The 56773-nt window shown below is 65.9% G+C and carries 52 protein-coding genes (2 of these 52 only partly in view); 33 read left to right on the plus strand and 19 right to left on the minus strand.

Annotated features, from left to right (window positions below; translation table 11 throughout):
• The 3 genes from IM816_RS02245 to IM816_RS02255 all read right to left on the minus strand — a co-directional run.
• On the minus strand, window positions 1-1423 hold the 5' portion of the coding sequence (locus IM816_RS02245; RefSeq protein ID WP_250339620.1) for a M20/M25/M40 family metallo-hydrolase. Its footprint begins 20 nt before the window's first position; 1423 of the gene's 1443 nt are visible here — the first part of the coding sequence; the start codon lies at window positions 1421-1423; its stop codon lies off the left edge, out of view.
• A gap of 233 nt (window positions 1424-1656) precedes the next feature.
• The gene (gene mscL / locus IM816_RS02250; protein ID WP_072322503.1) at window positions 1657-2067 is read right to left on the minus strand and encodes a large-conductance mechanosensitive channel protein MscL; all 411 of its coding nucleotides are present in this window, start codon (window positions 2065-2067) and stop codon (window positions 1657-1659) included.
• Window positions 2068-2139: 72 nt separating this feature from the next.
• The gene (locus tag IM816_RS02255; protein ID WP_250339621.1) at window positions 2140-2826 is read right to left on the minus strand and encodes a fumarylacetoacetate hydrolase family protein; all 687 of its coding nucleotides are present in this window, start codon (window positions 2824-2826) and stop codon (window positions 2140-2142) included.
• Between the two features lie 116 nt (window positions 2827-2942).
• Between IM816_RS02255 and IM816_RS02260 the strand changes: the two genes are divergently transcribed.
• From IM816_RS02260 to IM816_RS02275, 4 genes are read left to right on the plus strand one after another with little or no spacing between them, the layout of a single operon-like run.
• On the plus strand, window positions 2943-4199 hold the full coding sequence (locus IM816_RS02260) for an efflux RND transporter periplasmic adaptor subunit (RefSeq protein WP_250339622.1): 1257 nt from the start codon (window positions 2943-2945) through the stop codon (window positions 4197-4199).
• Between the two features lie 19 nt (window positions 4200-4218).
• Window positions 4219-4905, plus strand: coding sequence for an ABC transporter ATP-binding protein (locus IM816_RS02265; RefSeq protein WP_072322506.1), 687 nt, complete (start codon window positions 4219-4221; stop codon window positions 4903-4905).
• A 16-nt stretch (window positions 4906-4921) separates the two neighbouring features.
• Window positions 4922-6088 (plus strand): ABC transporter permease, encoded by a 1167-nt coding sequence (locus IM816_RS02270; protein ID WP_250339623.1) that lies wholly within the window; start codon window positions 4922-4924, stop codon window positions 6086-6088.
• Between the two features lie 13 nt (window positions 6089-6101).
• The gene (locus IM816_RS02275; RefSeq protein WP_250339624.1) at window positions 6102-7424 is read left to right on the plus strand and encodes an ABC transporter permease; all 1323 of its coding nucleotides are present in this window, start codon (window positions 6102-6104) and stop codon (window positions 7422-7424) included.
• A gap of 26 nt (window positions 7425-7450) precedes the next feature.
• Here IM816_RS02275 and IM816_RS02280 read toward each other — a convergent pair whose 3' ends face one another.
• Window positions 7451-8347, minus strand: a complete 897-nt coding sequence (locus IM816_RS02280) for an AraC family transcriptional regulator (protein WP_250339625.1) — start codon at window positions 8345-8347, stop codon at window positions 7451-7453.
• A 159-nt stretch (window positions 8348-8506) separates the two neighbouring features.
• Between IM816_RS02280 and IM816_RS02285 the strand changes: the two genes are divergently transcribed.
• A complete protein-coding gene (locus IM816_RS02285; protein ID WP_250339626.1) occupies window positions 8507-9277 on the plus strand; it encodes an SDR family NAD(P)-dependent oxidoreductase in 771 nt (256 codons plus the stop codon).
• 20 nt (window positions 9278-9297) lie between these two features.
• On the opposite strand, the gene IM816_RS02290 is transcribed toward IM816_RS02285, so the two are convergent.
• From IM816_RS02290 to IM816_RS02305, 4 genes are all read right to left on the minus strand, one after another.
• A complete protein-coding gene (locus IM816_RS02290; RefSeq protein ID WP_250339627.1) occupies window positions 9298-9567 on the minus strand; it encodes a hypothetical protein in 270 nt (89 codons plus the stop codon).
• Between the two features lie 136 nt (window positions 9568-9703).
• On the minus strand, window positions 9704-10615 hold the full coding sequence (gene yedA / locus IM816_RS02295) for a drug/metabolite exporter YedA (protein WP_250339628.1): 912 nt from the start codon (window positions 10613-10615) through the stop codon (window positions 9704-9706).
• Window positions 10616-10708: 93 nt separating this feature from the next.
• On the minus strand, window positions 10709-11587 hold the full coding sequence (locus IM816_RS02300) for a methylated-DNA--[protein]-cysteine S-methyltransferase (protein WP_250339629.1): 879 nt from the start codon (window positions 11585-11587) through the stop codon (window positions 10709-10711).
• 71 nt (window positions 11588-11658) lie between these two features.
• Window positions 11659-11937: a hypothetical protein gene (locus IM816_RS02305; protein ID WP_250339630.1), complete on the minus strand. Its 279-nt coding sequence runs from the start codon at window positions 11935-11937 to the stop codon at window positions 11659-11661.
• Between the two features lie 80 nt (window positions 11938-12017).
• On the opposite strand from IM816_RS02305, the gene IM816_RS02310 reads away from it, so the two are divergent.
• Window positions 12018-12368: a Rieske (2Fe-2S) protein gene (locus IM816_RS02310; RefSeq protein ID WP_250339631.1), complete on the plus strand. Its 351-nt coding sequence runs from the start codon at window positions 12018-12020 to the stop codon at window positions 12366-12368.
• Here IM816_RS02310 and IM816_RS02315 read toward each other — a convergent pair.
• On the minus strand, window positions 12365-14182 hold the full coding sequence (locus IM816_RS02315) for an SLC13 family permease (RefSeq protein ID WP_250340680.1): 1818 nt from the start codon (window positions 14180-14182) through the stop codon (window positions 12365-12367). The genes IM816_RS02310 and IM816_RS02315 overlap by 4 nt on opposite strands.
• A 263-nt stretch (window positions 14183-14445) precedes the next feature.
• Here IM816_RS02315 and mltB point away from each other — a divergent pair, with 263 nt between their 5' ends.
• The 13 genes from mltB (at window position 14446) to IM816_RS02380 (ending at window position 32325) form a co-directional block, all read left to right on the plus strand.
• On the plus strand, window positions 14446-15474 hold the full coding sequence (gene mltB / locus IM816_RS02320) for a lytic murein transglycosylase B (RefSeq protein ID WP_425602604.1): 1029 nt from the start codon (window positions 14446-14448) through the stop codon (window positions 15472-15474).
• Window positions 15471-16655: a septal ring lytic transglycosylase RlpA family protein gene (locus IM816_RS02325; protein ID WP_305884073.1), complete on the plus strand. Its 1185-nt coding sequence runs from the start codon at window positions 15471-15473 to the stop codon at window positions 16653-16655. The genes mltB and IM816_RS02325 overlap by 4 nt, the downstream gene beginning before the upstream one ends.
• Window positions 16656-16695: 40 nt before the next feature.
• Entirely contained in the window at window positions 16696-17919 is a 1224-nt protein-coding gene (locus IM816_RS02330; protein ID WP_250339632.1) for a D-alanyl-D-alanine carboxypeptidase family protein, read from the plus strand.
• 12 nt (window positions 17920-17931) lie between these two features.
• Window positions 17932-18222, plus strand: coding sequence for a DUF493 family protein (locus IM816_RS02335; protein ID WP_072322517.1), 291 nt, complete (start codon window positions 17932-17934; stop codon window positions 18220-18222).
• A gap of 283 nt (window positions 18223-18505) precedes the next feature.
• On the plus strand, window positions 18506-19174 hold the full coding sequence (gene lipB, locus IM816_RS02340) for a lipoyl(octanoyl) transferase LipB (protein WP_072322518.1): 669 nt from the start codon (window positions 18506-18508) through the stop codon (window positions 19172-19174).
• A gap of 13 nt (window positions 19175-19187) precedes the next feature.
• Window positions 19188-20186, plus strand: a complete 999-nt coding sequence (gene lipA, locus IM816_RS02345) for a lipoyl synthase (protein WP_250339633.1) — start codon at window positions 19188-19190, stop codon at window positions 20184-20186.
• A 29-nt stretch (window positions 20187-20215) separates the two neighbouring features.
• Window positions 20216-22546 carry a carboxy terminal-processing peptidase gene (locus IM816_RS02350; RefSeq protein ID WP_072322520.1) on the plus strand — a complete coding sequence of 777 codons (2331 nt, stop codon included), beginning with the start codon at window positions 20216-20218 and terminating at the stop codon, window positions 22544-22546.
• A 264-nt stretch (window positions 22547-22810) separates the two neighbouring features.
• Window positions 22811-23674, plus strand: a complete 864-nt coding sequence (locus IM816_RS02355; protein WP_250339634.1) for a mechanosensitive ion channel family protein — start codon at window positions 22811-22813, stop codon at window positions 23672-23674.
• Window positions 23675-24151: 477 nt separating this feature from the next.
• Window positions 24152-25870, plus strand: a complete 1719-nt coding sequence (aceF, locus tag IM816_RS02360) for a dihydrolipoyllysine-residue acetyltransferase (RefSeq protein ID WP_250339635.1) — start codon at window positions 24152-24154, stop codon at window positions 25868-25870.
• 16 nt (window positions 25871-25886) lie between these two features.
• The gene (gene lpdA, locus IM816_RS02365; RefSeq protein ID WP_250339636.1) at window positions 25887-27701 is read left to right on the plus strand and encodes a dihydrolipoyl dehydrogenase; all 1815 of its coding nucleotides are present in this window, start codon (window positions 25887-25889) and stop codon (window positions 27699-27701) included.
• Window positions 27702-27767: 66 nt separating this feature from the next.
• Window positions 27768-28226, plus strand: coding sequence for an REP-associated tyrosine transposase (locus tag IM816_RS02370; protein ID WP_250339637.1), 459 nt, complete (start codon window positions 27768-27770; stop codon window positions 28224-28226).
• 632 nt (window positions 28227-28858) lie between these two features.
• Complete coding sequence (locus IM816_RS02375; RefSeq protein WP_250339638.1) at window positions 28859-30184, plus strand: APC family permease; 1326 nt, start codon at window positions 28859-28861, stop codon at window positions 30182-30184.
• 35 nt (window positions 30185-30219) lie between these two features.
• Window positions 30220-32325 carry a beta-agarase gene (locus IM816_RS02380; RefSeq protein ID WP_250339639.1) on the plus strand — a complete coding sequence of 702 codons (2106 nt, stop codon included), beginning with the start codon at window positions 30220-30222 and terminating at the stop codon, window positions 32323-32325.
• A 7-nt stretch (window positions 32326-32332) separates the two neighbouring features.
• Here IM816_RS02380 and IM816_RS02385 read toward each other — a convergent pair whose 3' ends face one another.
• From IM816_RS02385 to IM816_RS02400, 4 genes are all read right to left on the minus strand, one after another.
• Entirely contained in the window at window positions 32333-32515 is a 183-nt protein-coding gene (locus tag IM816_RS02385) for a DUF2061 domain-containing protein (protein WP_250339640.1), read from the minus strand.
• An 89-nt stretch (window positions 32516-32604) separates the two neighbouring features.
• Window positions 32605-33015 carry a hypothetical protein gene (locus tag IM816_RS02390; protein ID WP_250339641.1) on the minus strand — a complete coding sequence of 137 codons (411 nt, stop codon included), beginning with the start codon at window positions 33013-33015 and terminating at the stop codon, window positions 32605-32607.
• Window positions 33016-33025: 10 nt separating this feature from the next.
• A complete protein-coding gene (locus IM816_RS02395) occupies window positions 33026-33493 on the minus strand; it encodes an Mpo1 family 2-hydroxy fatty acid dioxygenase (RefSeq protein WP_072322528.1) in 468 nt (155 codons plus the stop codon).
• 50 nt (window positions 33494-33543) lie between these two features.
• A complete protein-coding gene (locus IM816_RS02400; protein ID WP_250339642.1) occupies window positions 33544-34440 on the minus strand; it encodes a phosphoribosylaminoimidazolesuccinocarboxamide synthase in 897 nt (298 codons plus the stop codon).
• Window positions 34441-34600: 160 nt separating this feature from the next.
• Here IM816_RS02400 and IM816_RS02405 point away from each other — a divergent pair, with 160 nt between their 5' ends.
• From IM816_RS02405 to IM816_RS02430, 6 genes are all read left to right on the plus strand, one after another.
• Window positions 34601-34912, plus strand: coding sequence for a c-type cytochrome (locus tag IM816_RS02405; RefSeq protein ID WP_250339643.1), 312 nt, complete (start codon window positions 34601-34603; stop codon window positions 34910-34912).
• Entirely contained in the window at window positions 34909-35715 is an 807-nt protein-coding gene (djlA, locus tag IM816_RS02410) for a co-chaperone DjlA (protein ID WP_072322531.1), read from the plus strand. The genes IM816_RS02405 and djlA overlap by 4 nt, the downstream gene beginning before the upstream one ends.
• 98 nt (window positions 35716-35813) lie before the next feature.
• Entirely contained in the window at window positions 35814-36485 is a 672-nt protein-coding gene (rpe, locus tag IM816_RS02415) for a ribulose-phosphate 3-epimerase (RefSeq protein ID WP_072322532.1), read from the plus strand.
• Window positions 36486-36574: 89 nt separating this feature from the next.
• Window positions 36575-37312, plus strand: coding sequence for a hypothetical protein (locus IM816_RS02420; protein WP_250339644.1), 738 nt, complete (start codon window positions 36575-36577; stop codon window positions 37310-37312).
• Between the two features lie 95 nt (window positions 37313-37407).
• Window positions 37408-38181 (plus strand): SEL1-like repeat protein, encoded by a 774-nt coding sequence (locus tag IM816_RS02425; protein WP_250339645.1) that lies wholly within the window; start codon window positions 37408-37410, stop codon window positions 38179-38181.
• Window positions 38182-38994: 813 nt separating this feature from the next.
• Entirely contained in the window at window positions 38995-39792 is a 798-nt protein-coding gene (locus IM816_RS02430; protein ID WP_250339646.1) for a hypothetical protein, read from the plus strand.
• 57 nt (window positions 39793-39849) lie between these two features.
• Here IM816_RS02430 and IM816_RS02435 read toward each other — a convergent pair whose 3' ends face one another.
• From IM816_RS02435 to IM816_RS02445, 3 genes are read right to left on the minus strand one after another with little or no spacing between them, the layout of a single operon-like run.
• Window positions 39850-42897: an efflux RND transporter permease subunit gene (locus tag IM816_RS02435; protein ID WP_250339647.1), complete on the minus strand. Its 3048-nt coding sequence runs from the start codon at window positions 42895-42897 to the stop codon at window positions 39850-39852.
• The gene (locus IM816_RS02440) at window positions 42897-43988 is read right to left on the minus strand and encodes an efflux RND transporter periplasmic adaptor subunit (protein WP_250339648.1); all 1092 of its coding nucleotides are present in this window, start codon (window positions 43986-43988) and stop codon (window positions 42897-42899) included. Before IM816_RS02440 ends, IM816_RS02435 begins: the two co-directional genes overlap by 1 nt.
• A gap of 52 nt (window positions 43989-44040) precedes the next feature.
• Window positions 44041-45531 (minus strand): efflux transporter outer membrane subunit, encoded by a 1491-nt coding sequence (locus IM816_RS02445; RefSeq protein ID WP_250339649.1) that lies wholly within the window; start codon window positions 45529-45531, stop codon window positions 44041-44043.
• Between the two features lie 94 nt (window positions 45532-45625).
• Between IM816_RS02445 and IM816_RS02450 the strand changes: the two genes are divergently transcribed.
• Window positions 45626-46318: a response regulator transcription factor gene (locus IM816_RS02450; protein ID WP_250339650.1), complete on the plus strand. Its 693-nt coding sequence runs from the start codon at window positions 45626-45628 to the stop codon at window positions 46316-46318.
• Window positions 46315-47502: a sensor histidine kinase gene (locus tag IM816_RS02455; protein ID WP_250339651.1), complete on the plus strand. Its 1188-nt coding sequence runs from the start codon at window positions 46315-46317 to the stop codon at window positions 47500-47502. Before IM816_RS02450 ends, IM816_RS02455 begins: the two co-directional genes overlap by 4 nt.
• Window positions 47503-47580: 78 nt before the next feature.
• Here IM816_RS02455 and IM816_RS02460 read toward each other — a convergent pair whose 3' ends face one another.
• The gene (locus IM816_RS02460; protein ID WP_250339652.1) at window positions 47581-48393 is read right to left on the minus strand and encodes a MipA/OmpV family protein; all 813 of its coding nucleotides are present in this window, start codon (window positions 48391-48393) and stop codon (window positions 47581-47583) included.
• A 286-nt stretch (window positions 48394-48679) separates the two neighbouring features.
• Between IM816_RS02460 and pdsR the strand changes: the two genes are divergently transcribed.
• From pdsR to IM816_RS02490, 6 genes are all read left to right on the plus strand, one after another.
• A complete protein-coding gene (gene pdsR / locus IM816_RS02465; RefSeq protein WP_072322536.1) occupies window positions 48680-49369 on the plus strand; it encodes a proteobacterial dedicated sortase system response regulator in 690 nt (229 codons plus the stop codon).
• A gap of 64 nt (window positions 49370-49433) precedes the next feature.
• A complete protein-coding gene (locus tag IM816_RS02470) occupies window positions 49434-51431 on the plus strand; it encodes an ATP-binding protein (protein WP_250339653.1) in 1998 nt (665 codons plus the stop codon).
• A 100-nt stretch (window positions 51432-51531) separates the two neighbouring features.
• A complete protein-coding gene (trpE, locus tag IM816_RS02475) occupies window positions 51532-53007 on the plus strand; it encodes an anthranilate synthase component I (protein ID WP_072322538.1) in 1476 nt (491 codons plus the stop codon).
• Window positions 53008-53076: 69 nt separating this feature from the next.
• Window positions 53077-53736 carry a hypothetical protein gene (locus IM816_RS02480; RefSeq protein ID WP_250339654.1) on the plus strand — a complete coding sequence of 220 codons (660 nt, stop codon included), beginning with the start codon at window positions 53077-53079 and terminating at the stop codon, window positions 53734-53736.
• Between the two features lie 93 nt (window positions 53737-53829).
• The gene (locus IM816_RS02485) at window positions 53830-54363 is read left to right on the plus strand and encodes a DUF4019 domain-containing protein (RefSeq protein WP_250339655.1); all 534 of its coding nucleotides are present in this window, start codon (window positions 53830-53832) and stop codon (window positions 54361-54363) included.
• A 78-nt stretch (window positions 54364-54441) separates the two neighbouring features.
• Window positions 54442-54819: a hypothetical protein gene (locus IM816_RS02490; RefSeq protein WP_250339656.1), complete on the plus strand. Its 378-nt coding sequence runs from the start codon at window positions 54442-54444 to the stop codon at window positions 54817-54819.
• Between the two features lie 26 nt (window positions 54820-54845).
• Here the strand turns inward: IM816_RS02490 and IM816_RS02495 are convergent, their stop codons facing one another.
• Window positions 54846-56219: a leucyl aminopeptidase family protein gene (locus IM816_RS02495; protein WP_250339657.1), complete on the minus strand. Its 1374-nt coding sequence runs from the start codon at window positions 56217-56219 to the stop codon at window positions 54846-54848.
• A gap of 68 nt (window positions 56220-56287) precedes the next feature.
• Window positions 56288-56773, minus strand: partial view of an HAD family hydrolase gene (locus IM816_RS02500; protein WP_072322543.1) — the 3' portion only. Its footprint extends 213 nt past the window's final position; only the last 486 of its 699 coding nucleotides appear in the window; its start codon lies beyond the right edge, outside the window — the gene reads right to left on this strand; its stop codon occupies window positions 56288-56290.

Raw genomic sequence — 56773 nt, forward strand, 5'->3', positions numbered from 1 at the left:
TCGCGAAGGCGCCGGGCGCCGAGCCGAAGTCACCCTTGGCCTGTGCCGCCATGTACGCGAAGGCCGCATAGACCGCTACGTTCTGCGCCAAGGCCTTCGGGTCGATCTTGTCGAGCGTGTCGTTCGCGGTGTGGTGGTAGTCGAAGTAGTCGGTGCCATCCTGAGTCAGTGAAAGCGCTGCCATGCCCTTGGCATGCATCTGCGACAGATCGGAGCCACCGCCGCCCGGCTTCGTCGCGTCATAGGTCACACCGATCGGCGCCACGACCTTCGCGATCTGCTCGATGGCGCCGCGCGCTTCCGGCTTGACGCTGGCGGTCATGCGCCAGATGCGACCCGCGCCGAAGTCCGATTCGGTCCCGAGTTGGAACTTCGCGACGTCCTTCGCATGGGCTTCGGCATAAGCGCGGCCGCCCCACAGACCCATTTCCTCGTTGGCGAAGGCGATGACACGAATGGTGCGGTCCGGTCGCTGCGGCATGTCCTTGATGAGCTTGGCCGCGGCGGCGGCAATCGCGACGCCCGCGCCGTCATCGATGGCGCCGGTGCCGAGATCCCACGAATCGAGGTGTCCGCCGATGGCGACGACCTGCTCGGGGTACTTACGGCCGGTGACCTCGGCGATGACGTTGGCGCCTTCGTAGGTGCCGGCAAAACCCACGTCGAGATCGAGCTTCAACGTGACCGGCTTGCCTTCTTTCAGCACGCGCTCCAACTGGTCGGCATCCGGCAGTGACAGCGCGGCGGCCGGGATCGCGTCCTTGGGATCTTCGAAACCCGTGACGCCGGTATGCGGCGTGCGGCTGTGCGCGTCGGTGCCGGCGGAACGCAGCAGGAAGGCGGCGGCGCCCATCTTGGCGGCCAGTACGGGGCCGCGGGTGCGGGTCGCGGAACCCATGCCGTAGTCGTGGCCGTCTTTTTGCGGCTGCATGTGCGTGCTGACGTAGACGATCTTGCCCTTGATGGTCGCGGGATCGGCCTTCTTGAAGGCTTCGAGATCGTCGAAGCCCACCACCTCAGCCGTCAGGCCGCCTTTCGGCGTACCAGCGGAATAACCGAGTGCCGTGAGCGCCAGCGGCTGGGGGAAGGGCGCGACGATTTCAGCGTGCTCGCTGCGACGCTGCCACAACGGATAGCTCACCTTCTCGGTGTAGACCTTGTCGAAGCCCATCGCCTTGAATTTCGCCACGGTCCAGGCCACGCCGCGCGCATCGGCGGCGCTGCCGGCCACGCGCGGGCCGACCTCGGTCGTCAGGCCAGTGACGAACTCGTAACCGGTGTTGTCGTTCATCGCGCGATCGCGCAGCTCGGTGGCTGCGGTGACGGCCTGCGCCGGAATGCTCGTCGCCTTGTCGGCGGCGTGGGCGGAGAAGGCAAGCGCAAGACACGCGGCAAGCGCGTGGAGACGGAACGAATGACGCATGGTGACCCCCGGGGACGGAAAGGTCGATTATTGCGCCGGGGTGACAACGGCAGATAGGCTGGAAGTCATGGTTCACCTGCGGGCTTCGCTCTTGTAGGAGCCGCTACAGCGGCGAGGGAATATGCCTCACCGCTTCATCGCTTCATCGCTTCACCGCCTTACCGCTTCGTAGGCTTCTCGCCGCCATGGCGGCTCCCAAAGTTGCGAATGGCGGCCCTGCTGTGGGTGCCAGCTCAGGGCGTGTGGTTCTGCTGCTTGAGCAGGTCGCGGATTTCGGTGAGGAGCGCTACGTCGGCCGGTGGTGCAGCGGGCGCCGCTTCCTGGCGACGGGTCAGCCGGTTGATCGCCTTGACGACAAGGAAGATCGCGAACGCGATGATGACGAACTGGATCAGCACGTTGATGAAGACGCCGTACTGCACGGCGACTTCTGCCGTCTTGGTGGCTGGATCGCCGGGCTTGAGCACCCACTTCCACTGCGAGAAGTCGATGCCGCCGATCAGCCACCCCAGCGGCGGCATGATGATGTTGTCCACGAGCGAGGTCACGATCTTGCCGAACGCGGCACCGATCACGACACCGACCGCGAGATCGACCACGTTGCCACGCAGCGCGAATTTCTTGAATTCATCGATGAAGCTCATGGGTGCGTCTCTCCTTCTGGCATGGCATCGAATGGTGGAAGCTAGCGTGCCCCTTGTGGGCACTGCGCGAAATCAGACCACGCGGCCTTCGAGCGTGGCGATGCCTTCGAGCGTGGCCCGGAAGCGGTCGCCGCGCGAGAGCGCCGCGACGCCTGCCGGCGTGCCGGTGTAGACGATATCACCCGCCTTGAGTTCGAACAGGCGCGACAGCGCGCTCAGTATCTCCGGCACGTCGAGCACCATATCCGCCAGCGTCGCCTGCTGGCGCAGCTCGCCGTTGATGTCGAGCGCGATGCGGGTAGCTGCGGTGGGCACGGCCTCGCTGGCCGGCACCAAGGCGGAGATTGGGGCGGAGTGGTCGAAGCCCTTCGCGACGTCCCACGGAGCACCCTTGGCCTTGGCCTGCGCCTGCAGATCGCGGCGGGTGAGATCCAGGCCCACGCCGTAACCCCAGACGAGGGCGGCGGCCTGTTCCACGGAGAGATCCGAGCCGCCTGCCCCCAAGGCCACCACCATCTCCACCTCGTGGTGCAGATCGTTGGTGGCGGACGGATAGGGAACGTCGGCGCCGTCGGTGACGATGGCGTCCGCCGGCTTGGTGAAAAACATCGGATTCGCCTTATCCACCGAGGCGCCCATTTCGCGGGCATGGTCGGCGTAATTTCGGCCAATGCAGAAGATGCGGCGGACCGGGAAACGCTCGGTGCGCCCGGTGACGGGTATGCTCGGCTGAGCCGGCGTGGGGATGACGGTTTTCATCGGGCAAGCGTAGCAGGTGACACCTGTCACGGCAGATGACTGATGGGCGGAAGTGGTGCAGGGTCCGCGCCAGTCGCATGATCGGATTGCGATGTCGTCATGGGGAACAAGGAACGATGAATTCGAATGCGGAACTGCTGCGGCAGTTGAAGATCGACAAGTCGCACAAGGAAGGGCAAGACGGGGGAAGGGGTTCAGGCGGTCGCACCGTGCTCGTGGCGGCCGCCGTGGTCGTGGCCGTTGTGCTCGCGGGTGCCGCCGGCTGGTTCTTTCTCACGCATCGCTCGGTGGAAGTGCGCACGGCGACGGCCGTAGCGCCCAGCGCCGGCAGTGAGGCAGGCGCCGTGCTGCAGGCCACCGGGTACGTCACGGCCCGTCGCCAGGCGACCGTCTCGGCACAAATCACCGGCACGCTGGTCGAGGTGCTGATCGAGGAAGGCGACCGGGTGAAGAAGGGCCAAGTGCTCGCCCGCCTGGAAGACAACGCCCTGCGCGCCAGCCTCGATTCGGCGCGCGCCAATGCCGCGGCGGCGCATGCCAGCGTCGCCCAGACGCAGGCGCAGCTCACTCAAGCGCTCCGCGATGCGGACCGCCAGGAAGCCCTGGTCGGTCGTGGCCTCGTCTCGCGCCAACTCGCCGAACAGACCCGCACCCAGGCGACGACCTATCGCGCCCAGCTCAACACGGCGCGCCGCCAGGCCGATGCCGCCGATGCGCAGGTGGGTGTCGGGCAGGTGAACCTCGACTACACCGTGGTGCGCGCACCGTTCGACGGCGTCATCACCGACAAGGCCGCGCAGGTCGGCGAGATCGTGTCGCCGCTCTCTGCCGGCGGCGGTTTCACCCGCACGGGTGTCGGCACCATCGTCGACATGGATTCGCTGGAAATCGACGTGGACGTCAACGAGGCCTATATCGGCCGCGTGCAGCCGGACATGCCGGCCGAGGCCGTGCTGGACGCCTACCCGGACTGGCGCATTCCGGCCCATGTGATCGCCATCGTTCCGGCCGCCGACCGCGGCAAGGCCACGGTGAAGGTTCGCGTCGCACTTGAACAGAAGGACGCACGCATCGTTCCCGACATGGGGGTGCGCGTGTCCTTCCTGGATCGTCGCGCCCCAGTGCAGGCCGATGCGCCCAAGGGCGTGCTCGTGCCTGCGGCAGCGATCGTGCGTCGGCAGGACCGCGATGTCGTCTACCTCGTCGCGGAGGGCAAGGCCGTGCGTCATGACGTACGCGCGGCGCCCACGTCGAGCGGCGACGTGCGTCTGGTGAGCGAAGGCCTCGCGGCCGGCGACACCGTCATCGTCTCGCCACCGGCCGACCTCGCCGATGGCGCGGCCGTTCGTACCGACACCACCACTTCGCCCTGACACGCACGGAGACATAGCGATGGCCACCCTGATCGACATCCAGGATCTTTCCAAGGTCTACGAGCGCGGCCGGCAGAAGGTCGAAGTGCTGCACGGCGTGAACCTCAAGATCGAGGAAGGCGACTTCCTCGCACTCATGGGGCCTTCCGGCTCCGGCAAGACCACGCTGCTGAACCTCATCGGTGGGTTGGACACACCGACCGGTGGCAGCATCACGGTCGCCGGCGATCGCATCGATCGCCTGAGTTCTGGCGCGCTGGCGAAGTGGCGTGCGGCGCACGTCGGCTTCGTGTTCCAGTTCTACAACCTGATGCCGATGCTCAGTGCGCAGCGCAACGTGGAGCTGCCGCTGCTGCTGACCAAACTCTCGGGCGCGCAGCGCCGGAAGAACGCGTCCATTGCGCTGCAACTCGTCGGGTTGGCAGACCGCGCCTCGCATAAGCCGTCCGAACTTTCCGGCGGCCAGCAGCAGCGCGTGGCGATCGCGCGCGCGATCGTGTCCGATCCCACGCTGCTGGTGTGCGACGAACCGACGGGCGACCTCGATCGCCAATCCGCAGAAGACATTCTTGGTCTGCTGCGGGAACTGAATCGAGAGCACGGCAAGACGATCGTCATGGTGACCCACGATCCGAAGGCCGCCGAGTACGCCAACCATACGCTGCACCTCGACAAGGGCACCCTCGTCGATCAAGCCGTGGCCTGACCCGGAGGATGTCGGCATGAAATACCTGCATCTCGTCTGGGCGGCCCTTTTCCGGCGCAAGGCACGCACGTTCTTTACGCTGGTCTCCATCCTCGCCGCGTTTCTTCTGTTCGGCATGCTCGATGCCACACGCGCAGCGTTCTCGTCAGGCGGCAGCGTGATCGGCGTGGATCGGCTCATCACCACGTCGCGTTATTCGATCATCCAGTCGCTGCCGGCAAGCCTTGCCACGCGCATGCAAGCTGTTCCCGGCGTGAAGTCGGTGGGGTACGCCAACTGGTTTGGCGGCATCTACCAAGACCCGAAGAACTTCGTGCTCAGCTTCGCAGTAAGCGACAACTATCTCGACATCTACCACGAGATCGTTCTGCCGCCCGAGCAGCGCAAGGCCTTCGAAGCCACGCGCACGGGTGCGATCGTCGGTGAGGCGCTGGCGAAGCGTTTCGGCTGGAAGGTGGGCGACAAGATCCCGCTGCAGTCGACTATCTTTCCTCAGCGCAATGGCGACAAGACCTGGCCATTCGATCTGGTGGGCATCTACACGCCGGCCAAGGGCGCAGCGAACGGCACCGATCAGCAGTTCTTCTTCCACCACAAGTATTTCGAGGATGCCAACGCCTTCCAGTCGGTCGGCACGACGGTGGGTTGGTATGTCGTGAAGCTGACCTCGCCCGACAAGGCAGACGCCGTGGCGAAGGCTATCGATGCGCTCTCCGCCAACTCGGACCACGAGACGAAGACGCAGACCGAACAGGCGTTCAATGCGTCGTTCGCGAAGCAGCTTGGCGACATCGGGCTCATCGTCTCCGCGATCATGGGTGCCGTGTTCTTCACACTGATCCTGCTGACCGGCAACACCATGGCGCAGGCCGTGCGTGAACGTACCAACGAACTGGCGGTACTGAAGACGATCGGCTTCTCCAGCGGAAGCGTGCTGGGCATGGTGCTCGCCGAGGGAATGCTCCTGTTGCTTCTCGGTGGCGTCATTGGCCTCGCGCTGGCCGGCGTGCTCGTGCCGATCGTCGCCAAGGGCAGCGGCGGCATGCTCAACCTGCCGCCTATCGGTACGCAGACGTGGGTGCTCGGCATCGTGCTGATGCTGGTCATCGGTGCACTCGTCGGCGCGCTGCCCGCCATCCGCGCCATGCGCCTGAATATCGTCGACGCGCTCGCCGGTCGTTGAGAGGAGACAAACCATGCATTTCCTGAAGAGATTCGGCAGCGCCCTCCTCACCTTGCTGGTGCTGGCGGTATTCCTCGCGATCTGGGTCATGCTGCCCTGGCCCGGCGTCGTCGCACTGGCCGTGGCGTTGGTGCTCTGGATGGTGGCGACGCGTCGAGGCCGACAGACCTGGCAGGTGACCCGGGTGGGGCTTTCCACCGTAACGCAACGGCTGGGTTCGTCGTCCGTGGTCGTTGTCGGTATCGCAGGCGTGGTGGGTGTGCTCGTGGCGATGCTCGCCATGAGCGAAGGCTTTGCCGACACCTTGCGCGCCACCGGCAACGATCGCACCGCCATCGTCCTGCGCGGCGGTTCGCAGGCCGAACTCAATTCCATTCTCGATCGCGACAGCGCCAACGTGGTGATGCAGGCGCCGGGCGTGAAGAAGGATGCGCAGGGACGGCCCATCGCATCCGGCGAACTCGTCGTGGTGGCGAACCTGCCGCGCAAAGGCGACCCGCAAAGCGACTCGAACGTGCCGATCCGCGGCGTCAGCGAAGACGTGTGGAAACTGCGCGATCAGGTGAAGATCGTGGAGGGTCGCACGTTCCATCCCGGCTTGCGCGAACTGATCGTCGGCAAGGGCGCGCAGGCGCAGTTCGAGGGTCTGGATGTCGGCAAGAGCATCCGCCTCGCCGGTCAGACCTGGACCGTCGTCGGCATTTTCGAATCGCACGATGCGCTCGAATCGGAATTGTGGGGCGATACGCAGAGCGTCGCCTCGGCTTACCGTCGCGGCAGCAGCGTGCAATCGGTGACCGTGCTGCTCGATTCCCCCACGGCGTTCGACGCCTTCAAGGCGAACCTCGCTGCCGATCCTCGCCTCAAGGTGGACGTAAGCACCACACGCGAGTACTTCGGTAAGCAATCCGAAGGGTTGACCAAGGTCTTGCGTGCGGTCGGCATCACCGTGGGCATCATCATGGCGATCGGCGCCATCTTCGGTGCGCTGAATACGATGTTTGCGGCGATCCAGGCACGTGCTCGCGAGATCGCCACGCTGCGTGCGATCGGCTTCCGCGGCGTGCCGGTCGTGGTGTCGGTGATGCTGGAAACGATGTTGCTGGCGTTGCTCGGTGGAGTGATCGGCGCAGGCATCGTGTGGATCGTCTTCAACGGTTACAGCGCATCGACACTCGGCGCGAATTTCAGCCAGGTGGTGTTCCGCTTCCACGTCAGCGGCGGATTGCTCTGGACCGGTATCAAGTGGGCGCTCGCCATCGGCTTCATCGGCGGATTGTTCCCCGCGTTGCGCGCGGCACGCGTGCCGGTCACCACGGCGTTGCGCGAGTTGTAATCGACGTCGCCCCGGGCGGTGGCGGTCTAGCCGGATGGACCGTCGCCGCTCCGGATCGCCACGGCGTCCTTCCGCGGAGGTGCACCGAACATGCGTGTGTACTCGCGACTGAACTGGGACGGGCTTTCGTAACCCACGCGATAGGCGGCGGTCTCGGCATTGGCTTGTCCGGCTACCAGCAGATGCCGTGCTTCCAGCAAGCGCAGTTGTTTCTGGTACTGCAAGGGCGTCATCGACGTCAGTGCCTTGAAGTGCCGATGAAATGCCGACGGACTGAGCTGGGCCATGCTCGCCAGTTCGTCGATGCGCATCGGTTCCGCGAAGTGGGCACGCAAGGTCTGCACGGCACCGAGCACGCGTCGCGTGCCCGGGTCGCTCAGCGTCACCTTTGCCACGTCGGCGCCGTGCGGCCCCGTCAACAGCCAGTAGGCGATCTCGCGTTTGATCAACGGCGCGACATGAGGAATCGCGTCCGGCGTGTCTAGCAACCGGACCATGCGTAGCACGCAGTCCGAAAGGGGGCCATCGTAGTGCGTGACGAAGACCCCGCGGGCCACGCCCGGCGAGGGGCGGACGGGAGTCGGCAGCGCCTCGACCACCTCGCCCAGCATCTTCGAGTCGAGCCCGATGGCGATCCCCAGGAACGGCTCGTCGGGACTGGCTTGTACAACACGGCTGAAGGCCGGCATCTCGACGCTGACCACCAGCGCCTGCCCCGGACCGTACTCATAGCGGCGCCCACCGAACGTGCTCCACTTGGCGCCCTGCGCCACCACGCACAGCGACGGACGGAACAGTACCTGCGAATGGTGCGGCAGGTCGGCGCGCATGATCACCACGTCGTCGATCGCGGTGAACCACGGCGAGTCGCCACCGCGGCTATCGGTGTAACGCTTGATGGCGTCGAGCAGCGAGCGCGACATGGGCGTGTCCGGAAGATCGGTCGATGGGTTGCATCCTATCCCGGTTGCCGTGCGCTGCCGCGATGCGCGCCAGGATCAGGCAAGAAAGCGCATGGTTCCGGCATTCGCCCTTGTGGCAGCGAAGCCTAATCTCCCGTCATCATCCAACGGGAGTGCGTCATGCAGGGTTCCGAATCGAAAGGCCGCATCGCCGTGGTCACTGGCGGCAGCCGCGGGCTGGGGCGCAATACGGTGCAGCATCTGGCTCGCCGCGGCGTGTCCAGCGTGTTCACCTATCACTCCAACGAGGCCGACGCCAAGGCTGTCGCGGAGATGGTCGCTGCGGAAGGCGCTTCTGCCGTGGCCCTCCAACTCGACACGGGCGATACCGCGGCGTTCCCCGAATTCACGCAGCGCTTGCGGGAAGCCTTGCGGCAACTGGGTGCCGAAGGCTTCGACTACCTCGTACACAACGCAGGCACCTCGCACCACACGCCGATCGAAGACACCACGGAGGCGCAGGTGGATGCGCTGTATCAGGTGCATTTCAAGGGCGTGTTCTTCCTGACTCAGGCGCTACTTCCGCTGCTGCGCGATGGCGGTCGCATCGTGACGGTGTCGAGTGGGCTGACGCGCGTGGCCATGCCGGGCAGCGCCCCCTACGCCGCGATGAAGGGTGCCGTGGAGGTGCTCACGCGTTATCTGGCGAAGGAACTCGGGCCACGGCGCATCACGGCCAACTGCGTCGCGCCGGGCGCGATCGAAACGGATTTCAGTGGCGGCATGGTGCGGGACAATCCCGACGTGAATCGGAGGGTGGCCGAGTTCACCGCGCTCGGTCGCGCCGGTGTGCCGGACGATATCGGCCCCATGATTGCGTCGCTTCTTTCGGACGATAACCGCTGGGTCAATGGTCAGCGCATCGAGGCTTCGGGCGGCATGTTGCTGTAGCAGGGTGGTTCGTTTGCGGGTCACTCGCGCCAGGTGCGAGTCGCGTCGTCCGGAACGTCGACGCGACTCACGCAGCGGTGCATGTCCGCGGACCACGCTCCGCCGCTGTCCAGGCAGGCGTCCACATCGGCCAGTTCCAGCGCGAGACCGCGCGGATCAGGTGCTTTCGGATGGAAGTGCTGGCACGAAGCGAGGGACGCAATGGCGATGCCAAACACCGTGGTCAGGCGTGCAGCCCACCAGTGATGGCGATGCGAAGGGTGGACAGGTGCGGATCGAACTCTTGCCATGCGCCGCTCCGGAAGACGAAGCAGGCCAGCCTAGGTAGTCCGACACGATGCGGACATCGAATAATTCTGAAAAGCGGGCAGGGCATCCCGGCGTGGGACGTGCGTCACAATCGCAGCGGGGCGCGTAGGGCGCCGCTCAGGCCTTGCGCACCCGCATCATCGTGATGATGCCGACGCCCACCAGGATGATCGCCATGCCGGTCAAATCGAAGACGCCGACGTGTTCTCCGGCGAGCGCGACACCGAACAGCACGGCGACGGGCGGATTCACGTAGGCATAGCTGGTGGCGAGCGCCGGTCGCACCGTTTTCAGCACGTAGAGGTAGGCACTGAACGCGATGATCGAGCCGAACACCACCAGATAGGCGAGAGCGGCCGTCGCGCCGACCTGCGGATGCGACGGAAAGCGCTCGCCCGTCAGCAGCGCAATGATCGCGAGCGACACCGAGGCGCAGAGCATTTGCGCAGCGGTGTTCATCGGGCCCTTCGGCATATCCTGGCGCTTCGACCACACCGAGCCGAAGGCCCAGCACATCGCGGCACAGATCAGCGCGATGGCGCCCAGCGGCGAACCGGACAAGCCGGCGCCAAGGTTCAGCACGACCACGCCGACGAAGCCGAGCAGAAGTCCGGCGGTTTCCCCGCGCGTGGGCCATTCCCTGTACATGCCGCCGAACAGCGCGGCGAACAGCGGCATGCTCGCCACGGCGACCGCGGCGATGCCGGAACTGACCGATTGCTCGGCGAAACAGACCAGCCCATTGCCGCCCGCGAGCAGCAGCGTGCCGACGATCGCCGCGTTCTTCCACTGGCGCGCGGTCGGGAGCGCGGCACCGCGCAGGCGCAGCACGGCAAACAGCAGCACCCCGGCGATCGCGAAGCGGATCGCGGCGAGCAGGAAGGGTGGGTAGCTCACCAGCGCATAGCGGATCGCAAGGTACGTGGAACCCCAGATCACGTAGAGCGCAAACAGCGACAACGGCACCATCCAGCGCGGGTCGGCGACCATCGAAGCAGCGGTCGGGCGGGTAACGGTGGCGTCTGACATAAGGATCCGGATGCGTCGGCACCGAGGGGGAATCGGCGCGAAGGCCGCAAGATATCGCTGGCGTGCGCAGGGCGCCAGCGAAACATTCAACGGTCAGGCTTGAGTCGCTTTCATGGCTCGCTCGGTGGCGAGCAACTGCTGCTTGATGTCCACGCCCCAGCGCCAGCCGCCGAGGCTGCCGTCTTCGCGAATGATCCGATGACACGGCACGAGCAGCGCCAGCCGATTGCTGCCGCAGGCGCGGCCGATGGCCCGTGCGGCGCCGGGCACGCCGAGGATGGAGGCCAGTTCGCCGTAGCTCAGGGTTTCGCCGCGTGGGATGCGCGTCAGCGCGTCCCATACGCGCCATTGGAAGGCGGTCGCAGCGACGTCGAGTGGCGGCATGGCCGGTGCCTCGCCGTTGCTCCAGCCCAGGTCGCTTGCCACGCGCGCGATCACCGCGTCGAGCCACTCCTCGCGGCCCGCGTCGACACGCTCGCGTTCGGCGAGCGGGAATTCCGCGGCCAGCCGGGCTTCCAATGCCGCATCGTCTTCGCCGAGCGTGACCGAGCAGATGCCCTTGGCCGTCGTCGCGACCAACAACTGGCCGAGCGGGGTATGCGTGGTGGTGTAGCGGATCGAAGCGCCCGCTCCGCCAGCGCGGTAGCTGGCCGGCGTCATGCCCAGGCGGCGATCGCTTTCCTCGTAAACCCGGCTGCCGGAACCGAAGCCGGCCTCATAGACCGCGTCGGTGACCGCCGCACCGTCGCGCAGCGCTGTGCGCAACTGGCCGAATCGGCGGGCGCGGGCGTATTCCGCCGGGCTGACGCCGTAGCGACGACGAAACGCGCGCTGCAGGTGTGTGGGGCTGAGCCCGGCGATGGCGGCGAGGCTGGCGAGGTCGGTGGCGCCGTCATCGCGCTCCAGCGCGGCGCGGACGCGTTCGAGCGGATCGGTTGTGGCGGGGCGCATGGCAAGAGCCTGGTTGGGCATGGTGGCCTCCTTCGTCAGGAAGCCAGCTTAGGCGGGGCGTCGCCCGGCCTCTATCCGCTTCTTGCGGCGCCTCAGCGGTGGGCCGGCTGCCGCTGATGGATCACCACGAATTCGCCTTCGAGCACGTTCGGATCTTGGGCAGGCGTGGGGCGTGCCGAGCCCTCGACGGGGCCGCGCGTGATCTTCCACTGGCGCACCGCCAGGAAGACCAGGCCGCCAACGAATAGCACACCGAGCACGACCACACCGAACACCAGCAGCATGGCGACCGCAGCAAGACCCAGCACCAACGAGAGGGCGCGGACGAGCGGGTTACGAGAGCGGCGGATGGGCGGGAAGACGAAGCGCATTGGTTAAAAATCCGTATGGCACAATGACATGCGTGCGAGCCTCTTTACCTTGGGGCATCCCATCCTCATAGACAAGTGCCATGACTACTACCGCCGACACCGCTCCCCTCTGCCTGCTGGCGGACATTCCCGACGGCGGCGCCGTCGAAATCCAGACCCTCGTGGACGGGGAAAACGAGTCCTTGCTGGTCTATCGCCACGGCGACGAGGCGCGGGCCTATTACAACGTCTGCCCCCATGCGGGGCGTCGGCTGGACTATGCGCCCGGTAAGTTCCTCGTCCGCAGCGGATCGATCATCTGCGCCGCCCACGGCGCGACCTTCCAGGCGGATTCGGGGCTATGCCTGCAGGGGCCTTGCCGCGGTGAGAGCCTGCGCGCGGTGCCGGTGATCGTCACGGACGGCGCCGTGCGCTTGGGCGCGCGCGCCTAGCGGTACATCAGGTTGATGGTGACCAGCGTCAGCACAAGGATCAACAGCGTCAACGGCAGGCCCACGCGAAGGAAGTCCTTCGTGCGATAACCGCCGGGACCGGCCACCATCATGAGCGCGGGGTGGCCCGAGGGCAGCAGGAACGTGTTGGACGACGAGACCGCCACGATCAACGCGTAGGCGGACGGATTGCCGCCCGTGCTTACGGCGACGCTGATCGCGATCGGCACCATCATCACGGTGGCGCCGACGTTCGACATCACCTGGGAGAACATCAGGGTCAGCACGGCGATCGACAGCTGCAGGGTCCATTGCGGCGCGTGGCCGAGGATCGCCAGGACCTCCTGGGCGATCCACGAGGCGGTGCCGGTGGAGTCCATCGACCAGCCCAGGGGGATCAGGCAGGCGGTGACAAAGATCGTCTTCCAGTTGATCGCCTTGTATGCCTCGTCCATGTTCAGCACGCCGGTGAGCAACATGCCCACCGCGCCCGTCATCATCGCCACCGAGAGATCGAGGTGGGTGAACAGGGCCAGGCACTTCGCCAGTACGAAGAAACCTACCGCCTGCCAGATCTTGCCGGGGCGCTGTTCTTCCTTGGGAATGTCGGTGACCACGACGATGTCGCGGTCTTCCTCGGCCAGCATCAGGTCGCGCCATTTGCTGTGCAGCACGAGGGTGTCGCCTGCGCGCAGGCTGACGGAGCGCACGTCTTCGCGGAACACCTCGTCGCCGCGGTTCACCGCGAGCACGGAAATGCCGAAGCGCTTGCGCAGACGAAGCTCGCCCACGGTCTGCTTGATGAAGCGCGAGCTGGGGGGGATCACCGCCTCGGAAATACCCGCGCGGGTGGTGTTGAACTGCTCGCCGAGCTGGCGCATGCGCATCGACACGCGGCAGAGCTGGTTGTTGGCGAAGGTGTTGATGGCGTCGCGAGGCGCGAGCACGCCCAGGACGGTACCCACCCAGATCATCTGGTCGGACGGCGGAGCGACGCGGCTTTCGTTGCCGTTCTTGATCGCCAGGATCAACGGCGCGCCGTGCAACTGCTCCACCTCGCCGATGCTCATGCCGACCAGGGGGCTCTCGGCCGTGACCGTCAGCTCGGCCGTCTCGCCCGCAATGCCGTAGGTGTCCGCGAAGTAGCTTTCGGTACGGCCGGGGGTGACCTTCAGCCGGTCGTCCTCTCGCTCGGGCAGCAGCTTGCGGGTGAAGAAGTAGAAGAACAGCACGCCTGCCGCGGCGAGCACCAGGCCCACCGGGGTGACGCTGAACAGGCCGAACTTGGGAATCGTGTGCGCGCCGGGCGGCAGGTTGCTGTTCGCGCTGGCGATCAGGTCGTTGAGGACGATCAGCGGCGAATTGGCGATCAGCGTGGTGTTGGTGGCCGTGAGGATGCAGAAGGCCATCGGCAACAGCAGGCGCGACAGCGGCACGCCGGTGCGCGCCGAGAGACGGCTGGTCACGGGGATCATCAGGGCGGCCAGCGCTTGGCTGGGGATGACTGCGCTGAACAGGCTGGTGACACCGTTGACCACCACGCCCAGGCGCGACTCCACGCCTCGGGCCATGCGCATCACGAAGGCGGCAGTGAGGTTGAGCACGCCGGCGCGGTCGAGCCCGGCGCCCATGATCATGATGGCGATGATGGCGATGACGGCATTGCCGGCGAAGCCGTTGAACACCTGGTCGCCGGGGATGAGGCCGGTGAGGCCGATCGTGACCACGACGAGCAGGGCGACCATGTCCGCCCGGATCCACTCCAGAACGAGCATGAGCATGGTGAAGCCCACCAGGCCCAGCACGAGGATCATTTCGGGGGTGAGGGTCAGTGCCACTGGCCGGCAGTCCGGATCCGGTCGGTTGGAGCGTGCGGTGGCATGGTCGTGCCAGGCTGCGGATGTTGCCGCAAGAGTATACGCGTCAAGCGTGGATGCGGGCTGAAATGGCGCGCGTCGTGCGAGCCTCGTTGCGGGCGACGTCCTCGGCCTACGCATCGAACGGATGGCTTCCATGGCCTGAACGTTGGCCGAAGAGGGCCCCAGGTGTGCCGGATGTGCGTGTTACGCTTCGGCGCATGGATGAAGTTCTCGCCGCGCGACGCGCACGACCCGCACGCCTCCTTCCGCGCCTCGCTGGCGCGATGATCGTCTTCCCCCTGCTTTCCGCAACGGCGTTCGCCGAGACCCATCCGGGTCAGGACCAACTGGTGCGCGAGGTGGCGAAGGACACGGGCAAGAGCCGCGCCTCCTTGAATGCGCTGCTGGATGGCGCGAAGAAGCAGCAGGCGATCCTCGACGCGATCAGCCGGCCGGCCGAGGGCAAGCCCTGGCGCGACTACCGTCCGATCTTTCTCACCGAACAGCGGATCGCTGCCGGCGCCGACTTCTATCGCGAACATCGCGCGCTGCTCGACGGCATCGGCAAGCGCTATGGCGTGCCGCCCGAATACATCGTGGCGATCGTGGGCGTGGAAACCTTCTACGGGCGCAATACGGGCAAGTGGAAAGTGCTCGATGCGCTGACCACGCTGGCGTTCTACTACCCGAAACGCGCGCCGTTCTTCCGCGAACAGCTCAAGGTGCTGCTGGAGCTGCCGCCGAATCATCTGGGCGGGTCGCTCGATACGTTGACCGGTTCGTACGCGGGCGCGCAGGGTTGGGGTCAGTTCATGCCCTCGTCGATCCGTGACTGGGGTGTCGACTGCGACCACGATGGCCGCATCGACATGAAGGGCTCGATGGGCGACATCTTCGCCAGCGTGGCCAACTACTTCTCGCAGCATGGCTGGGAGGCCGGTGGCCCGATCGCCATCCGGGCCCAGCCCGACCGTCGTGCCGTGCCGCCCGAGGTGCCGAAGGACTGGCGTCCCGTGGCGCCGATCGAATCCTTCGTCGCCAATGGCTTTGCGCCGTTGCAGCACGTGAACCCGGGGCGCGACGCGCAGCTCGTTCGCCTGGACGGCCCCAACGGCGACGAATACTGGTTCGTGTTCCAGAACTTCTACGTCATCACTACCTATAACCGCAGCCCGATGTACGCCATGGCCGTCGATCAGTTGGCCCAGGCAATCCGGGCGAGGGTCGGCGGGCCGGAGGCGCGATGAAGCAGGGCGCCACGACGCCCCGGCACGCCCGCTCGATGTGTCGCATCGTCCTGGTGGTGTTCGTGCTGGCCTTGCTCACTGCATGCGGCGGCGGCAAGAACAGCCGTCCGTCGTCGCGTGGCGGTGGCTCGTCGCCCTCGTCGTCGCGCAGCTACGACGACATCCGTCGCTCGCAGTCCAGCCGCTATCGCAGCAGCTCCGACAGCGTGCCGACCGCCATTCCCGACGTGAGCAAGCTGCCCGAACCCGTGCCGAAGGTCGAGCCGCGCGCGCTGTATGGCAACAAGTCGCCTTATTCGGTACTCGGGCAGACCTATACCGTGCTGCCCAGCCCGCGCGGCTACGTGGAGCGCGGCATCGCGTCGTTCTATGGCAACAAGTTCCACGGCTACAAGACCTCGAGCCTCGAGGAATACGACATGTATCAGTTCTCGGCGGCGCACAAGACCTTGCCGCTGCCGAGCTACGCGCGCGTTACCAACCTCGAGAACGGCAAGAGCGTCATCGTCCGCATCAACGACCGCGGCCCGTTCCACGAGAACCGGATCATCGACCTGTCCTTCGCGGCCGCCGTGAAGATCGGCGTCTGGCCCAAGGGCACCGGCCTGGTGGAGGTGCGCGCCATCGATCCCACCGACAGCGGCAGCGACCGCGGCGCACCCTACGTAAACACCACTCCCCCTGTGAGCAGCCCTGTGGGAGCCGCTATAGCGGCGAGAAGCCAACAGAGCGGCAAAGCGGCGGCGGCCCCTGCACCGCAGCCACCCTCACCCCGCGCGGTAGCCACCCCCGCGGCTGCCGTGGCCGCCATGCCGGTCGCCAAGGAAACCGAGGGATACGGCGACGGCAGCGTGGCCGGCATGACCCACATCTCGCCGGCCCAGGCCCTGCCGCCGGTGGCAGGTAGCGCCCCCACGGCCAGCATCACGCCCCCCGTGCCCGGCAAACCCAGCATCTATCTCCAGGTGGGCGCGTTTTCCGATGTCGCCAATGCCAACCGCGTGGCCGATCAATTGAACCGCGCAGGCCTCGGGCCTGTCAGTGTCGTCGAGACCGCCATCGGCGGTCGCAGCGTGCGACGGGTGCGGGTGGGCCCGCTGGCCGACGTGGACACCGCCGACCGGGTCACCGACCAGATCGCCGGCATGGGCCTGCCCAGGCCGCAGGTCGCGGTAGACTGACCTTCTTTTTTTTTCCTGCTTTGACTGGACCGCCGAAACGATGAAGCTCTTGCCCCGTTCCCTGTTCGCCTTCGCCGCCGCTGCGCTCGTCGCGGGTGTGACCATGGCGCAGCAGCCCATGCCCCGTCCCTCCGTGGTGCCTCGCCCGGTCGTGCCCGAGGCGCCGGTGCCGCCGCCGCCGGACGTGGAAGGCAAGAGCTGGGTGCTCATGGACTACAACACCGGGCAGATCATCGCCTCGAAGGACCCCGACCTCCAGCTCGAGCCGGCCTCGATCACGAAGGTGATGACCGACTACGTCGTCTCCGCCGAGATCGGCAACGGCAAGATCCACATGACCGACCCGGTCACCATCAGCGAAAACGCCTGGCGCGGCGGTGGCGCCGGTACCGACGGCTCCACCAGCTTCCTCAAGCTCAACAGCCAGGTGCCGCTGAAGGATCTGCTCTACGGCATGATCATCCAGTCCGGCAACGACGCGGCCATCGCGCTTGCCGAGCACACCGCGGGCTCCGAGCCGGCCTTCGCGAACCTGATGAACGCGTACGCGAAGCAGTTGGGCATGAACCACTCCAACTTCCAGAACGCGTCGGGCTACCCCGTTGCCAATCACTACACGACCGCCCGCGACATCGCGGTGCTGTCCCGCGCCCTGATCCACGACTTCCCCGAGGATTACGCGATCTCGGCCGTGAAGGAGTTCGAGTGGAACGGCATCAAGCAGCACAACCGCAATCTGCTGCTGTGGCGCGACAACACCGTGGACGGCATCAAGACCGGTCACACCGCTGCCGCTGGCTACTGCCTCGCCGCTTCGGCGAAGCAGGGCGACGCGCGCATGATCGCCATCGTGATGGGTGCGAGCAGCGAGAAGGGTCGCGCTGACGCGGCGCTGGCGCTGCTCAACTATGGCTTCCGCTTCTACGAATCGCACAAGCTGTACGAGGCCAACAAACCGCTGGCTACGCCGAAGCTGTGGAAGGGCGCCGAGAACACCATTGCGCTGGGCCTCACCGAAGACGCGCTCGTCTCGGTCAAGCGCGGCGACTACGACAAGCTCAAGGCCAACCTCGATATCCCCGCCACCCTGATCGCCCCGTTCAAGAAGGGCCAGCAGGTCGGCACGCTGCGCGTCACGCTCGATGGCCAGCCCGTGCTCACGGCACCGCTCGTGGCTCTGGCCGATGCGCCCGAAGGCGGCTTCTTCTCGCGCCTGTGGGACACGATCATGCTGTGGTTCCACAGCGACGGCGACAAGAAGTAAGGAGGCGCGACCATGCGCGAGATCGACTTCAGCGAAGCACAGAAGGACGGCAAGGGCTTCCAGTTCCCGGGGGAGTTCGAGATCACGGCGATCGGCAATGCCAATGCTGGCTTGGACAAGCATGTGCCGGTCCTGCTGCACCGTATCGGGCTGGAAGTGCTGCACGAGACGCTCTCCACGAAGCTGACGCCGGCGGGTAATTACCAGTCGGTCACGGTGAGCTTCATCGCGCAGACGCGCGAGAAGTACCTCGAAGCGCACAGCACGCTGCGTGCGGACGCGAACATCCGCTTCACGATGTAGCCTGTCGCGAACCCGTATCGCCAGCAGGCTGGCTCCCACCCGCCCTCGGGAACCCGTATCGGCAGCAGGCTGGCTCCACCCGTGGTCCTCGGGAACCGGTATCGCCAGCAGGCTGGCTCCCACCTGTCCTCGGGAACCCGTATCGCCAGCAGGCTGGCTTCCATCCCCCGCTGGCCTCAGGGGTGGGGTGGGAGCCAGCCTGCTGGCGATGGGTGCTCGGGACATGCTTGTATCCCTTGCCCGTCGCCCACAATTCCCCGACATCCCCCACGACCCTCGTCCCATGACCCTCCCCCTGAACGTTCGCCGGCTGGGGCGCGTCCCCTACGAATCCACTTGGAAGGCCATGAGCGCCTTCACGGACAACCGCACCGACGACACCGTCGACGAGCTGTGGCTGCTGGAGCACGACCCCGTGTTCACGCTGGGGCAGGCGGGGCTCGAAGAGCACGTGCTGTTCGCAGGCGACATCCCGGTCGTGCGGGTGGACCGGGGCGGTCAGGTCACCTACCACGGCCCGGGCCAGATCGTGGCCTACCCCATGATCGACCTGCGCCGCGTCGGCGTGGGTGTGCGCGAGCTGGTGAATCGCATCGAGCAGGCCATCATCGACACGCTCGGCGAGTGGAACATCGGCGCCGAGCGGCGCGAAGGTGCGCCCGGTGTGTATGTCGCTGGCGCCAAGGTCGCGGCGCTCGGCCTGCGCATCCGCCGCGGTTGCAGCTTCCACGGCCTGGCCTTCAACGTAAACATGGATCTCGAGCCCTATCACCGCATCAATCCCTGCGGCTACAAGGGTTTGGAGGTCACCCAGGTGCTAGACTTGGGCGGTCCGTCGGGGTTGGCGGACGTGGAAGACGTCCTGGTACAGGAATTCTGCAAGCAGTTTGGCTTCCACGCCGTGTCAGCCGATCCCATCCTTCCCGAACTCCCCGCCCGCCTTGCGGTCTGAGGCAGTAGCCGACATGAGCCAGACTCCCGCTTCCCCCTCCCGCAGCATCCCTATCGCCGTCGTCGATCGACCCGGCGAAAAAATGCTCGGCAACGACAAGATCGGGCTTAACCGCGCGAGCTTCGACACCACGCAGCCCGCGCTGCGCAAGCCCGGCTGGATTCGCGTGCGCCTGCCGCAGGGCAATGCGGTGCAGCAGTTGAAGGCTCGGCTGCGCGAGAACTCGCTGGTCACGGTGTGCGAGGAAGCCTCCTGCCCGAATATCCACGAGTGCTTCTCCAAGGGCACCGCCACCTTCATGATCCTCGGCGAGGTCTGCACGCGTCGCTGCTCGTTCTGCGACGTGGCCCACGGCCGCCCGCTGGCGCCGGACCCGCTCGAGCCGGCACGCCTGGCCGAGACCATCCGCGACATGCGCCTCAAGTACGTGGTGATCACCTCGGTGGACCGCGACGATCTGCGCGATGGCGGCGCCGAGCATTTCGCGTCGTGCATTCGCGCGGTCCGCCATGCCAGCCCGGACATCCGCATCGAGATCCTCACGCCGGACTTCCGCGGCAAGGGTCGCATGGAGCGCGCGCTCGACGTCCTCAAGGACTTCCCGCCGGACGTCTTCAACCACAACCTCGAAACCGTGCCGCACCTCTACCGCGAAGTGCGTCCGGGTGCCGACTATCAGTGGTCGCTCGATCTGCTCAAGCGGTTCAAGGCGCAGCACCCGAGCGTGCCGACCAAGTCGGGCATCATGCTCGGCCTGGGCGAGACCATGGAGCAGGTGCTGGAGACGATGCGGGATCTACGCGCCCATGACGTCGACATGATCACCATCGGCCAGTACCTGCAGCCCACGGCGCACCATCATCCGGTGGTCCGCTACTGGACGCCGGACGAATTCGAGGCGCTGCGCGTCGCCGGTGAGGACATGGGTTTCTCCCACGTCGCTTCCGGTCCGCTGGTGCGATCTTCCTACCATGCCGACCTGATGGCGCACGCCGCCGGCGTCGTCGAATAACACGCCCAACATACCGAGGCCCCGACTACATGACTCTTCGCCCCGCGTTCGCTCTCCTGCTGGCCCTTTCGGCCGCGGGCGCCCAGGCCCAGGCTGTCGCATCGCCGCAGCAGCAGCCCGACAAGGCCGCACCGGCGAACACGGCGGCGCCGCAGCCCAAGGACGCGTCGGAAGCGGCCACGTCGCCGGAGCCGCAGCGCAAGGAGTCCAGCCTGCCGTTGAAGCCGACGCAGGCCGAAGCCCAGGCGGCGCAGTTGTCCGCGCGCTTCCTCACGCGCTTCCACTACCAGGCCCAGCCGCTCGACGACGCCATGTCGGCCAAGATCTACAAGGCCTACATCGAGTCCCTCGACAGCGAGAAGGTCTTCTTTACGCAGGAAGACCTCGCGAAGTTCGAGCCGATGAAGACGCAGTTCGACGACGCGATCTGGAACCAGGATCTCTCGGCGCCGTTCTCGGTGTTCAATCTGTACGTCACGCGCGCCGTCGATCGCATGAACTACGCGCGCAGCCTGCTCAAGCAGGGCTTCGATTTCAGCGGCAAGGAAAGCTTCAACTTCGACCGCAAGAAGGCTCCGGCACCGAAGAACCAGGCCGAGCTGGATGACGTGTGGCGCAAGCGAACGATGAACGACTGGCTGCGCCTGAAGCTGGCGGGCAAGAGCGACGACGACATTCGCAAGACGCTCGACAAGCGTTACGCCACCTACATCAGCCGCGTGCGCCAGTTGGACGACGAGGACGCGACGCAGGCGTTCATGACCGCGTACGCCAACTCGACCGATCCGCACACCGACTACCTCGGCCCCCGCGCCGCGGATGCGTTCGACATCGCCATGCGTCTGTCGCTGGAAGGCATCGGCGCTGTGCTGCAGGCACGCGACGACTACACCACCATCCGTGAACTCGTACCCGGTGGCCCGGCCATCAAGTCCGGCAAGATGAAGCCGGGCGATCGCATCGTCGCCATCGGCCAGGGCGAGACCGGCCCCATGGTGGACGTGGTGGGCTGGCGCCAGGACGACGTGGTCAAGCTGATCCGCGGCAAGAAGGACACCACCGTCCGCATCGAGATTCTTCCCGCCGATGCCGGCGTGGACGGCAAGCACGAAATCGTGACCCTGGTTCGCAAGAAGGTCACGATGGAAGAGCAGGCCGCGAAGTCGAAGGTCATCGACGTGAAGGACGGCGACGTCACGCGCAAGATCGGCGTGATCGAACTGCCCACGTTCTATCAGGACTTCGGTGCCCGCCGTAACGGCGACGCCAACTTCAAGAGCGCCACGCGCGACGTCTCCAAGTTGCTGACCGAGTTGAAGGCGCAGAAGGTCGAAGGCGTGATCATGGACCTGCGCAATAACGGCGGCGGTTCGCTCAACGAGGCCACCGAACTCACCGGCCTGTTCATCGACACCGGCCCGGTCGTGCAGGTGCGCGATGCCCGCGGTCAGGTCGACGCCCAGGGCGACGACGCGCCGGGTATGGCGTGGGACGGCCCGATGGCGGTGCTGGTCAATCGCGGTTCCGCATCGGCGTCGGAAATCTTCGCCGCTGCCATCCAGGATTACGGCCGCGGCATCATCATCGGCGAACCGACCTTCGGGAAGGGCACCGTGCAGAACCTCGTCGACCTCGATCGGTTCGGCAAGGCCACCACGGGCGAAGACGCGAAGTACGGCGAACTCAAGATGACCATCGCCGAGTTCATCCGCATCAACGGCGACAGCACGCAGCTGCGTGGCGTCACGCCCGACGTGCAGTTCCCGCAGAACGGCGACGCGAAGGAGTTCGGGGAGTCCACCTACGACAACGCGCTTCCGTGGCGGCACATCGATCCGGCCGATTACAAGCCGGTCGCCGACCTGAAGCCGATCATCGGGCCGCTTAATCAGAAGCATCAGGCGCGCGTCGCCAACTCGCCCGCATGGAAGCTCATGCTCGACGAGCTGGCGCAGTACCAGAAGCTGCGCGACAAGACCGACATCTCGCTGAACTTCGCCGCACGTCAGGCCGAGCGCAAGCAGTACGACGCCATGCAGGCGGACTTCCGCGCCCGGCGCAAGGCCATCTTCGGCGGTGACGGCAGTGCGACGGATCTCGGCGACGATGCCAACTCGACGGACGACGGCCTCAACGCCAACGAGCGCAGCATCAAGTCGGAGATCAAGCAGGAAGCCGAAGCCAAGAAGGCCAAGGACACCCCGCTCGACGAAGCCGCGCACATCGTTGGCGACGAAGTGGCGATGATTAAGGCCGATCCGAAGCTCGCGGCGGAAGTGCTGCCGTACGGCGGTCGCAAGATCGACGCGCCGCAGACGGCGCAGGTGCCTGCCAAGCCGGCGGCCGGTACCACGCCGTAAGAAAATGGGCGCCGCAAGGCGCCTTTTTTCTGTCAGCAGTGTGCGTGCACTCGGTAGGTACCCCCATGACGGCGGGGAATCTGGCCCATGGCGCGGCTAAACCGCTTCGTCGGCTTCTCGCCGCCATGGCGGCTCCCACATTCGGTAGTGGCCTCGCCGCTATAGCGGCCCCTGCCGAACATGGCGGCGGGCGTGGTTCTCATCACGTCGGCACCCCAATGCTGCTAGCCTCGATGCGCTCTTTTTTGCACAAGGCCAGGACACATGATCGATTTCCTCGACCGTTTGCACATCGATCACGCAATGCGCGAGCTGATTCTTGCCTATGCGATTCGCATCGGGCTCGCGATCCTCCTGTTGGGGGTGGGCTTCTGGATTGCCGCGCGCGTTGCGAACGTCGGACGTCGCGCGCTGGAGCGCGCCAGGGTGGACGTCACGCTCGCGCTGTTCCTGCGCAACGTGATCTACGGCGTATTGCTGGCGCTGCTCTTCATCCAGGTGCTCGGCACCGTGGGCATTCCCACCGCATCGTTCATTGCGGCGATCGGCGCGGCCGGTCTCGCCATCGGTCTCGCGCTCAACAGTTCGCTGTCGAACCTCGCCTGGGGTGTGTTGTTGATCCTCTTCCGTCCTTTTCGCGTCGGTGACTTCGTGACGGTCGGCGGCGTGGACGGCACGGTCGAAAGCATCAATCTCATGCATACCTATCTCATCACGCCCGACAACCGTCAGGCCGTGGTGCCCAATGCCAAGGTCGGTGGCGATGCGATCATCAACTACAACGTGCGCGGCAAGCGCCGGTTCGAGCTGAAGGTGGGCATCGGCTACGGCGACGACATCGGCAAGGCGATGCAGGTGGTGCGCGACCTTTTCGCGGCCGATCCGCGCGTGCTCAAGGACCCGGCGCCGGGCGTCTGGACGGAGAGCCTGGGCGATTCGAGCGTCAATCTGGTCATCCGTGGATGGACCGCAGTCGCCGATCTGTGGGAAACCCAGACGACGCTGCTGCGCGGCATCAAGGAAGGGTTCGACGCCAACGGCATCACCATCCCCTATCCGCAGAGCGAGATTCGCGTGGTGGGGGCTGCGCCCGATGCGGAGCGGCACCCGGTACAGCCGCCGAACTGATCGCGGCGTTCTCGCCGCCGCATCGCCAGCAGGCTGGCTCCCACCTGCCCACCGCAGCGGTGGTAGGAACCTGCTGGCGATGGCGATAACCCAACCCCAACCCCAACCCCAACCCCAACCCCAGCCCCCCAGCCCCAGCCCCAGCCCCAGCCCCAGCCCCAGCCCCAGTCCAGCCCCAGTCCAGCCCCAGCCCAGCCCAGCCCAGCCCAGCCCAGCCCAGCCCAGCCCAGCCCGGCCCAGCCCGGCCCGGCCCGGCCCCGGCCCCGGCCCCGGCCCCGGCCCCGGCCCGGTGGGAGCCAGCCTGCTGGCGATCCCGCGATAGCGGCCATCTGCCCCAACGACCGTTTGAATCGAGGAAAACGAGTCCCGGCGCGGCTCTGAGGGATTACAATCGACCGGTTGCGCCGCAGCACGGCGCCCATCTTCCCCCGCCAGCGGGTCCGTCCCCCGCAAGCGCCTGTTTTTCTAGGAGGTTCCATGGCCGACGTCAAAGAAGCCCGCGTCCCCGATATCGGTGGCAAAGCGGTCCCCGTCATCGAAATCATGGTCAAGGTCGGCGATCGCGTCGAAAAGGACCAGAGCCTGGTGACGCTCGAATCGGACAAGGCCACGATGGAAGTGCCGGCCCCGTTCGCTGGCGTCATCAAGGAGCTGAAGGTCAAGGTTGGCGACGAAGTCGACGAAGGTGCGGTCATCGCGCTGGTCGAGGCCGAAGGCAGCGCGCCTGCCGAGGCTCCGAAGACGGAAGCCCCGAAGGCCGAAGCCCCGAAGGCCGAAGCCAAGCCCGAGGCGCCCAAGGCCGCCGCGGCGCCTGCGCCGGCCGCCGCCAAGGCGCCGTCCGCGTCGAAGGCCTCCGGCCCCATCGATGTGAAGGTGCCCGACATCGGCGGCAAGCCGGTGCCGATCATCGAGATCATGGTCAAGGTGGGCGATCGGGTCGAGAAGGACCAGAGCCTGATGACGCTGGAATCCGACAAGGCCACCATGGACATTCCGGCGCCTGCCGCGGGTGTCATCAAGGAGCTGAAGGTCAAGGTTGGCGACGAGGTCAACGACGACGATCTCATCGCCATCCTGGAAGGCGAGGGCGGTGCAGCCGCGTCTGATGACGCCCAGCCCGCGCCCTCCACCGACAAGCCGGGCGTGTCAGAAGCGCCGGCCATCGCCCCGCAGCGGGCCGCCGCGCCGGCTCCCGCACCGAACGCCGATGTGCCCGCAGGCGGCGCGCCGCGCACCCCGCCGGTCGCTTTCGACGCCAGCGTGATCATGCCGGCCAACGCCCCGTACGCCAGCCCCGCCGTGCGCGCCTTCGCGCGCGAACTCGGTGTGGACGTGGCGCAGGTGAAGGGTAGCGGCCGCGGTGGTCGCATCCAGCGCGAAGACGTCTCCGCCTACGTGAAGCAGGTGATGACCTCGGGCGTGTCGCCAGCATCGGCGGGTGGCACGGTTGCTGCCGGTAACGGGCTCAGCCTGCTGCCGTGGCCGAAGGTCGATTTCTCGAAGTTCGGCGAAGTGGAAGAAAAGCCGCTTGGCCGCATTCCGAAGATCTCGGCGGCCAACCTCTCGCGCAACTGGGCGATGATCCCGCACGTCACGCAGTTCGAAGACGCGGACATCACCGAGCTGGAATCCTTCCGCAAGAAGCTCGGTGAGGAGAACAAGGATCTCAAGATCACCCCGCTGGTATTCCAGATCAAGGCGGTGGTCGCGGCGCTGAAGAAATTCCCCACCTTCAATGCCTCGCTCGACGCGTCGGGCGAAATGCTCACGCTCAAGAAGTACTTCCACATCGGTATCGCCGTGGATACGCCAGATGGCCTGGTGGTGCCGGTGATCCGCGATGCGGACAAGAAGGGCCTGCTCGAACTCGCCGCCGAACTGGGTGAGATCTCGAAGAAGGCACGCGAGAAGAAGCTTACCGCGGCCGACATGCAGGGCGGCTGCTTCTCGATCTCCTCGCTCGGCGGCATCGGTGGCACGGCGTTCACGCCGATCATCAATGCGCCGGAAGTGGCGATCCTGGGCGTGTCGAAGGCCGCGATGAAGCCGGTCTGGAACGGCAAGGAGTTCGCGCCGCGCCTGATGCTGCCGCTGTCGCTTTCGTACGACCACCGCGTGATCGACGGCGCCCTGGCCGCGCGCTTCGCCGTGTACCTCGCCACCCAGCTCGGCGACATCCGTCGCCTGTTGCTCTGACGACGAGGACACACGCATGGCTAACACGATCGAATTGAAGGTTCCCGATCTCGGCGGCTCGCACGACGTGCCGGTCATCGAGATCCTGGTGAAGGTCGGCGACACCGTCGCCAAGGACCAGAGCCTCATCACGCTGGAATCCGACAAGGCCACGATGGACGTGCCCGCGTCGCAGGCTGGCACCATCGTCGAACTCAAGGTCAAGGTGGGCGACGAGGTCAACGACGGCAGCGTCATCGCCCTCATCGAAGCCGACGGGGACGCCGCGCAGCCGGTGGCCGCGAAGTCGGTAGGCCAGAGCGCGACGAAGGACGCGCCGACCCCGCCGATTCCCTCCCCGGCACCGCCTCCGCCGAAGCCGGCGGCGTCCGCGCCGTCACCCGCCGCACCGCAGGCGGCAGGCGATTCGGGCCGCAAGGCCGACATCGAATGCCAGCTCGTGGTGCTCGGCTCAGGCCCGGGTGGTTACACGGCGGCTTTCCGTGGCGCCGACATCGGCCTCGACACGGTGCTGGTCGAACGCTACGCCACGCTCGGCGGCGTCTGCCTCAACGTGGGCTGCATCCCGTCCAAGGCCTTGCTGCATGCCGCGGCGGTCATCGATGAAGCGGCGGCGATGGAAGCGCACGGCATCGCCTTCGGCAAGCCCAAGATCGACATCGACAAGCTGCGTTCCTTCAAGGAAGCCGTGGTCGGCAAGCTGACCGGCGGTCTCGCGCAGATGGCGAAGGCGCGCAAGGTGCGTACCGTCACCGGCGTAGGCACCTTCGTCTCGCCGCACGAAATGGAAGTCCAGACGGCCGAAAGCACGAAGCTGATCCGCTTCCAGAACGCCATCATCGCGGCCGGCTCGCAGTCCGTGAAGCTGCCCTCGTTCCCGTGGGACGACGAGCGCGTCATCGACTCCACCGGCGCGCTCGAACTGCCGGATGTGCCGAAGAAGATGCTCGTCGTCGGCGGTGGCATCATCGGTCTCGAAATGGCCACGGTGTACGCCGGCCTCGGTTCCGAGGTCACGGTGGTGGAACTCGCCGATCAGCTCATCCCGGGTGCCGATGCGGACCTCATCAAGCCCCTGCAGGGCCGCATCGCCAAGCGTTACAAGGGCATCCACCTGAAGACGAAGGTGGTCGAAGCCAAGGCGACCAAGAAGGGCATCGAAGTCACCTTCGAGGGCGAAAGCATCCCCGAGACCACGGTGTTCGATCGCGTGCTCGTGTCGGTGGGCCGCTCGCCCAACGGCAACAAGATCGGTGCGGACAAGGCCGGTGTGGAAGTCACGGAGCGTGGCTTCATTCCGGTCGACCGCCAGATGCGCACCAACGTGAAGCACATCTTCGCCATCGGCGACCTCGTGGGTCAGCCGATGCTGGCGCACAAGGCCACGCATGAAGCCAAGGTCGCGGCAGAAGCTGCGGCAGGCGAGAAGAGCTTCTTCGATGCGCGCGTGATTCCGTCGGTGGCCTATACCGATCCGGAAATCGCCTGGGTCGGTGTCACCGAGCGCGAGGCGAAGGAAAAGGGTCTCAAGATCGGCGTGGGCAAGTTCCCCTGGGCGGCTTCGGGCCGCGCGATCGGCATCGACCGCACCGAGGGCTTCACCAAGCTGCTGTTCGACGAGGAAACCCATCGCATCGTCGGCGCGGGCATCGTCGGTCCGCACGCGGGCGATCTGATCTCCGAGCTTGCACTTGCGATCGAGATGGGCGCGGAAGCCGGTGACATTGGCCGCACCGTCCACCCGCACCCCACACTCGGCGAATCCGTCGGCATGGCAGCCGAGGTGTACGAAGGCACTATCACCGACTTGTACATCCCGAAGAAGAAGTAAGCCGCTGACGTCCGCGAGGCCGCATTCCCGGCTTCGCGGACGTTACCTGTGCGTCAGGCTCCGGGGATGGTCACGTTCCCCGCATCGCGCAGGCTCCGCCTCGGTCGTGTTTCCAGACCCGGCACCATCTACCTCCTCACCACGACGACGTGGAATCGTGCTCGCCTCTTTCGCGATCACGACTGCGCCCGCGCGGTCGCGCGTCTGTGTCATGCGGAACGCACGTGGCCGGGCGCGACCTGTCTCGCCTGGGTGCTCATGCCGGACCACTGGCACGGCCTGATCGAACTGCATGACGGGGAGGTCGCCTCAGCGATGCGACGGTTCAAGTCGTTGGCGACGAAAGAAGTGAATCGTCTGAAGCGCCGGCGGAGTCCGGTTTGGCAGAAGGGCTTTCATGATGCAGGGCTGCGCTCCGACGCGGACGTCCGCGCCGCGGCCCGGTATCTCGTCGCCAATCCGGTGAGGGCGGGACTTGTCGGTCGCGTGAATGACTACCCTTACTGGAATGCCGTGTGGCTGTGAGGCAAGCACCGGATCGCCAGCAGGCTGGCTCCCACCGACGATTCGGGGGTGAGAGCAGCCTGCTGGCGATAACGTCGCCAATCCGGTGAGGGCGGGACTTGTCGGTCGCGTGAATGACTACCCTTACTGGAATGCCGTGTGGCTGTGAGGCAAGTACCGGATCGCCAGCAGGCTGGCTCCCACCGGCAGCTGGGGGTGAGAGCAACCTGCCAGCGATACAGTGGAAGTGGAGTCCTGATCGGTAGGACTGGCTCGCTCGAACCCTGCTCTGTAAAACCCGCTTGGTGAATCCCACTCACTGAAACACTGCTCGGTGGGAGCCAGCCTGCTGGCGATACAGGGGGGTGGAATACGGATCGGTGGAAACCCTATCGCTCGATCCACGCTCGGTAGACCCCGCTTGGTGAATCCCACTCACTGAAACCCTGCTCGGTGGGAGCCAGCCTGCTGGCGATACAGGGGGGTGGAATCCGGATGGTGGAAACCCTCTCGCTCGATCCACGCTCGGTAGACCCCGCTTGGTGAATCCCACTCACTGGAACCTTGCTCGGTGGGAGCCAGCCTGCTGGCGATAACGGCTGCGCCCGGTCTCGCACTCGCCCAATGACCTCGGCTTATGGCATCGTCGGCGGATGCCAGCACCTCAGCCAGCTCATTACCTCCGTCGCCTCGGCATCTGGGATGCCGCGATGATCGTCATCGGTGGCGTCATCGGCGCGGGTATCTTCCGCACGCCGGCCACCGTCGCGCAGCTCACCCGTTCCGGCACCGAAGTCATCGTGCTGTGGACGCTCGGCGGCCTGCTCACATTGGCCGGCGTGCTCTGTTACGCGGAACTCGGTGCGCGACGCCCTCAGGCTGGCGGTACCTACGTCTATCTGCGCGAGGCGTTCGGTCAGCTTCCCGCGTTCCTGTTCGGCTGGACGATGGCGCTCATCAACTATCCGGGCAGTGTCGCCGCGGTCGCCACCACGTTTGCCGACTACGCCTGCCGCGCCTTGGGACTTTCGCACGACTGGGTGAAGCCGCTCGCTGTCGGCGCGATCAGCTTCATCGTGGCGGTGAACCTGTTCGGCATCCGTGCGGGCGCCTGGGTGCAGAACACGTTCACGGTGCTGAAGTTGGGTGCCGTTGCGCTGCTGATCGTGGTGGGATTGTTCCTCGCCCAAGGTCATCTCGGCCTCGCCTTCGCTGCCGATCCAACGCATGACCTGCCGGTCGGCACTGTTGTCGGCGCACTGCTTCCCGCGCTGTTCGCCTACGGCGGCTTTCATTACCTCAACGACCTCGCAGGTGAAGTGCGCGACCCGCAGCGAACGCTGCCGCGTGCGCTCGGTCTCGGCATGGCGAGCGTGGTGGTCTGCTATGTCCTGGTCAACGTCGCCTACATGGCGGGGCTTGGTCATGCCGGTCTCGCCGCGAGCACCGCACCTGCTGCCGACCTCATGCGTCACGTGTTTGGCGAATCCGGTGCCACCATCATCGCGGTAGGCATCGCGTGCTCCACCTTCGGTTATTGCAGCATCGCCATTGCCGGTGGTGCGCGCGTGCTGCAGGTGATGAGCGCGGATGGCATGTTCTTCCGGCCCATCGCGCGTATCGAACCCCGCACGGGTGCGCCGCAGATGGCCCTCGTGGCACTCGGCGGCTGGGCGATCGTGCTGATTCTCTCCGGCAGCTTCAACGCGTTGCTTAATTACACGACGGTAGGCGAATGGTTGTCGCATGCCTTTGGCATCGCCACGATCTTCTGGTATCGCAAGAAGCTGAAGAGCGAGCCGTCGCCGTATCTGGTGCCCGGCTATCCATGGCTGCCGATGATCTTCACCACGACCGTGCTCTGCGTGATAGCCGCCACGGCGTATGCCGCGCCCGGCGATGCGGGCATGAGCCTGGTGATCATCGCGCTCGGTGTGCCGGTGTACTACTTCTGGCGGCGTCGCACGCGGGTTCACTGATGCCCATCCTTCGCCTTACATAAACGAGTCCACGCATGCGCCTGCCAATTGCGTTTCTGTTCGCAAGCACCGCTTTGTCCGCGCAATCAGCCACGCTCGATCTCTCGCATCCACCTGCCACGCTGCGCACCACGACCCGCGACGCGACGCTCGACCCGACGCCGCGACCCGCGAGCGGTGGCGAGACACTGGTGGCGTTGACGTTCAAGCCGGCGCCCCATCCCTCGCTGACGCTGTCACCGCAGCAGGGCACCTGGGCCTGGCCCGCGAACGGCACGCTTCGCCTGCGTGTGCAGAACGGTATGCCGTGGCCGGTGACGTTGACGATCGACGTGGCATCGGGCGCAAAGCACCTCACGACGACCGTGGGTCTGCCGCCAGGGCCGCCGCAGACGGTGTCCGTACCGTTGCAGCCCACATCGCCGCGCGCGTTCGGCATGCAGGTCGGCCCGCCGATGCCGTTCGAAGACGGAGACACATTACGGCTCGTAGCGACGACCGTCGATGGTGCGATCGATCCCGCCGCCGTCACCTCGGTCACCGTCTCGACGCCGCAGCCCGGTGCAGCGCAGACCATCCTCATCGGAGGGATGGAGGACGTGGCCGGCAGCGACGATCTGCGCCGCGCGTACACCGGCATCGTCGATCGCTATGGGCAGTACACCCGCAGCACGTGGCCGGAGAAGATTGCCGACGACGCATCGCTCAAGACGCGCGCCAGCGCGCCACTACCGGCCACGGCGAGCACCCAGCTCGATCGCTACGGCGGTCGCATCGATCTGCCTGCGATGAAGGCCACCGGTTGGTTCCGTACGCAGAAGCAGGGCGATCGCTGGTGGCTGGTGACGCCGGAAGGGCATGCGTTCTTTTCGCTCGGCGTGAACGCAGTCAACAAAACTGACGGCCGCACCTACGTGCAGGGCCGCGAGTTCATGTTCGCCGAACCGGCCGCGGCGGAAGGCCCGTTCGGTGGTACGTCCGACAGTCGCAGCGATCAGGGTTCGCAGCGCGACAACGGTATGAATCACGGTCGCTGGTGGGACGTCTATGCGAACAATGTCGCGCGCTCGCTGGGTGGCGGCGCCGACGTGGAGACGGTCTGGCGACGCCGCACGGTAGATCGCCTGAAAGCGTGGCGCTTCAACACGCTGGGCAACTGGAGCGATCCTGCCTTCGCGGAGGACCAGCGCATCGCTTACACCGTGCCGATCCTGATCCGCGGCGATTTCAACACCGTGGGTACCGGTTTCGACTGGTGGGGTCGCATGCCCGATCCTTTCGATCCGCGCTTCGTAAAAGCGGTAACAGCCGCCGTGGCGACAGCGACGAAGGGCGTGCGCGATGATCCCTGGCTGCTGGGCTACTTCGCCGACAACGAACTCGCCTGGGCAGGCGTCGGCCCGCAGGGCCGCTGGGCACTCGCAGCCGGCACGCTGGCGCAGGGGCCGGAGAGCCCCGCGAAACAGGATTTCCTCGCGTATCTCAAGCAGACCCACGGCGACGTCGCTGCATTCGCCAAGGCCTGGGGCGTGCCGGTGTCATCGTGGAACGAGGTTGCCGCGAAAGGCTTCAAAGCCCCGGACCCGAACGAGGCCCATCCCGCCATCGCCGGAGACGAGATCGCTTTCCTGCGCCGTTACGCCGATCGTTACTTCAGCACGGTCGCGCATGCGCTGAAGCAGGCCGACCCGCATCACCTGTTTCTCGGCGGCCGGCTCGCCGTGCGTACGCCGGAAGTCGAAGAGGCCAGCGCGGCGTACGCCGACGTCACCAGCATCAACACGTATACCGACCTGCCCGAGCACGGCTTCGATGTGGCCGCGTTCAAACGCCTCGACAAGCCGGTGATGATTACGGAGTTCCACTTCGGCTCGACGGACCGCGGGCCGTTCGGCGGCGGTGTGGCATCCGTCGCCAGCGAAGCGGAGCGCGGCAAGGCCTATGCGCGTTTCGTGAATGCTGCGGTCGCCTCCGGCGTCATCGTCGGCACCCACTGGTTCGAGTACGTGGACCAGCCGGTCACCGGTCGCGTGCTCGATGGCGAGAACGCACATATCGGGTTGGTCGGCATCACCGACATCCCGTTCGAGGGTTTCACGCGCGCCGTGACCGAGACGAACGCTCGCGCAGGCGGCAAGTAACTTTGGATCAGGCGGCGCGTGCGATCGGAAGGTCGTGGCGCGTGTGCTTGACCAGATCACGACCCAGCGCGAACGCGATCGGCTCCGCGATGCCGACGAGCGTGCTGACGGCGAGGTTCTGGTTGACGGCGTAACTCATGGAGAACGCGATGCTGAAATGCGTCGCGGCATATTTGATTTTCCTGGCCATGGCAGGGCTCCCAATAAGAATGACTCTCATTATGGGGTCGCCCATGCTTAAGTCCAACGCATGGTTTGGATGGCGCCCATAGGCGATAACTATCGCCGAATCGCCGTCCCCACGATCATCGCCACCACCATGACCAGAGCCACGGCCATGCACGCGCTGGTGGGTTTTACCCGCCTCGCGTCGATGCGCGGGACCATCCACCAGAGCAGCCACGCGCCCAGCACCATGTCCACGACGAGCGAAGCGCGCATCCACGGCAGCACGAAGATCGATTGCCCAGGCTCGCGGCCATGCTGCGCGGCAATCACCAGCCCGCCCATCAACACGGCGGCCAACGTCCAGACGAGGCTGGCGAGGTAGGCGCGGTTGAACACCACCGGCGTCTTCTCCAGCCAGCGCAGGGCCAGCCATACGATGAGGGCGGGAACGACGGCGATGGCGCTGGAATAGATCACCCACCAGATGGCGGCGGAAAGCAGGGTCAGGAGCGACTGGGTCACGGCGTGTCCGTCAGTACGACACGCCGAAGCGGCCGAGGGCCTTGCTCATCAGCCATGCGGGGCCGATCAGCAGGTATTGGATGTCGGTGAGGAAGGAGGGGCGCCGACCTTCGATCTTGTGGCCCACGAACTGGCCGATCCACGCCACCACGAAGACGCCGATCGCGAGCCAGAGCAGCCCCGTGCTGCCGATGGCGCGGTAGAGCATGTCGGTGAACAAGGCCAGCACGATGAAGGCGCCGGCCATGGCGAGGCCGATCTTCCGCGACAGGCGGTAGTAGTAGAAGCAGAATGCCAGGAACATCGCCAGCACCGCCCAGAGCCCCGGGCGTCCGAGCCACAGCGGCACGGGGATCAGCCAGACCAGCGCGATCACCGTCCAGGTGATCGCGGGCACGCAGATCCAGTGGATCAGCCGGTTGGTCGGGTTCTGGTGGTCACGGCCGTAGTTGCCGAACCAGGTGGCTGCGTCGCGCATGGCATGCTCCGTGAAGCGTTAACCGTGAACCGTCAACCGGTAGCGGCGCCTCAATCTAGGCGGATGCCGGCGAGCTTGTCGAGCGCCTCGGCGTACTTTGCCGCCGTTCCTGCGATGACGTCTGCGGGAACCTGCGGTGCCGGCGGCTTCTTGTTCCAGCCGATACGTTCCAGGTAATCGCGTACGAACTGCTTGTCGTAGCTCGGCGGGCTGATGCCGACCTTGTACTCGTCGGCGGGCCAGAAGCGGGACGAATCGGGAGTGAGCATCTCGTCCATGATGTGCAGCACGCCGTGCTCGTCGGTGCCGAACTCGAACTTGGTATCGGCAACGATGATGCCGCGCTCGGCAGCGTAGGCGGCGGCGAAGGCGTAGATCTTCAGCGTCGCATCGCGCACGGCGTGGGCGAGTGGCGCGCCCACCGCAGCGACGACGGCATCGAAGCTTACGTTCTCGTCGTGGTCGCCCACCGCGGCCTTGGTGGACGGGGTGAAGATCGGCTCGGGAAGCTTCTGCGCCTGCTGCAGGCCCGATGGCAGGGTGATGCCGCACAGAGCGCCGGTGGCCTGGTAATCCTTCCAACCGGAGCCGATCAGATACCCACGCGCGATGGCCTCGACCGGCACCGGTTTCAGGCGCTTGGTGATGACCGCGCGCTTCGCGTACAGCGCCGGGTCCACGCCCGCAGGCAGCACCGAGGCGACGTCCTCGCCGGTGAGATGGTTCGGGATGATGTGCGCGGTCTTGGCAAACCAGAAGTTGGAGATCTGCGTCAGCATCTCGCCCTTGCCCGGAATGGGATCCGGCAGCACCACATCGAAGGCCGAGAGCCGGTCCGTCGCCACCATCAGCAGTCGATTGCCGGGCAGGGCGTAAACGTCGCGGACCTTGCCGCGGTGGATGAGCTCCAGGCCGGGCAGGTCGGATTGCGAGAGGGTGGTAGGCACGGCGGGACTCCGGAAGGTCGGCGATCCGCCCATTGTACCGGTGCGTCTTCCTCCGGGACGCACCGCCTGCGACGCTCTGTGGGATAACCGCGATCCATGGGCGGCGGACCGTGCCGATCCGCCTGCTAGAATCTTGCGTTACCGCCCCCATAGCCTCGTCATGCGAATCCTCACGACCGCGGCACTTGCCCTGGCCCTTTCCGCCCCTGTTTCCGCTGCGCCTCCTGCGAAGCCGGCGCGACTCGGGCTGTGCGCGGCCTGTCACGGCGAAGACGGCATGGCGAGAATTCCCGGCGCGCCCAACCTGGCCGGGCAGAAGCTCGACTACCTGCGCGAAGCGCTGCGCCAATACCGCGACGGTCGCCGCGACATCCCCGTGATGCGCGCCGCGACCGGCCCTCTTACCGATGCGGAACTCGACCAGCTTGCCGAGTGGTTCTCCGTCCAGACCCCTTCCAGGGCCGCTCAATGAATTTCACCGGCACTCTTATCGGCGCCGTGCTCGGCATGTGGCTGACGCACAACGTGCTCGGCGCCCTTGTGGGCGGCGCACTCGGCTTCATGTTCGACGCCAGTCGCCAGCAGCAACGTCGCCGCACCCCTGCGCAGGGCGGCTACATCGCGCCGCTGTTCGCGCTGATCGGCGCCGTCGCGAAGGCCGACGGACGCGTTTCCGAAGCGGAGATCGCCATCGCCGAACGGCTGATGGCGCGCATGGGTCTCGGCCAGGACGACCGCCGCACAGCCATCGACGCATTCAACGAGGGCAAGCAGCCCGAGTTCAACGCTACCGCCGTCATCGACGAATTGCGCCATTGGGTCGGTCACCGCCGCGACCATGCGTTCCCGGTCATCGACGTCGTGATCGAAACCGTGCTGGCCGAGGGCAATCCGTCGCCGGAGAAGATGGCGCTGCTGCGCCAACTGGCGTTCGCGCTGCGCGTCAGCGACATGGAATTGATGGCGCTGATGGCCATGAAGGGCTACGCGTGGAATGCCGGTGCGGGCGGTCGAAGCCAGGGTGGGCGGAGTCACGGCGGCGGCTACGTACCTCCGCAGCGAAACACGCAGGGCCCCGATCCGTACGCGATCCTCGGCATCCAGCGCGACGCCGACGATCGCGCGATCAAGCGCGCGTACCGCAAGCTGATCTCGGAGCATCACCCCGACCGCCTGGGCGATCTTCCCGAAGACATGCGTCGCCGCGCGGAATCCCGTGCGAGCGAGATCAACGCCGCATACGAGCGGATCAAGGCCGAGCGCGGCTTCAAGTGAGCACCGACGTGACGCCGACGCGGTAACCTTCGCGAAGGCGTTTCCCAGCCGCGACAGCGGCCCCGACGATCGACCCAGCGACCACACGGTACCTTCCCATGGCCAAGCAATCCCCCGTCATCGCCCCGTCCATCCTCTCCGCCGACTTCGCCCGCCTGGGCGAGGACACGCGCAAGGTGCTCGATGCCGGCGCGCAGTGGGTGCATTTCGACGTCATGGACAACCACTACGTGCCCAACCTCACCATCGGCCCGATGGTGCTGAAGGCCTTGCGCGATTACGGCATCGTCGAGCACATCGACGTGCACCTGATGGTCAAGCCGGTGGACCGCATCGTGCCGGACTTCGCCAAGGCGGGCGCGCGCAGCATCAGCTTTCATCCCGAGGCGACCGAGCACGTCGATCGCACCATCCAGCTCATCAAGGACGAGGGCTGCGAAGCGGGCCTCGTCTTCAATCCCGCCACGCCGCTGTCCTGGCTGGACTACGTCATGGACAAGATCGACATGGTGTTGATCATGTCGGTGAATCCCGGTTTCGGCGGTCAGAAGTTCATTCCCACCGCCCTGGACAAGATCCGCCACGTGCGCGAGCGCATCGACGCCAGTGGCCGCGCCATCCGGCTCGAAGTGGATGGCGGCGTCACGCCCGACAACATCGGCGCGATTGCCGCGGCGGGCGCAGATACCTTCGTTGCCGGCTCGGCCATCTTCAATGCCCCCGACTATGCGGACGTGATTCGCCGTATGCACGCGGCGATCGGCGGCTGAGTCCCAGGATCGCAAGTCTTCACGGTAATAAAGCGAACTCTGTAGTACAGTAAAGCCGCTCTTGGGGGCTACACACAGAGGACGCGCCGATGAAAAGGTTTTGCGCTTTTGTTCTTGCCGTGGCTGCGGCCACATCCCTGGCTGCTCACGCAGGCCAGCGTCCCCAACCGTTGCCCGACCAGAAGAGCCAGGTCGCCAGGTCGCTGATGCCGTGCCCCGGCGGCCTCGAACGGTTCCTGCCCGGCGACTATTACTTCTGCTCCGCCGCGCGGAATTTTTGGAGCGGCCATGAGGGCCTCGCGCGCGAAGGCCTGAAGGAAGCCGCACGCTGGGCGAGCAAGCCGGCGCAGTACGCGCTGGGCGTCATGTATTTCAACGGCGATCACGCGGAGAAGAACCGTCCGCTCGGTCTTGCCTGGCTGGCGCTGGCGGCGGAACGCCATGATCCGTCGTACGAGCCGACCTTCATTTCGGCCTACGGACAAGTGACGCCGGACGAGCTGGCGCAGGCCAATGCGTACTGGAAGGAACTCAAGCAGACCTACGCCGACGACGTGGCCGCGCCGCGTGCGGAGCGCCGCTTCGATCGCGAGTACCAGCAGATCGCATGGGCCACGAACTTCGGCGGCAGCATCTTCATCGACGGCGTGACCGTGCCCTACGGCTACGGCGGGACCGACATGCCGTTGCAGAGCGGATTCTCGCTCGGTCGCATCCTGCAGACGCAGAAGGCGATGTATTTCTACGGCTACGACAGCCACGTCTTCGTGGGCGATGCGGAGCTGGTGCCGATCAGCCAGGTGGCCTCCGCCGCCCGGAACAAGTAGGTGCGCAACGAAGTAACCCGAGAACGCCGTTCCTCTGCCGAGGGGCCGTTACGGGGTAGGGCAAGCAATCCAACGGAACCAGGGAGGTAGTGCTTATGTCAGTCGTAAGGATCGTTGCGTTCGTACTTTTCGGTGTCTCCGCCGTCGCCACCGCCACCGCGAGTGATGCGGTGCCGGATGCTTCCAGGGAGGCCATCAAGGCATCGGTCAAGTCCTGCGCCACCGGGCTCGAGCGATTGCTTCCCGGTGATTACTACTTCTGCGCCGGTGTGCGCGATTACGGCCAGAAGCACGATGGCCGTGCCATGGAGCGTTTTCGCGACGCCGCTTTCTGGGCGAGCAAGCCCGCGCAGTACGTGCTGGGTCTCTCGTATTTCAACGGCGACCATGGCAAGGCCAACCGCCCGCTAGGCGTGGCATGGCTGGCGTTGGCGGCCGAGCGGCACGATCCGCTCTACGAAAGCGCCTTCGCGCGTGCATACCTCGCCAGTTCGTCGGAGGAGCGGGCACAGGCAGATGCCTATTGGCGCGACTTGCGCAAGCAGTACGCCGACCCCGTGGCGGGCAGGCGCGCACGTCAGCGCTATCTCGCCGAGATGCGGATGATCGAAGCGGCCACGGCCGTCGGAGGATCCGTCTTCATCACGGGATTGTCGCCGCCGAACGGCGACGCCGTGGGACAGTTCGGTGCCGACGGAGACGCCAATCGCGTCGGTGGCGGTTCCAGTTTCAGCATGAACAAGTTGCTGTCCCGCGCCGGCGACGACTACTTCCGCGGCATGACGGGTACGGTCACGGTGGGTGAGGTGCAGCCCACTGACCTGGTGCCGATCGGCCAGGTGGCCTCACGCGTCCGCACGACTCAATAGCGAACGCAAAAAAAGCTCCCCCCGTCCGGGTTGGAGGGGGGAGTGAAGGATGCTCCCGGGGAGGAGCTCAGGGGAAAGAGGTCAAACGGGATACCAGTTCGGGTCCGGTTCGGCGGGCCCAGCGGCCGGCGCGCCTCCCTGCGAGCCGGCCGCGCCAAGGCCTTCCATGGCCGGTTCCACGAAGTCGTCGAAGAGATCCATGCGCATGTCTCCCGTCAGTGCAGGCCGAACAGTAGGCCGAGGACCAGGGCGCCGAGCGCGAGTGCCACGCGCAGGGGCTCGAAGTCGCGGTCGAGTTCGGTGTTGTCGGCGTCGGGCTTGGTTTTCATGGGTTCTCCTCCGGCGCCGGATGGCGCGCCGTGATGGACAGTGTCGGTGCCGCACACGGCGGGCGGAGCGTCCGTCGTAGGGCAATCCGCGGACCGTTTATGGCAAAGCGCGGGCAAAGGCTTTGTGCAGGCGTTGTGGGGCGTTCTTGCTTCGGCGTCGACAGATGCCTCCCGACGCGTACGTCGGTCCCGCGCCAGGGGATAGCCGCACTCCCTTGTGGGAGCCGCCATGGCGGCGAGAAGCCAACGAAGCAAGGGTGGGAGCCACCCTGGTGGCGAAAAGCCAACGAAGCGGTGTAGCGGTAAGGCAAGTTCCCATCGCCAGCAGGCTGGCTCCCACCGGCAAGCTCCCCTCGCCGCCATGGCGGCTCCCACTAAGTACGGCCAGATCGATCGTCGATTGCCATGCGGCGGAGATCGACTGTCCCTCGATTTGCCACAGACCGGCGCTATCGTGGGGGCGTCTCCCATCGAGGGCACCGCCATGCGTATCTCAGCCATCGCCACAGGTTTCGTTCTTGCGATAGCGACAGCTTTTGTCGCCAAGGCCGATGATATGAGCGTTCGGCGGGCATGGGACGATGCGCTCAATCAGCAGTGCCCCGGCGAGCATCTGACATGGCTTGCACCCGCGGACCTGCGCGACGCGCTGGATGACTACAAACAGCAGGCTTCCCCGCAGGACCGCCGCGCCATGGACGCCGCCGAGTTCAAGCGCTGCCGCGACGTGATGGCTGGCGCCAGTTGCGACAACCAGGCGGATCTCGTGTTAGCACAGGCACGTGGCGATTTGGCAAGCATCGCCGCCATGACCTGTGCAGAATTCGCGCATTGCGATGCGCAGTCGCAATGCGTACCTGCGTCCTTTCAAGCCCCCTCGGATACATCATCCGCACCGCGGTCCTCGGAAACCGCTGGCCTGTCCGAGACTCAGTGGAAGGTAGTGCTGGCCCGAGGCAGTCGCGGAGACGCCGGCGCCTTGGACACGCTCGTTGCCATTCGTGCGGGCACTGACGGCGATCGAGCCGAATCGATCGACGGAGCCATCAGTGACGCGTTACTGACGAATCCCAAAGAGGTCTTGTCGCTGCTGTCGACCCACCGCGAGCTTCCGCCCGCGTCGTGGTATTGCGAGGACCGTGCGATCGAACCCGACGAGGCAGACGTCGCGCGTTGGACGAATGCCGCAGTGACGTCGCTGAGTCATGTGTCCGATCCGGCGCTCGCGCCGATCCGATCCGCGTGCCTGTCGTCTCTTCGTCAGACCGCGGCGGCTCATTGATCCTCGCTGAGCCGATCGTGCGTCATGCATAGGCAACGACGCGACAGGCAGCGCGCCTCAAGCAGCATGACGCTCACGGAAGAACACGTCGTAGAGCAACGGAATGAGTCCAAGCGTAATCAGCGTACCGAGCAGGAGTCCGCCAATCAGCGTGATGGCCATGCCGGTCCAGAGCGCGCCGCCGAACAGCATCAGCGGAACGAGTCCGACGACGCAGGTCAGTTTGGTCATCACGATCGGTCGCAGGCGCTTCACCGCGGCCTCGATCACCGCGTCGTGATGGTGGCGACCATCGGCGACCTCCGCCTCGATCCTTTCCAGAAGCAATACGGCGTTATTGACGATGATCCCCGCAAGGGACAACAGGCCGAACGTTGCCATGAAGCCGAAGGGGTAGCCGGTCAACACCAGGGCGAGCGTGGATCCGATGAGAATGAAGGGGATGCCTGCCAGGATGATGGCAACCTTGCGGAACGAATTGAACTGCCAGACGAACAGCAACAGCATGCCGCCGATGGCCAACGGCATGTAACGGGTGAGCACGGCATTGGTTTCAGCGGAATCTTCGATCTCGCCACCCAGCGTGATCGCATAGCCCGGCGGCAGTGCGATCTGACGGATGCGCGGCGCAAGCGTCGTGGCGATCTCATCGGCCGTCATGGAAGGGTTGCGTGCGGTCACCGTGATGGATCGCATCAAATTGCGCCGTTGCAGGACACCTGGCTCGGAGTCCAACGTGATCGTCGCCAGGGCCGACAGCGCTACCGGGTCACCGCTGGCGCGATGAATCAAGGTGTCGCCCAGATCGGCTCCCGGCGCACGTTCGACGGCATCGCCCCGGATCACGACCGGCACGGCCGTGCCATTGTCCTGAATCTCGGTCGCCTCGTTTCCACCGAAGCGCGTTTGCAAAGATGCCATGACGTCGCTGCGGTTCAGGCCGAAGGCACGGAGCTTTTGCGGGTCGATGTCCACGCGATACCGAGGAATGCGCGGCCCCCAACTGTCCAGCACATCCTCCGTGCCGGGTAACGCACGTAACGCCGCGGCGACCTTGCTGCTCAGTGCACGAAGCTGGGCTTCGCCGGGTCCGCTGATCCGGTAGACCGCGACACCGGATTCCGTGGACCCCAACGAAAAGCGTTTGGGCTCGGCGTAGGCCTGCGGGTAGTGCTGGCTTAGATACGATCTGGCGCGCGCAATGACGGTGTCGACATCGGTGCCGGGTTTTACCGACACGGTGAAGTACCCGATGTTGGCGCCCGGCAGCGGCGGGTTCAGGCCAAGCACGATGCGCGGTCCCCCATCGGCAACGTATCCGATGCTGCTTTCCACCTCGGGATTCGCTTTCGTGTCCGCCAGCCACGTGCTGATCTGTCGTACGACGCTCAAGGTCTCGCGAGCGTCGGTGCCCGGCTGCAACGTGAGCGGGATCTGGAACTGCAGTCGATCGGATTTGGGTAGGAAGTCGTAGGGCAAATGAGTGAGTGTCCAGCCCGCCGCACCCAGGCAGAGAAGCATGGAGCCGAGATAAAGCGCCTTGTGCTCTAGCACCCATCCGATGGCGCGTCGGTAAGTGCGATAGAACGTCGATTCACGTGTGCTTTCCGCGTGTTCCTGAACATGCACGCGGGCGAAGTAAAAGCACAGCAGCGGCGTGACGGTGAGGCCCAGTAGCCATGATCCAAGGAGCGTCACCGCAAGCACCTCGGCCAGCGAGCGCATGTATTCGTTCGTGCTGGTATGGCCGAGAAAAAAGGGCGAGAACGCAAACACGATGACCAGCGTCGATACCAGGAGCGGAATGGCGAGCGTCCGCCCGGCTTCGATGCAGGCCTGCCGCCGCTCCTCGCCTGCCTTCAACCGCCGCTCGATGTCCTCGGCGATCACGATGCCGTTGTCCACGAGAAGACCCAGGGCGAGGATGATGGCCGCTATCGAGACCATCTGCAGCGCAATGCCGAACACGCGCATGATCAACAGCGAACTCAGGATGGTCAGAGGCACGATGGCGCCCACTACCAGACCCATGCGCCAGCCGAGAAAAAGCATGACCACGGCCATCACGATGACGACCGTCTCGCCCATGACGTGATGCATTCGGCTCATCTGGCGGGCGACGACATCGGCCTGGAACGTCACGATGTGTGCCTGAAATCCCGCCGGTAACTGCTGCGTCGCCTCATCGATGCGTTTCTTCAGGGCCTTGCCGAACGTCGCAATGTCCAACCCGTCCTGCATGGCGACGGAGACGACCACCGCTGTCTCGCCTCGATAGATGGCCGCGGCCTGGGGCGGGTCTTGGGGCATGGTCTGCACGTTGGCGACGTCGCCGAGCGGAATCTCATCATTCCCGTCTTCGCGTGGCACGGAGAGTTGGAATCGACGCAGATCGTCCGCCGAGCGAAGACGTCCCCCGACGCTCACGGACAACGCCATGCCCAATGCTGTGGGTTCGCCGGTCGAGGCGACGTCATTCTGTGCAGCCAGTTGCTGAGCGGCGGCAGCGGGTGTCAGTCCGAGCGAGGCGAGCTTCGTGCGATCGAACTGCACGTAGATACGTGTGTCCTGCATGCCGTTGAAGCTCACCCGCGACACACCATCGAGCGCGTACAGCGCCGCACGGAATCGATGGAGTGGCTCACGCATCTCGGCCGGAGAGAATCCGGGGGCGGTCACTGCGATCGATGCCACCGATACGCTGGCGAAGTTGTCGTCGAGAAAAGGTCCCAAGGTGCCTGCGGGATAGCCTTGCCCCACTTCGGCGAGCTTCGATCGGACGTTCAGCCACAGGGCATCCAGATCGGTGACGCGGTCGTAGGCCGTGAGTTGAATCACGACGGAGCCGGGCCGGGCATTGCTGACGATGGTCTTCAGGCCATCCAGTTCACGCAACCGTTCCTCGGCAGGCTTTGCCAGCATCGTTTCGACCTCGTCCGCTGGCATGCCAGGATGGCTGATCGACACGATGGCATCGCGCACGGTCACCGAAGGTTCTTCCTGGGAGGGGAAATGCAGGAACGTCCAGGTACCCGCCACGAGGATGAGTGCGGTGATGAAGAGGGTCAGGCGGCTCGAGGTGAGGGCCGATCGGGTCAGGAACATCACGGATTCTCCAATTCGCTGCCGCCTTCCCAGGTCACGACGGCCTGGCCATCGCTGAGGAACGCGGTGCCGGCTTTCACGACACGCTCGCCGATCGAGAGGCCTGCGCCGATCAAGGCGCGATCGCCACGGATTGCCGCTACGGTGACGGGGCGACGCATGACTTGTCCGTGGACGGCGTCGAACACGAACACGCTTCCTCTCCCGGCTGAAGCGTCCGGTATCAAGGCGGTCAACGGGATCGCCGTGTCGCGTTGGTCGGCCGATGGACTGCGCAGCTTGAGTTCCACCCGTTGACCGGGCAGCAGCCCACCCGGGGGCGCCAGCACACGAAAGATGCCCTCGGCGATCGCACCTTGCGCCATGTGCCGAGACAGGTGACTCAGTTGTACGTGGGCCCGAATGCCATCGGGTCCGATGAGCTGCGCGGTGTCGCCGACCGCAACGACCGAAGCGAGTTTGGCGGGCAGGGACGCAACGACTTCGAGCTCCGATTCGCCTTCGACGGTGAGCACGCTCTGACCCGCGGATAGATCGCCGCCCGGTTCCGCCATGCGGGTGACGACCGCTCCGGGAAACGGGGCGAGGATGCGGGTGTGTTCCACGTCGCGTTGTGCAAGCGCGACGGCAGCGTCTGCGGCCGTCGCCTTGCCGTGTGCGGCCTGCTCGGCGGCGCGTGCTCGGGACAGTGTGGACTGCGAGGCGGCCCCGTCATCGAACAAGGCCTGCTGCTGGCGCAACTGCTCGACCTGATCGAGCCATTCGCCTCGGGAGGCGAGTGCTTCCGAGCGCGCCTGCGCAAGCCGGAGACGTGCAGGCGCGGGGTCAAGGGTGGCGAGGGTGTCTCCCTGCGCGAATCGATCCCCCGGTTGCACGGCGACGGAAGCGAGTCGACCCGCCATGTCGAAGCCGAGTGTCGCGCGTTGTGCCTGACGCACCTGCCCCAGCACCGATGACGTGGCATCGGGTGCCGACGTCACCTGCGCCAGCACGACGTAGCGTTCGGCCGGTCGATGCCTTGGCGGCCTGTCGCAGGCAGTGAGAAGGCATACGGCGACCAGGCCGGCAGCCGCGAAAAGAGAGCGCATCATGAAACGGACTCCAGGGGTGGAAGACGAAACGGGGGAGCGGCGTGGCGCGTTGTTATCCGCGCCCTGGATTGGCGGACGGCGGCGAGGGAAGGTCGACGCCGTAGAACGCCCGGAAGACGGCCAGCCTGCTCACGGCCTGATCGCGCTCCGCCGAAAGGCAGTCCATCTGGACCTGAGCGGCATCGATGCTCTGCGACAACAGCTCGGAAGGATCTTCGAGGCCCGCCGCGTGTCGCGCCTTGGCCTTTTGAAGGCGCGCTGCGTCCGCAGCGCACAGGGGCGTCATCCGTTCCACACGCGTGGCGGCGGCTTGCCGTTCGTCCAGCGCGTCGGCGACCTCGCGAAAGGCGCGCTGCACCGTCGATTCATAGTCCGCGACGGCCGCATGCTTGCGCGCCTCGGCAAGATCCAGGTTCGCCCGACGCGCGCCGCCATCGAACAGGGGAATATCCAGTTGGGGCAGGAAGGTCCATCCGCCCGTGTTCGCACTGAACAGGTGCCCCAGATCGGGAGAGACGTGTCCCAGAGAAGAAGACAGGCGAATGGAGGGGAAGAACGCCGCACGCGCGGCACCGATGTTTGCATTGGCCGCACGCAGGCGTTCTTCGGCGCCGACGATGTCCGGCCGCGACAAAAGCACGTCCGATGGCAAGGAGGCCAGCGCTTGCGACATCGAATCCGTCCGCCCCAAGGAGGCCAGATTCGACGAAGGCGGCGACAACTGGTAGCCACAAAGCGATTGCAGATAACGCAGCGCCTGGGCGTGTTTGCGATCGGCATTCATGCGCGCAAGATGGGCCTTCGTCACGACGTCGCGTCGAGCCTGCAGATCGTCGGCCGACAGCGTGCCCACGGCGTGTTGTTTCTCCGCATGGGTCAGAAGAACGTCCGCCGCCTGATCGGCTTCCCGTGCCTTGTCGCCGATCTCGGCGGCGGCACGCTCGTCCACATAGGCGCCAAGCACTTCCGCGATGAGCGCGCCGCGTGCCTCGGTCTGCGCGGCCTTGCTGCTCAAGTAGTCGTGCGCTGCCGCGTCCGAGAGCGCATGAAGTCGCCCGAAGAAATCCAGTTCGTCATGCAGTTCAAGCGTTGCCGACGTGAAGTCGCGACCCAGCATCGCCTGCGCACCGGCGTCGTCCAGGTGGACGCGATCGCGTTGGGCGGCGGCATCCAGTTGAGGAAACAGGGCCGATCGCGCCGATGCGCGCTGCGCACGTGCTTGCGCAACCTCCGAGGCGACCTTGCGCATATCGGGGTTGCTCGCCAGCGCGGCGGCGACGATGCGGGCGCCCTCGCCATCGGGCGAGAATGAAGCGATGAAGCGTGCTTCGTCCGGGGAGAACGTGCTGTTCGGCGACGCCTTGCCGTCATTCGGACCCGCCGGCGCACGGGACGCGCTCAACGTGGAGGGCAGGGCAACCCCGGGGCGCTCGAACCGTGGCGTCAGTGAGCAGGCCGAGAGCAAGGCGCTGGCCGTCGCGAGGACAAGCAAGGCGATGGAGTGGGGCCAGAGCAGGCGATCATGGGGCGGGCGGCAGGGCATGACACGTCACTTGAATGTTAAGCTGCGCGCATTGTTCACCCGCTTTCTGAAGGCTTCATCGGCCTTTCTTCAAGATTTGATCAAGGAGACCTTCATGCGTCGTCGGGTGCTCGTTATCGAGGATGATGCCGATAGCGCAAGCATCCTCCTTGCCTATCTCGAGAAGGACGGATTCGACGTCCACGTCGCCCCGGACGGTCGCAAGGGCATCGATGCTCACGCGCAATGGAAGCCGGATATCGTGTTGCTCGACATCATGCTGCCCGAGGTGAGCGGCATCGATGTGCTGAGCGCAATCCGCCGTACCAGCGAGACCCCAGTGATCATGCTCACGGCCCTTGGCGACGAGCCCGACAAGATCGGTGCCCTGCGCTTCGGCGCGGATGACTACATCGTCAAGCCGTACAGCCCAAGGGAGGTCGTGGCTCGCGTGCATGCCGTGCTCCGGCGCGCCGTTCAATCCGCTTCCACCTCATCGAACACGACCTTCAGCGAAGGCCCGTTGATCGTCGACACCCAGGCAGTCACCGCCACGGTCAGCCATCCGGGACGCGACAGCGTCACGCTGGACCTGACGCCGACCGAATTCGGCATCCTCGCCATGCTGGTAAAGACGCCCTTCAAGGCGTTCACCCGCATGGAGCTCTTGGAAGCCTGCATGCCCGATAGCGATGCGCTGGAACGGGTGATCGACACGCACGTGCACAACCTTCGCAGGAAGTTGAGTGCGGAAGGCGTCAGCGGCGTTCTCGTGACGGTCAGGGCGGTGGGATACCGTTACCGATGACCACGCAAGAGCGACCGCCGGCGCCGCGCTCACGCTCGCTATGGCGGTGGGTGGCCGTACGCATGAGCTTGCTCGCCGTGGGCGTGGTGCTGCTCATCGCGCTGGCGATGTGGCTGCGCCTTGCGTTCGAGGTGTACGCGATCGAGCGGCGCATTCCGCCGGAAACGCTCGCGAAGATATCCGTCCTGAAAGCCTCCCCGGAGCAGAACGATCAGGCGCTCTGGACCTATCTGCGCCAGTATTACAAGGCGCAGGATCTCCTCCCCAGTGTCGTGGGTTCGGATTGGTTGATCTTCTACGCGCTGGTACTTGCCTCCATCCCGCTCATCATTGCCTTGGGCTTCCTGGCGTCTCGTCCTCTGTCGCGCCAGTTTTCGGTGGTTGCTGCGACGGCGCGGCGTGTGACCAGCGGTGATTTCTCGGCACGCGCCGAGCTGGTTCCCGGTGCGCCTCTGGAATTGAACCGGCTTGCGGAAGACTTCAATGCCATGTGCGAGAAACTGTCTCGCTACGAGCGCGAGGTACTCGAGTCCAGCGCCATCCTGGCGCACGAATTGCGCACGCCGCTGAACGCGGCCATGGGACGGGTCCAGGGCATCCTCGACGGCGTCTTCGCGCCGGAACCTGACCAGCTCACGCTGATCCACCGACAGCTCACGCAGCTCAATCGCCTGATCTCCGATCTTCACTTCCTGTCGATGGCCAGAGCCGGTGAACTTCACTTCATCGATGAACCGTTCGATATGGCTGAGCTCGTGGCTGAGCGCATGGCGTGGTCATCGCCGGCAATCGAGGAGGCCGGCATGGTGGCGACGTTCGATGCGCCCCCTGGCATCCTGTGGCACGGGGATCGTGGCCGCGTCGGGCAAGTGATCTCCATCCTGATCGAGAACGCACTGCGTTACGCCGCCGCGGGAAAGGCGCTGTCGCTTCGCGTACGCGCCAACGAGAAGGCCGTGACGATCGATGTGCAGGACCGCGGTCCTGGCATCGCAGAAGACGACCTGCCCCGTGTGTTTGATCGGTTCTGGCGTGCGGAGCATTCGCGAGGGCGTCATTCGGGTGGTAGCGGCCTCGGATTGTCGATCGCCGATGTCGTCGTCGAAGCTCACGGTGGATCGATCGTCGCCCGCAATCGTGATGGCGGCGGTCTGGTCGTCACGCTGACTCTGCCTTATCGCTGACGCGCAGGCGTCGACACCGTTCGATGCGTTCCCGGGGCGCGTGTGAGCAGCGTCGATCGCGGGGTGGGTGCCGCGCGTCTACAGGGAGTAATTCACGGCCAGTGCCGTACCCAGTGCCGTGTGCCGTTTGACGAGCGGGCTGTCGCCTGCTTTGCCCATGTAGTGGGTGCCTTGCAACACGAGGTTGCTTGACCAGTGCGGGCTGAACACGTGAGTCCAGGTGGCGCTGCCTGAATACGCGTACAAGCCGGCGTCGGCCTGATAGGCGGCATAGCCGCTGCGACGACTTTGCACAGGGGAGACGCCAAAATAGGCGCGATCGAAGGCGCGGTTGCCGGCGTGCAGGTCGGCGTTGACGGCCACGCTATCCGTCTCGCTCTGCCAAAGCCCCACTTCGACACCGGCGCGGTATCGCGCCCGATGCGTGCCGTCCTTGAGCGAGTACTCGGCTTCCGCGCTGGCTGAAAGCATGGCGTTGAACTGCTGCGCCACGATGGTGCGGCTCACGACGGAGCCGGCCACGTCGCCCATGCCGCGGAGCGTTCGCGAACCGGGACGAAACGTGCTGTCCCGGTCGACGCGGCCGAAGTCGTAATGCAAGGCCTCGCTGATCGAGAAGCCGCTTTCGGTCTGGTACTGCGCACCCAGACCGCGCAGCGTGTCGATGAACCAGGGGCCCTTCTGGATCGCGATCACCGGCAGGATCTGCACAAACGTCCGGTCCGAGCCGGCATAGCGTGGGCCCGTCACGGCGGCCACGCCGAACGCCGCCTGGTCGGCGGGGGCATCGGGTGCCTGCGTCGACTCGGCGGCGCTGGCCGCAGCGGCGACCGTGAACAGGCAAAGCGCACCGGTGGTGCGAACGGAACGGGGAGGTAGATGTCGTTGCATGGCGGGGTCTGTGGTGGGGGAGGGGTCATCCAGCCAGCGAGATGCGCGGAGGACGGATGCGGAACGTTAGGTCCGCGGTTTCAAGGCCCGATCCACGTTTCTTGAAGATTTGATGGAGACGCGGCAGCGGCATGTCCTTTCTCGCCAACCGACATCGGCCGGTGCGCGGGTCTGGCCGACGACGGCGGCTAAGGAGGCGAAACGCGGGCAAAACGGGGCGGGGCCTTGCGGTACGCGCGGGCGCGTAGCACCCTGCGCACGCCGATTCACTTTCACGGAATGCCCCATGGCCCGCAGTATCGCCATCGTCGAGGACGAACCCCTGATCCGCGCCAACTACGTCGAGGCGCTGAACCGCTTCGGCTACGAGACGCGCGGTTACGGTTCGCGTTCCGAGGCGTCGAATGCCTTTGCCATGCGCCTGCCGGAACTGGTGATCATCGACATCGGTCTGGGCGACGAGCCCGAGGGTGGTTTCGATCTCTGTCGCGAGCTGCGCGCGAAGTCGGCCACCTTGCCGATCATTTTTCTCACCGCTCGCGATTCGGACTTCGACGTCATTTCCGGTCTGCGCCTCGGTGCCGACGATTACCTCTCCAAAGACACCAGTCTGCATCAGCTCGCGGCACGCATCGCCGCGCTGTTCCGTCGCATCGAGTCGTTGAAGACGCCTGCCGCGAGCGAGACGGTCATCGAGCACGGCCCGCTGAAGCTGGAGTCCGAGCGCATGCGCGTGCTGTGGAACGGGATCGAGATCCCGCTGACGGTGACCGAGTTCTGGATGGTGCACACGCTGGTGCGCTTCCCGGGCCACGTCAAGAATCGTGACCAGCTCATGCGCGAAGCGGAGCTGGTGGTCGACGATGCGACGATCACCTCGCACATCAAGCGCATCCGCAAGAAATTCGTGGCGCTGGCACCGGACTTCGATGCGATCGAAACGGTGCATGGCGTGGGCTATCGCTGGACGCCGTGAGCATCGTTCGCCGTTCTAGCGACCGCGCGTTCCACGTCGCGCTTCGTTCCCGTCGCCACACCCGATGAGCCTGCGCCAGAAACTGCTGCTCGTGGCGCTGTGCACCCTGGCGTTGCCCGTCGCCGGGTGGCTCTACGTGCGCCAGATGGAAACGCTGCTGCGCGAAGGGCAGGCGCAGGCGCTGGTCGCCTCCGCTCGCGCCATGGCGCGCAGCCTGGTGGTCGTGGATGCCCCGCTGCCGCCGGCAGGCCCCGCGTGGTACGTGGAACGCACGCCGGTGCCGATCACCGTGGACGGCTACGCGGACGACTGGGCGTCGCTGAGCCCGTGGGCGCAGACCTTCGGCCACAACACGAAGGTGATGCTCGCCGAGGACGATCGCTGGCTCTACTTCTACGCGGACGTGCGCGCGCCGCAGCGCCATCGCGCCGACGCGGGCGATCGCCTGGTGCTGAGCGCCGATCACCTCATCATCTCCATCGCCAGCGGCGAGGATGCACAGCGCTACCTGCTCGCCAGTGCCGCGCCGGGGCCCACGACGGCGATCGCGCTGGATGCCGACGCCGGTGTGCTGCCCGATCGCATCAATGCCCAGTGGCAGGAGGATGGCAGCGGCTTCCACGTGGAATTCCGCCTGCCGCGTGGTCTTCGCCTCGACCGCTTCGGCCTCGGCGTGCACATTGCTGCCGACGGCGACAACGAGCCCTTGAGCGCCGACAGCCGTCCCTTGCTCGATTTTTCCGCGGCGCTCTCGCAGGAGTTGTCGCGCCTGGCGCCGGACGGCGTCCGCGTACGCATGCTATCTCCCGATGCATGGCTGATGGCGCAGAGCGGCAAGCTCGCCTTGCCGGACCTTCCCGCCGCCGAGCGTCCTGGCTGGTTCGCCTCGCTGGTCTATCGCTCATTGCTCGCGACGCGCCTCGACGACGACAGCGCCTGGGCCGAGGACGCGCCGCGGGTCGATCTGCCCGAGGTGCGTGAAGCGTTGCAGGGTAAGCCCGCCACAGCGTGGCGCGCGGGCGAGGCGCGTGGCAGCGTCGTGCTGGCGGCGGCGATGCCGGTGACGGTGCGCGGTCGACTGCATGGCGTGGTACTGCTCGAACAACCGAGCCGCGCAGTGCCGCTGCTCGCGAACCGTGCACTGTTCGGCTTGCTGCTCACGAGCTTCGCCGTGCTGCTCGTGGCCGGTGGCGTGCTGCTGCTGTTCGCGACACGGCTCACCTTCCGCCTGCGTCGCCTGCGCAACGCGGCCGAGCGGGCGCAGGCCAACGATGGTCGCCTGGAGGGACCGTTTCCGCTCACCGATGCCACCGACGAACTGGGCGACCTCGCGCGCAGCTTCGCGCGGTTGTTCGAGGTCGTGGGCGGTTATACCGATTACCTGCGCACGCTCGCGTCCAAGCTCTCGCACGAGCTCAATACGCCGCTGGCGATCGTCAAGTCGTCGCTCGACAATCTCGACCACGCCGGGCTGCCCCCGGAAGCGGAGCCGTACCTTGCACGAGCGCGCGACGGCGTGGCGAGACTTGGCGCGCTGGTTCGCGCCATGAGTGAGGCGAGCCGGATGGAGCGCGCCATTGCGGCCGCGGAAGCGGAGGACGTGGACCTCGCCGACATCGTGCGCGGCTGCGCGGAGGGCTATCGCGCCCTGGCCGGCGACCGTCGGCTGGAGACCGAGCTGCCCGCCGAGCCGGTGCCGATGCACGTCTCGCCCGAACTCATCGCCCAGGCGCTGGACAAGCTGTTCGATAACGCGCTTTCGTTCACCCCGCCGGGCGGCTGGCTGCGCATCGCGCTGCGGCCCACGGCCGAGGGCGCGGACATCACGCTATCGAACCAGGGGCCGCCACTACCGGCGGCCATGCAGGGGCGTCTGTTCGACTCCCTGGTGAGCCTGCGCGACAAGGCCACCCCAGGCGACGCACCGCATCTGGGCCTGGGCCTCTACGTGGTCCGCCTCGTGGCCGAGCGCCACCAAGGCACCGCCAGCGCCCGCAACGTGGACGACGGCGTCGCCTTTACCCTCCATCTGAAGGGCATGCCCCGCCAGCGGCTGGGGTAGAGGCCGGCATCCGGGCCCGTCGAAAGACGACGGCGCGCCGGATCACCCGTGCGGGAAACACACGGCTACAATCGGGCGTTCACCCTCACGACCCCAACCGATGATCTCCCGCGACCAATTCGACGCCTACGCCGCGCAGGGCCATACGCGCATTCCGCTGGTGCGCGAAGTGTTTTCCGACCTCGACACGCCGTTGTCGGTGTACCTCAAGCTTGCCGATGGCCCGTATACCTTCCTCTTCGAATCCGTCGAGGGCGGCGCCACCTGGGGCCGCCATTCGATCATCGGCCTGCCGGCACGGCGCGTGTATCGCCTGCGCGGCCATGAATTGGAGGTGGAGGAATCCGGCGAAGTGGTGGAACGCCGTCACCTCGACGATCCGCTCGCCGAGATCGAGACGCTGCGCAAGCAGTACGACGTGCCGCGACTGCCCGGGTTGCCCGACTTCACCGGCGGCCTCGTCGGGTACTTCGGCTTCGAGACCATCGGTTACATCGAGCAGCGCCTTGCGCAGTGGGACAAGAAGGACGAGCTCGGCACGCCCGACGTGATGCTGATGCTGGCCGACGAGGTCGCCGTGTTCGACAACCTCAAGGGCCGGCTCTACCTCATCGTGCATGCCGATCCGTCGCGGCCGCAGGCGTATGCCGAAGCGTCGCGCCGCCTCGATCAACTCGCCTTCCGGCTTCGCCAGGGCGGCGTGTCGTATCCGCAACTGTTGCAACCGGCTGCGCTGGACGAGTCCGATTTCAAATCGTCGTTCACTCGCGAGGAATACGAGGCGATGGTCCGCAAGGCGCAGGAATACATCCTTGCCGGCGATATCTTCCAGGTGGTGCCGTCGCAGCGTCTCAGCGTCGGTTTCAACGCGCGTCCGGTGGACGTCTACCGCGCACTGCGCGCGACCAATCCGTCGCCGTACATGTTCTTCATCGACATGGGGCCGACGCAGATCGTCGGCTCGTCGCCCGAGATTCTCGTGCGCCTCAAGAACGGACGCGTGGTGTTGCGGCCGATCGCCGGTACGCGTCGCCGTGGCAAGGACGACGTCGAGGACACCGCACTCGAGGCCGAGCTGCTCGCCGATCCGAAGGAGCGTGCAGAGCACCTCATGCTGATCGATCTCGGCCGCAACGACGTCGGCCGTGTCAGCCGCACGGGCACCGTAGAACTCGCCGAATCCTTCGTGGTGGAGCGCTACTCACACGTGATGCACATCGTGTCGCAGGTCGAAGGCGACATCCGCGACGACCTCTCGTACATGGACGTCATCAAGGCGACATTCCCCGCCGGTACCGTCAGTGGCGCGCCGAAGATTCGTGCGCTGGAAATCATCCAGGAACTCGAGCCGTTCAAGCGCAACATCTATGCAGGCGCGATCGGCTGGCTTGGCTGGTGGGGCGATGCCGATACCGCCATCGCCATTCGCACGGCGGTCATCCAGGACGGCCGGCTGCACGTGCAGGCTGGCGGCGGTGTCGTCCACGATTCCGATCCCGCCGCCGAGTGGGAAGAAACCATGAACAAGGGCCGCGCGCTGTTCCGCGCCGTGGCACAGGCCGCCAAGGGACTTTAGGCATCGCCACGGCGGCCCGTCGCTTCAGCAAGCGGGCCGCGTCGAATGCCTCACCGTGAAGGACGCACCATGAAGACACGTACGATCATTGCCGCTACCTCCCTCGCCGTCATGGCCGCCACCGCGCAGGCGCGTGAGCCGTGGACGGACGATGTCGCCTCGCGCACGCAGGCGCTCGCATTGCTGCAGTCGCTCAACGCGGACCTGCTCAGTCATCCAAGCGCCACGCTGACGTTGGAGCGCTGGTGCGGCGCTCATGCGCTGGCACCCGAGGCGAAGATTCTTGCGCGCCGCGTGAAAGGGCAGGACAAGCCGCTGCCCGCCGATGCACGCGAGACCCTGGGCATCGGCCCGGACGAGCCGGTGCGCTATCGCCGCGTACAACTGACCTGCGGCGATCACGTGTTGTCGGAAGCGGACAACTGGTACGTGCCGTCGCGTCTCACGCCGGAAATGAATCAGACCCTCGACAGCACGGACCAGCCCTTCGGCAAGGTGGTGCAGCCGCTGCATTTCCGCCGCCAGACCGTCAGCGCCGACCTGCTCTGGGCGCCGTTGCCTACGGGATGGGAAATGGACGCGCCACTGCCGGCCGCGCATAAGGCGCCGCTGGACATCCCGCACGAGGTGCTGCGCCATCGGGCGGTGCTCTATACCGGCACCAACCAGCCTTTCAGCCTCGTGGTCGAGACCTATACCTCCGAGGTGCTCGCCTTCGGGCGGCGTTGATCGGCTACAACAAGCCGCGTATCCCTTCCGGCTGACTTGGCAGCGGGCGGCGCACGCCCGAAGCTGGCTTCGTCCCATGACGGAGAAGGGACCGTGTCTTCGGTTTACCCACAGCCTCATACCATTCCCGCTGCTGGCGTCCCACGCACGCATGCGTTTGCCTCGCTGTTGAGCATCCGCAACGCACCGCGTCTCGGTCCTCAGCCCAACTCGCTCGACAACGCCGTGGCGTGCGCCACCCATTGGGTGCGTCTCTCCGACGACCGCCGCCCCGATGCCATGTGGCTGGAGGCTGGCGCGTTGATGCAGAAACGGGTGCCCCGGCAGGAGTGGACGCGCTACCTGCGCCGCATTCGGCTGGACCGCGGTGCACTGATCAGCCGTGAATGGTGCGAAGTGGCGCGCGTACGCGATCCTGTCGGACTCCCGCCGGGCGATTACCTCAACGTGATCTTCGTTGCGCACTATGCGCGTGCCGCGTTGTTCGAAACGGTGTCGCTCGCGCCTGGCGGCAACGGATGGCTGCCCGTGGGTTACATCATCCGGCCGATGCACCAGCCGCTGCAAGGGCATGGTCGCCTCGGGTCATCTGCGGCGGCGGATGGACACGACGCAGGGAAGTCCTGAGCGAAGACGCGACGTGGGCCGATACCGGTGCTAAAGGCCGGTGGCATACTGGCTCGCGTGTCCGCAAGGAAATGCACCATGAGCGACTTCGACGCGCCCGCCCGCCTCTATACCCGACCACCCATGACGCGCGGCGTCGATCCGCAGCGGATGAACTGGCTATGGCAGTTGATCCTGCAAGCGACGGATCTCGATCCGAGGGACGTGCGCAGTGCGCTCAACGCCATCGGCGTCGGCGCCACCGACAAGCTGCTGGCCAGTTGGCAGGTCACCGACGCCCACGAGGACTATTTCCCGCTGACCATCGCCGAACTCGAGCGCAACCTGCGCGCCGTCATCGCGTGGAAGGCGAAGCAGGATCAGGCGGCGGAAGGCGCGGCCGATGCAGAAAACGAGAACTCAGCGGCGGACGACGCCACCGCTGACACTGAGGTCGGCAAAACCGACGAGAGCTGACGATCGGCGTTGCCGATCGCGATCGATCAGGCGTAACGCTCGGAAAGGAACCGGAAGAACGCCCGAAGGCCCTGCGCCTCGCCACCGCGCGGATGCGCCGGACGATCGCCGTCGTTCCACGAATACGTGTCGAGATGCATCCAGTTCTGGCTGTCCGGCACGAAGCGCTCCAGGTACAGCGCGGCCGTGACCGCACCCGCGTGACGCGAAGGGCCCGCATTGGCGAAATCCGCCACGTACGACTCCAGCATGCGCCGGTACGGCCGCCACAAGGGCAGACGCCAAAGCGGATCGTGCACGACGTCGGCGGCGCCCAGGACGTGGTCGGCCAGTGTGTCGCGATTGGTGAACAGCGCAGGGAGTTCGGGCCCGAGCGCCACACGCGCGGCGCCGGTCAGCGTGGCGAAATCCACGATGAGGTCCGGCGATTGCTCTGCCGCGAAGGCCAGAGCATCGCACAGCACCAGCCGCCCTTCGGCGTCCGTGTTGTCCACTTCCACCGTATGGCCGGCGCGCGTGCGGATCACGTCGCCCGGGCGCATGGCATTGCCCGAAATCGCGTTCTCTACCGCGGGCACGAGCAGGGTGAGCCGCACCGGCAGCTTGGCTGCCATGACCAGGCCCGCGAGCGCGATCGCGTGCGCAGCGCCGCCCATGTCTTTCTTCATCCAGCGCATGCCATCCGACGGCTTGATGTCGAGTCCGCCGGTGTCGAAGCACACGCCTTTGCCGATCAGCACGAGCTTGGGATTGGAGGCCTTGCCCCAGGTGAGTTCGATCAGGCGCGGTGGGCGGTGGCTCGCACGGCCCACCGCGTGGATCGTGGGAAAGTTGCCTTCCAGCAACTCGTCGCCCACCCACTCGCGCACCTTCGCCTTGTGCTCTTCCGCATGCTCGCGAATGGCCTGCGCGAGGTGTTCCGGGCCCATGTCCTCGGTCGGCGTGTTCACGAGGTTGCGCACCTGCGTCGTGGCCGCGATGACCGGTGCCAACGCGCGCAACGTGGACGGACTCACCACAAGCTGCGCCGGCTTGCGCTCGGCCGCGCGGTAACGATCGAAACGGTAGGCGCCAAGCGCCCAGCCGAGCGCGGCGAGATCGCGGTCGTCCACCACGCCTTCCGCGGCGAGCTCGTAGACACCTTCCGGCAACCGATAGGGCAGCGCACCGAGCGCCGCCATGGGCAGATGGCGATCCGCTCCTACGAGCACGCGCGCCACACCGTCGACGCCCGGTAACAGCGCGAGCGCGCCGGGCACGGGACGAAATCCGGTGGCGGCCAGCCATTGCTTTTGCGCGGCGTCGAGGCGTGCTTCGGTGGCGGCCATGCTGCCCGCGTCCACGGTCTCGATGAGGATGGCGGTGCGTTTTCCGGATTTGCGTTCGATCAGCGGCGACATCAGGTCTCCCAACCTCGCGGTCGTTGCCAACCGCGTCAATGCATTGTTGCTATCAGTAGATCGCCATTCTAACTGTCCGTCGAGACCGTGGCGTCAATCCATTCAGCGAGCGCTGCCATGTCGGCGAATTCGAGATCGGGAGCAGGGCCGTGCGACCAGCGTTCGCCCGTGCGATTGAGCCATGCGGTGCGCAGCCCCGCTTCGCGCGCGCCCACCACATCGAGCATGGGATCGTCGCCAACGTGAAGCATGTCACCGGGTGCGATGGCCAGCGCTTCCGCGGCGGCGAGAAAGATCTGCGGGTGCGGCTTGGCGACGCCCACGCCGCTGGCGTTGAGTCGCGTGTGGAAGAAATGATGCAGCCCGATGACTTCCAGGTCGGCGTTGCCGTTGGAAATGCTGACCAGCGGAACGTGCCGCGCGATGCGCTCGAGTGCCGGCAGCGTATCCGGATAGAGTTCGACGTTGTTGCGGGCGGCGAAGTAGATGCGCCACAACTCGTCCACCGGCGCGTCGTCGATGCCGCAGGCAGCGAAGGCGTGGCGAATGGTCAG

Source organism: Luteibacter flocculans (assembly GCF_023612255.1).
GTDB classification, from domain to species: Bacteria; Pseudomonadota; Gammaproteobacteria; order Xanthomonadales; family Rhodanobacteraceae; genus Luteibacter; species Luteibacter flocculans.

What these genes read in the sequence shown, in the direction of transcription:
- mscL (WP_072322503.1), bottom strand. Translation starts at nt 2,067, where the DNA reads ATGAGCTTCATCGATGAATTCAAGAAATTCGCGCTGCGTGGCAACGTG.
- IM816_RS02255 (WP_250339621.1), bottom strand. Translation starts at nt 2,826, where the DNA reads ATGAAAACCGTCATCCCCACGCCGGCTCAGCCGAGCATACCCGTCACC.
- IM816_RS02260 (WP_250339622.1), top strand. Translation starts at nt 2,943, where the DNA reads ATGAATTCGAATGCGGAACTGCTGCGGCAGTTGAAGATCGACAAGTCG.
- IM816_RS02265 (WP_072322506.1), top strand. Translation starts at nt 4,219, where the DNA reads ATGGCCACCCTGATCGACATCCAGGATCTTTCCAAGGTCTACGAGCGC.
- IM816_RS02270 (WP_250339623.1), top strand. Translation starts at nt 4,922, where the DNA reads ATGAAATACCTGCATCTCGTCTGGGCGGCCCTTTTCCGGCGCAAGGCA.
- IM816_RS02275 (WP_250339624.1), top strand. Translation starts at nt 6,102, where the DNA reads ATGCATTTCCTGAAGAGATTCGGCAGCGCCCTCCTCACCTTGCTGGTG.
- IM816_RS02280 (WP_250339625.1), bottom strand. Translation starts at nt 8,347, where the DNA reads ATGTCGCGCTCGCTGCTCGACGCCATCAAGCGTTACACCGATAGCCGC.
- IM816_RS02285 (WP_250339626.1), top strand. Translation starts at nt 8,507, where the DNA reads ATGCAGGGTTCCGAATCGAAAGGCCGCATCGCCGTGGTCACTGGCGGC.
- IM816_RS02290 (WP_250339627.1), bottom strand. Translation starts at nt 9,567, where the DNA reads ATGGCAAGAGTTCGATCCGCACCTGTCCACCCTTCGCATCGCCATCAC.
- yedA (WP_250339628.1), bottom strand. Translation starts at nt 10,615, where the DNA reads ATGTCAGACGCCACCGTTACCCGCCCGACCGCTGCTTCGATGGTCGCC.
- IM816_RS02300 (WP_250339629.1), bottom strand. Translation starts at nt 11,587, where the DNA reads ATGCCCAACCAGGCTCTTGCCATGCGCCCCGCCACAACCGATCCGCTC.
- IM816_RS02305 (WP_250339630.1), bottom strand. Translation starts at nt 11,937, where the DNA reads ATGCGCTTCGTCTTCCCGCCCATCCGCCGCTCTCGTAACCCGCTCGTC.
- IM816_RS02310 (WP_250339631.1), top strand. Translation starts at nt 12,018, where the DNA reads ATGACTACTACCGCCGACACCGCTCCCCTCTGCCTGCTGGCGGACATT.
- IM816_RS02315 (WP_250340680.1), bottom strand. Translation starts at nt 14,182, where the DNA reads ATGATCCTCGTGCTGGGCCTGGTGGGCTTCACCATGCTCATGCTCGTT.
- mltB (WP_425602604.1), top strand. Translation starts at nt 14,446, where the DNA reads ATGGATGAAGTTCTCGCCGCGCGACGCGCACGACCCGCACGCCTCCTT.
- IM816_RS02325 (WP_305884073.1), top strand. Translation starts at nt 15,471, where the DNA reads ATGAAGCAGGGCGCCACGACGCCCCGGCACGCCCGCTCGATGTGTCGC.
- IM816_RS02330 (WP_250339632.1), top strand. Translation starts at nt 16,696, where the DNA reads ATGAAGCTCTTGCCCCGTTCCCTGTTCGCCTTCGCCGCCGCTGCGCTC.
- IM816_RS02335 (WP_072322517.1), top strand. Translation starts at nt 17,932, where the DNA reads ATGCGCGAGATCGACTTCAGCGAAGCACAGAAGGACGGCAAGGGCTTC.
- lipB (WP_072322518.1), top strand. Translation starts at nt 18,506, where the DNA reads ATGACCCTCCCCCTGAACGTTCGCCGGCTGGGGCGCGTCCCCTACGAA.
- lipA (WP_250339633.1), top strand. Translation starts at nt 19,188, where the DNA reads ATGAGCCAGACTCCCGCTTCCCCCTCCCGCAGCATCCCTATCGCCGTC.
- IM816_RS02350 (WP_072322520.1), top strand. Translation starts at nt 20,216, where the DNA reads ATGACTCTTCGCCCCGCGTTCGCTCTCCTGCTGGCCCTTTCGGCCGCG.
- IM816_RS02355 (WP_250339634.1), top strand. Translation starts at nt 22,811, where the DNA reads ATGATCGATTTCCTCGACCGTTTGCACATCGATCACGCAATGCGCGAG.
- aceF (WP_250339635.1), top strand. Translation starts at nt 24,152, where the DNA reads ATGGCCGACGTCAAAGAAGCCCGCGTCCCCGATATCGGTGGCAAAGCG.
- lpdA (WP_250339636.1), top strand. Translation starts at nt 25,887, where the DNA reads ATGGCTAACACGATCGAATTGAAGGTTCCCGATCTCGGCGGCTCGCAC.
- IM816_RS02370 (WP_250339637.1), top strand. Translation starts at nt 27,768, where the DNA reads ATGGTCACGTTCCCCGCATCGCGCAGGCTCCGCCTCGGTCGTGTTTCC.
- IM816_RS02375 (WP_250339638.1), top strand. Translation starts at nt 28,859, where the DNA reads ATGCCAGCACCTCAGCCAGCTCATTACCTCCGTCGCCTCGGCATCTGG.
- IM816_RS02380 (WP_250339639.1), top strand. Translation starts at nt 30,220, where the DNA reads ATGCGCCTGCCAATTGCGTTTCTGTTCGCAAGCACCGCTTTGTCCGCG.
- IM816_RS02385 (WP_250339640.1), bottom strand. Translation starts at nt 32,515, where the DNA reads ATGGCCAGGAAAATCAAATATGCCGCGACGCATTTCAGCATCGCGTTC.
- IM816_RS02395 (WP_072322528.1), bottom strand. Translation starts at nt 33,493, where the DNA reads ATGCGCGACGCAGCCACCTGGTTCGGCAACTACGGCCGTGACCACCAG.
- IM816_RS02405 (WP_250339643.1), top strand. Translation starts at nt 34,601, where the DNA reads ATGCGAATCCTCACGACCGCGGCACTTGCCCTGGCCCTTTCCGCCCCT.
- djlA (WP_072322531.1), top strand. Translation starts at nt 34,909, where the DNA reads ATGAATTTCACCGGCACTCTTATCGGCGCCGTGCTCGGCATGTGGCTG.
- rpe (WP_072322532.1), top strand. Translation starts at nt 35,814, where the DNA reads ATGGCCAAGCAATCCCCCGTCATCGCCCCGTCCATCCTCTCCGCCGAC.
- IM816_RS02420 (WP_250339644.1), top strand. Translation starts at nt 36,575, where the DNA reads ATGAAAAGGTTTTGCGCTTTTGTTCTTGCCGTGGCTGCGGCCACATCC.
- IM816_RS02425 (WP_250339645.1), top strand. Translation starts at nt 37,408, where the DNA reads ATGTCAGTCGTAAGGATCGTTGCGTTCGTACTTTTCGGTGTCTCCGCC.
- IM816_RS02430 (WP_250339646.1), top strand. Translation starts at nt 38,995, where the DNA reads ATGCGTATCTCAGCCATCGCCACAGGTTTCGTTCTTGCGATAGCGACA.
- IM816_RS02435 (WP_250339647.1), bottom strand. Translation starts at nt 42,897, where the DNA reads ATGTTCCTGACCCGATCGGCCCTCACCTCGAGCCGCCTGACCCTCTTC.
- IM816_RS02440 (WP_250339648.1), bottom strand. Translation starts at nt 43,988, where the DNA reads ATGATGCGCTCTCTTTTCGCGGCTGCCGGCCTGGTCGCCGTATGCCTT.
- IM816_RS02445 (WP_250339649.1), bottom strand. Translation starts at nt 45,531, where the DNA reads ATGCCCTGCCGCCCGCCCCATGATCGCCTGCTCTGGCCCCACTCCATC.
- IM816_RS02450 (WP_250339650.1), top strand. Translation starts at nt 45,626, where the DNA reads ATGCGTCGTCGGGTGCTCGTTATCGAGGATGATGCCGATAGCGCAAGC.
- IM816_RS02455 (WP_250339651.1), top strand. Translation starts at nt 46,315, where the DNA reads ATGACCACGCAAGAGCGACCGCCGGCGCCGCGCTCACGCTCGCTATGG.
- IM816_RS02460 (WP_250339652.1), bottom strand. Translation starts at nt 48,393, where the DNA reads ATGCAACGACATCTACCTCCCCGTTCCGTTCGCACCACCGGTGCGCTT.
- pdsR (WP_072322536.1), top strand. Translation starts at nt 48,680, where the DNA reads ATGGCCCGCAGTATCGCCATCGTCGAGGACGAACCCCTGATCCGCGCC.
- IM816_RS02470 (WP_250339653.1), top strand. Translation starts at nt 49,434, where the DNA reads ATGAGCCTGCGCCAGAAACTGCTGCTCGTGGCGCTGTGCACCCTGGCG.
- trpE (WP_072322538.1), top strand. Translation starts at nt 51,532, where the DNA reads ATGATCTCCCGCGACCAATTCGACGCCTACGCCGCGCAGGGCCATACG.
- IM816_RS02480 (WP_250339654.1), top strand. Translation starts at nt 53,077, where the DNA reads ATGAAGACACGTACGATCATTGCCGCTACCTCCCTCGCCGTCATGGCC.
- IM816_RS02490 (WP_250339656.1), top strand. Translation starts at nt 54,442, where the DNA reads ATGAGCGACTTCGACGCGCCCGCCCGCCTCTATACCCGACCACCCATG.
- IM816_RS02495 (WP_250339657.1), bottom strand. Translation starts at nt 56,219, where the DNA reads ATGTCGCCGCTGATCGAACGCAAATCCGGAAAACGCACCGCCATCCTC.